This is a genomic window from Escherichia sp. WS33 (assembly GCF_046486385.1).
In the GTDB taxonomy this organism is placed as follows: Bacteria; Pseudomonadota; Gammaproteobacteria; order Enterobacterales; family Enterobacteriaceae; genus ECMA0423.
Map to the genome: position 1 here is coordinate 173,015 of NZ_JBJQLJ010000002.1, position 57,671 is coordinate 230,685.

The following is a 57,671-nucleotide window of genomic DNA, read 5'->3' on the forward strand; positions in this document are numbered from 1 at the left end:
AAAAATCAAACAAAATCAGACAAATAACGCGATAAATTATTTTAACTGTAGCAATTGAGCGATGATATATTTATACACCGGATGAACTTTCACTTATCCTCACACTGACAACTTCGGCACCAGACGTTGCGCAAACAGTGAAGTTTTTGCGTAACCTTTTCCCTGGAACGTTAAATCTTTGATAACAATTTATTGTCTAACAAGTTGTATATTTTTTGAAACGCTGTTTTTGTTTTCCTTTTGGATTAATTTCAGCGTATAATGCGCGCCAATTGACTCTTGAATGGTTTCAGCACTTTGGACTGTAGAACTCAACGACTCAAAAACAGGCACTCACGTTGGGCTGAGACACAAGCACACATTCCTCTGCACGCTTTTTCGATGTCACCTATCCTTAGAGCGAGGCACCACCACTTTCGTAATACCGGATTCGCTTTCCGGCAGTGCGCCCAGAAAGCAAGTTTCTCCCATCCTTCTCAACTTAAAGACTAAGACTGTCATGAAAAAGACCAAAATTGTTTGCACCATCGGACCGAAAACCGAATCTGAAGAGATGTTAGCTAAAATGCTGGACGCTGGCATGAACGTTATGCGTCTGAACTTCTCTCATGGTGACTATGCAGAACACGGTCAGCGCATTCAGAATCTGCGCAACGTGATGAGCAAAACTGGTAAAACCGCCGCTATCCTGCTTGATACCAAAGGTCCGGAAATCCGCACCATGAAACTGGAAGGCGGTAACGACGTTTCTCTGAAAGCTGGTCAGACCTTTACTTTCACCACTGATAAATCTGTTATCGGCAACAGCGAAATGGTTGCGGTAACGTATGAAGGTTTCACTACTGACCTGTCAGTTGGCAACACCGTACTGGTTGACGATGGTCTGATCGGTATGGAAGTTACCGCCATTGAAGGTAACAAAGTTATCTGTAAAGTGCTGAACAACGGTGACCTGGGCGAAAACAAAGGTGTGAACCTGCCTGGCGTTTCCATTGCTCTGCCAGCACTGGCTGAAAAAGACAAACAGGACCTGATCTTTGGTTGCGAACAAGGCGTAGACTTTGTTGCTGCTTCCTTTATCCGTAAGCGTTCTGACGTTATCGAAATCCGTGAGCACCTGAAAGCGCACGGCGGCGAAAACATCCACATCATCTCCAAAATCGAAAACCAGGAAGGCCTCAACAACTTCGACGAAATCCTCGAAGCCTCTGACGGCATCATGGTTGCGCGTGGCGACCTGGGTGTAGAAATCCCGGTAGAAGAAGTTATCTTCGCCCAGAAGATGATGATCGAAAAATGTATCCGTGCACGTAAAGTCGTTATCACTGCGACCCAGATGCTGGATTCCATGATCAAAAACCCACGCCCGACTCGCGCAGAAGCCGGTGACGTTGCAAACGCCATCCTCGACGGTACTGATGCAGTGATGCTGTCTGGTGAATCCGCAAAAGGTAAATACCCGCTGGAAGCGGTTTCTATCATGGCGACCATTTGCGAACGTACCGACCGCGTGATGAACAGCCGTCTCGAGTTCAACAATGACAACCGTAAACTGCGCATTACCGAAGCGGTATGCCGTGGTGCCGTTGAAACTGCTGAAAAACTGGATGCTCCGCTGATCGTGGTTGCTACTCAGGGCGGTAAATCTGCTCGCGCAGTACGTAAATACTTCCCGGATGCCACCATCCTGGCACTGACCACCAACGAAAAAACGGCTCATCAGTTGGTACTGAGCAAAGGCGTTGTGCCGCAGCTGGTTAAAGAGATCACTTCTACTGATGATTTCTACCGTCTGGGTAAAGAACTGGCTCTGCAGAGCGGTCTGGCACACAAAGGTGACGTTGTAGTTATGGTTTCTGGTGCACTGGTACCGAGCGGCACTACTAACACCGCATCTGTTCACGTCCTGTAATATTGCTTTTGTGAATTAATTTGTATATCGAAGCGCCCTGATGGGCGCTTTTTTTATTTAATCGATAACCAGAAGCAATAAAAAATCAAATCGGATTTCACTATATAATCTCACTTTATCTAAGATGAATCCGATGGAAGCATCCTGTTTTCTCTCAATTTTTTTATCTAAAACCCAGCGTTCGATGCTTCTTTGAGCGAACGATCAAAAATAAGTGCCTTCCCATCAAAAAAATATTCTCAACATAAAAAACTTTGTGTAATACTTGTAACGCTACATGGAGATTAACTCAATCTAGAGGGTATTAATAATGAAAGCTACTAAACTGGTACTGGGCGCGGTAATCCTGGGTTCTACTCTGCTGGCAGGTTGCTCCAGCAACGCTAAAATCGATCAGCTGTCTTCTGACGTTCAGACTCTGAACGCTAAAGTTGACCAGCTGAGCAACGACGTGAACGCAATGCGTTCCGACGTTCAGGCTGCTAAAGATGACGCAGCTCGTGCTAACCAGCGTCTGGACAACATGGCTACTAAATACCGCAAGTAATAGTACCTGTGAAGTGAAAAATGGCGCACATTGTGCGCCATTTTTTTTGTCTGCCGTTTACCGCTACTGCGTCGCGCGTAACATATTCCCTTGCTCTGGTTCACCATTCTGCGCTGACTCTACTGAAGGCGCATTGCTGGCTGCGGGAGTTGCTCCACTGCTCACCGAAACCGGATACCCTGCCCGACGATACAACGCTTTATCGACTAACTTCTGATCTACAGCCTTATTGTCTTTAAATTGCGTAAAGCCTGCTGGCAGTGTGTATGGCATTGTCTGAACGTTTTGCTGTTCTTCTGCTGATAGTGGTCGATGTACTTCAACATAACGCATCCCGTTAGGTTCCACGGAATATTTCACCGGTTCGTTGATCACTTTCACCGGCGTTCCCGTCCGCACGCTGGAGAACAAGGCTTTAATATCCGGTGCATTCATGCGAATACACCCTGAACTGACGCGCAAACCGACGCTGTCCGGCGCACTGGTACCATGAATGAGGTATTCGCCATTACCATGCGCGAGGCGCAGTGCGTAACGTCCTAGCGGGTTATTTGGTCCGGCAGGAACGACTGGCGGTAATTTAATGCCACGCTCCAGCGAACGTTGACGAATGCCTGCCGTAGGCGTCCAGGTTGGGTTAGGGATTTTCTGCCCAACACGCGTTTCCATCACCGGCGTTTCCAGCCCCTGCAATCCAATACCTATTGGATAAACCTGCACAATATTTTCTCCCGGCGGATAATAATAAAGGCGCAGCTCTGCAAGGTTAACGATAATCCCCTGACGCGGTGCATCAGGTAATAACAGTTGTGAAGGAATAGTTATCGTCGTACCAGGTTTTGGCACCGGGGCGATAGTGTTATTGGCTTCAAGGATCAACATTGCCGCAGTATCAAAACGTCGGGCAATAGCCTGAAGGTTTTTATCCCCTTCTTGCACCGTATACGTTTGATTTTGCCCAACCAGTCGGCTTCCGGTTGGTGGTAGCGGATAATCAACCGCCCAGGCAGCCTGGATGGCGCTAAAAGCGCCGATAAGCGTGAGTGTAAGCAAAGACGCGCGTTTCATTGTAAACCTCCTGTATTTGCCGGAGACTCACGCTGAAACGTCGGATGGCGCTTATGTTCACCTGAAACCAAAACACTCCTGTGCAGGTCAGTGTAAACATTGACCATCCGGCAATGTGAGCCAACCGGATGAAAGCTGTCCCTTTAGTTTAGCTAAGTGCAGCGGCTTTGGCGCGAATTGCGCGAATCATCGCTTCCAGACCTTGTGAACGAGATGGGGTGAGATGTTGGGTGAGCGCCATTTTTTCAAACCACGGACGCACATCGAAATTGACAATATCCTGCGGCGTCATCTGATCGTAGAGAATAAATACGACCGCAATAAGCCCTTTCACAATCGCCGCATCGCTGTCGCCCTGCAATTCAATAATTCCCTGCGCATTCTGGCGCATGACAATCCACACCTGACTCTGGCAGCCCTGAATGCTATTTTGTGGGCTTCGGTCTTCGTCGCGTAATTCTGGCAGACGCTGGCCCAGCTCAATAATGTAGAGATATTTCTCTTCCCAATTGGCGCAGCGTAAAAAATTACGCAGCAATTTTTCTTTATCCGGCAATAAAGCCATAGTGCCTCCCTGTTATCCCAGCAGACGGTGAATACGTTGCAGTCCGGTCACCAGACGATCCACTTCTTCATGGGTGTTATACATGGCCAGCGACGCCCGACACATCGCAGGGACGTTGTAATAGGCCATTAATGGCATAGCGCAGTGATGTCCGGTACGCACAGCAATGCCGTAATTATCGAGAAAACTGCCAACATCATAGGCGTGGTGTTTACCGAGATTAAAAGCAATAACGCCAAGCCTGTTTTGTGGGCCATAGAGAGTGAGATCCGGTACAGATTCCAGCTGTGATAGCGCATAATGCATCAGATTCTGTTCATACTCGGCTATGCTATTAAGCCCCAGCGCCGAAACATACTCCAGCGCCGCGCCAAGACCAATGATGCCCCCGGTATTGGGTGTACCGGCTTCAAACCGCCATGGTGCTTTGGTCCAGGTAGTGCCTTCACTCAGGCTGACGGTGGCGATCATAGAACCGCCCCCTTCCCACGGCGGCATCTCCTGCAACAAGGCTTCTTTCACATAAAGAATGCCAATTCCGGTGGGGCCATACAGTTTATGCCCGGAGAACACGTAAAAGTCGCAATCCAGCGCCTGAACATCCACCGGATGATGCATCACCGCCTGAGCGCCATCCACCAGCACTTTTGCGCCATGCTGGTGCGCAAGCGTGATTATTTCCGCCAGCGGATTTTCTGTTCCCAGCACGTTGGAGACATGAGTAATTGCCAGCAGGCGAGTTTTCTCATCAAACAGCGTAGGCAGCGTCTCCAGTTGCAGCGTACCGTCGGGGTTGAGAGGGATCACACGCAGCTCTGCGCCAACGCGTGCGCAAAGCATCTGCCAGGGGACAATGTTAGCGTGGTGCTCCATCTGACTGATGATGATGTTATCGCCCGCCCGCACATTGCTGTTGCCCCAGCTATTGGCGACCAGATTGATCCCTTCCGTCGTGCCGCGGACGAACACCAGCTCTTCCGCCGAACGGGCATTAATAAACAGCGATGCCCGCTTGCGCACGTTCTCCATTTTCTCGGTCGCCTGAGCGCTTAAGGTATGAATACCGCGATGCACCGCCGCGTAGCCATGACGATAAAACTCGGCCTCGGCGTCAATCACCTGGCTCGGTTTCTGTGCACTGGCGGCGCTGTCGAGATAAGCCAGCGGCAAACCGTTTACCTCACGCGAAAGCACCGGAAAGTCGGCCCGCACTTTGTCGACGGAAAAAGTCATCTTGCACCTCCTGGCAGCCGTTGACCGATTCGGGCCAGCACCTGCTGTTTAAGCCCCTCATCACGCAGTGCTTCCGTCAGTTCGGCAGCAAAGGCGTAAATGATCATCTGCTGGGCATCCTGCTGATTGATCCCGCGCGAGCGCAGATAGAACATCTGTTCATCATCAATACGCCCCACCGTCGCGCCGTGGCTGCATTTCACATCATCTGCATAGATTTCCAGCTGCGGTTTTGTATCCACTTCCGCCAGTTTGCCCATCAGCAGATTATTGTTGGTCATCTGACCATCCGTTTTGATGGCGTGCTGCGCGACGTTGATCAAACCGTTAAATACCGCGCGGCCTTTGTCGCTGACGATAGTTTTGTGCAACTGTCGGCTGTTACAAAAACCTTTATTGTGTTCCAGCCAGGTACGGGTATCACACACCTCGTTTTTCACCGGCATCGCCAGGCTATTGATCCGCAGCGTGCTGTTTTCGCCATTGAGTTGCGTACTGGTGTTGTGTCGTAACACTGCGCCACCCAGCAGGAAACTATGGCTAAATGCGGTGGCATCGTCAGCCAGCAACAAATCGTTATGGGCAAAGTGGTGACTGACCGGGTTTTCAAACGCCAGCTTGATATGCTGCAAGTGGGCGTTCGCTGCGACATTGATAGTGAACCGTGCGCCGGTGAAGTGACGAGCATCATTAAGGCTGACAAAATGTTCGATCACCGTTGCTTCGGCACCTTCCGCCAGATCCAGATGATGTCGGTAATGGGCAGTGTTGACCTCTTCACCTGCCACGCCCTGGGTAATATGCATTAACAGCAATGGCTTTGCCGGCCGTTGACCGCGCTTCACGGCGATATGCGTCACGCTTTGTGCCAGGCTTTCCGTCAAATGCAGAAACACTTCCGCCTGAATAGCGTCGGGTACCCCCTGACGGTCGTCGTTAATGCTCACTTCATACCCGCTGCCTTCAGTCGCATCGCTCAGTGCTGACACGTAACGTCCATCGACAAATACCAGCCGCACAGCGTCTAACGTTAACGCTAAGGCATCTCGCTGCTGTGGGGATATCTCTCCCGCAATGCTGACAAACTGGCTATTGGTCAGCCCTTCCAGCGGCGTATATTTCCAGTTTTCATGTTTACGTGTCGGCAGTCCGGTACGCAGCAATTGTTGTAAATGCTGCTGTGCTTGCGGTGAGCGTTTTGTCCCTTCAGCTTCAAACAAGTGATGCCACTGTTGCAGCGCATTACTGCTGTTCGGTAAGCCAGCCATAACCCTGCTCCTCCAGTTGTTTGACCAACGTGAAATCGCCGGATTTCACAATTCGTCCCTGATATAGCACATGAACGTAATCAGGCTTGATGTAGTCGAGAATGCGTTGGTAGTGCGTAACAATGATGAATGAGCGCTTGCCATCACGCAGCGAGTTCACGCCATCGGCGACCACTTTTAATGCGTCAATATCCAGCCCGGAGTCCGACTCATCAAGAATGCATAACTCCGGTTCCAGCACCGCCATTTGCAAAATATCGTTGCGCTTTTTCTCGCCGCCGGAAAAACCAACGTTTACCGAACGGGTTAATAAATCTTCCGGCATCTTCAGGAGAGCGATTTTCTCTTCCATCAAATCCTGAAAATCAAAGCGGTCGAGCGTTTCCTGGCCGCGATAGCTGCGCACCGCATTAAGTGCCGTTTGCAGGAAAAACTGGTTACTGACGCCGGGAATCTCCACCGGATACTGGAAGGCCATAAAGATGCCTTCGCCTGCACGATCTTCCGGCGACAGCGCAAGCAAATCTTTGCCTTTGAACTCAACCGTGCCGCCCGTCACTTCATAATCTTCTCGCCCGGCAAGCGTTGCCGATAAGGTACTTTTGCCCGAACCGTTTGGCCCCATAATGGCGTGAACTTCGCCGGGACGAACGTCGAGGCTTAATCCACGCAGGATAGCTTTATCTTCCACGCTGACGTGTAAATCTTTAATACTTAACATGTTTATTCCTTATCCGACGCTGTGTTCAAGACTGATGGCGAGGAGTTTTTGTGCTTCAACGGCAAATTCCAGCGGCAGTTCTGAGAACACGTCTTTGCAGAAACCGTTAACAATCATCGAGATGGCGTCTTCTTCGCTGATCCCGCGTTGCAGGCAGTAAAACAGTTGATCTTCACCAATACGTGATGTCGTTGCCTCGTGCTCCAGTTGTGCGCTGTTATTGCGACATTCGACATACGGGAAGGTATGCGCCCCACAATTAGCGCCAATCAGCATTGAGTCGCACTGAGTGAAATTGCGCGCATTGGTTGCCGTCGGCATGATTTTCACTAAGCCGCGATAACTGTTCTGACTATGTCCGGCAGAGATCCCTTTCGAGATAATGGTCGATTTGGTGTTTTTACCGATGTGGATCATCTTGGTGCCGGTATCCGCTTGCTGATGACCGCTGGTCAGCGCCACTGAGTAAAACTCACCAATGGAGTTATCGCCGCGCAAAATGCAGCTGGGATATTTCCACGTAATCGCTGACCCGGTTTCTGATTGCGTCCATGACATTTTGCTGTTTTCGCCTTCGCACAAAGCACGCTTGGTGACGAAGTTGAGAATACCGCCGGTGTTGTTATCGCCAGGGAACCAGTTTTGTACCGTGGAATATTTCACCTCGGCGTTTTTATGGATGATGACTTCCACCACTGCCGCGTGTAACTGATAGCTGTCACGCACCGGAGCGGAACAGCCTTCAATGTAGCTGACGTAGCTGTCTTCGTCGGCCACCAGAATGGTGCGCTCAAACTGCCCAGTTTTTTCCGCGTTAATGCGAAAATAGGTGGAAAGTTCCATCGGGCAGCGCACGCCTTTAGGCACATAAATAAACGTACCGTCAGAGGCTACCGCCGCATTAAGCGCGGCAAAGAAGTTGTCATTCCCCGGCACCACGGTGCCGAGATATTTACGCACCAGTTCCGGGTGATCGTGGATCGCCTCACCAAAGGAACAGAAAATAATTCCCTGCTCCGCCAGTTTTTCGCGATAAGTAGTGGCAACCGAAACAGAGTCGAAAATGGCATCCACCGCCACCTCTTTGCCTTCCCGCACGGGAACGCCCAACTGCTCAAACGCCGCCTCCACCTCTTTACTTAAAAAGGCGTTCGCGCCAGTTTGCTGCACCGCGCCAGGTTCAGACGCGCAAGTGTCGTCACAATTACCGCACGATGGTGCTGAGTAGTAGCTGTAATCCTGATAATTCAGCTTGTCGTAGTGCGCTTTCAACCAGTGCGGTTCTTCCATCTCCAGCCATGCGCGATAGGCGTTTAGACGAAACTCCAGCATCCACTCCGGCTCATTACGCTTCGCCGAAATTGCGCGCACCACCTCTTCGTTTATCCCCTTTGCCAGCTCATCGGTGGCTAACTGGGTGAAGAATCCTTCTTTATAATTCAGCGGGCCGCCGGTCCATGTTTTGACATCGTCAGTTGCTTCAGTATTACGAGACATAGTACCGCCTATACCCCAAAGCTTTCGCCACAGCCACATTCATTCTGGGCTTTAGGGTTGTGAAATTTGAATATCTGATTAAGTCCTTCACGAACGAAATCGACTTCCGTGCCATCAATAAACGGCATCGCTTGCAGCGGGACAAACAGCTTCGCGCCGTCGTGTTCAAACAGCAGATCGTCTTTGTCCGGCTCGCTAACACTGTCGAGCACATAGCCAAAGCCCGCGCAGCCCGTTTGCTTCACGCCTAAGCGCACGCCGACCATACCCGGCTGCTTTGCCACCAGCTCACGGATGTGTATCGCCGCTGCGGGTGTCAGCGTTAAGCCTTGCCAGGCGAAATCTTGTGGGTTAAAGGTTCCTGAATGCATGTCCATCGATTTACCTCACTTCATCGCTTTCAGCGTATAACAACATGTTAGTGATAATGATTATCAGTTCAACCCAGCAAACGCAGGGGCTTTACCGTAAAACATGCTTTTTGCCTGCTTTTAATAAGCATAGACCCTGATGTGTGGGTTAACAGGCACGCTAAGAATTAGGTATCTCATTGTTAGATAATGGTTATTATCTAAGGAGCATTAAGGCTGTGATGAAAAAGAAAAAGTTGTATTGAAAATGACTATTTAAGAGATAGGTAAAAAAGTGCAGCGTTCAGAAATAAGAAAACCCTTAAGTCTGTGCGACACAGGCTTAAGGGTTTCTACCCCATCCGGCGCTTATCTCCGGCACTCTCAGTGGCTTAGCTCTTGAAGGGGCGATAAGAATAATCTCATAAAGCTAACCCGCCGTTTTAACACAAACTGCGATTAGTATTATTTTTGAACAATATCAGGCGGGTAGATAAGCAGTATTAAGAAGGTCATCGAACCTGGACGGAGGTTAATCCAGGTCGATTTGGCGAACTTGCGGCATTAAGTCAGGATCAATGCACGCCCAGACGCCAGGCAAAGTAGATTTCTTCTTTTAATTCAGCAGAAGAGAGAGTAAGCAGGTCAGCAAATTCAAGTTCTAGTTGTTTCAGACGTTTGAGATATTGGGCAGGTGAAAGATTGCTCTGGTCACGGCGTAAAAATTCAATGGCCAGCTGGGTGGGATCAAGTTGAGTAGACATAGCATCCTCGCTTTTAGACAAGACCTGCACAGTATACCACCGTTTACTGTGCAGATAATGACCAAAAGCAATATGCGTCACACTTTTCTGGTGACAACGTCACAAAATGGCGGTCGTCAATCGTGACGAACAGCACAAACGCCCTTTCTCATCGAAGATTTCAATCTGCCAGACCTGGTGACGCGAACCGAGATGCAACGGTTTGCATACGCCGCGCACCCGCCCTTCTCGTGCCGAGCGGACGTGGTTAGCATTGATTTCCAGGCCAACCACTTTTTGCTCACCTTCAGTACATAAATAACCGGCAACGGAACCGATACTTTCGGCCAGCACCACGGATGCGCCTCCATGCAGCAACCCGAAAGGCTGCTTTGTCCGCGAGTCTACTGGCATTGTCGCTTCAAGGGTGTCATCACCAATATGTTCAAAGCGAATATCCAGCAACCCCACCATGTTTCCTTCACCCATAGCATTCAGTGCTTCCAGGGTGATTTTTCGTTTCCATATCATTTAATAATCTCCAGTAAAGCCTGCACAGGATGGCGTACCCCCGTGCCTTCAACCCGTTTGACCTGGCTACGGCAGGAATATCCGGTCGCCAGACAGCGGTTACGCGGCAGTCGCTGCATAGCCTGATGCCAGGATAACTCATAGATCCCGAGCGAATTTTTATGGTTTTTCTCTTCATGTCCGTAAGTCCCTGCCATGCCGCAGCAACCCACGCTGACATTTTCCAGTTTCGCGCCAAAACGGGCAAATATCGCGGCCCATTGTGCTGGCGCGCCCGGCAAGGCGGTAACCTCGGTACAGTGACCAAAGAAATACCATGATTCACCGCTGACTGTAGCCACTGGCTGTGACTCAAGTGCGCTTGCCAGCCATTCATTCGCCAGTAAGACGTTAAACTCGCCACGTTCCTCGCCCAGCGCCAGTTTATATTCATCGCGATAACAAAGTACCAGCGCCGGATCGACGCCCACCATTGGCATCCCCAGCTTCGCCATACGGTTGAGGAAATCCGCCGTCTTTTTCGCCGTCTTCGCAAAACGATTAAGAAAACCTTTAATATGCTGGGCTTTGCCATTTGGCGAAAATGGCAGTAACACCGGCTGGAAACCTAATTTTTCAACCAGACGGACAAAATCCGCCACCACTTGCGCATCGTAATAGCTGGTAAAGGGGTCCTGCACCACCAACACCGTGCGCGCTTTCTGCTCTGCATTGAGAGCTTCAAGCTGTTCCAGCGTCATGTTTGCCGAGCGATGCCCCACCATTTGTTGTTGTAGCGAGGGGACCGACAGCAGTGGCAAATCAACCATGCCGATATGTTTTTCCGAGAGTTTGCGCACCAGCGGCTGGTTAATGAAGAAGTTAAAGGTTTTCGGCGCGCGTGCCATCAGCGGCGCGTAGCTCTCGACCGTAGCGACGAGGTGGTCGCGCAGCGGACGTAAATAACGGGTATGATAGAGCTGCAGGAAACGAGAGCGAAACTCCGGCACATCAATTTTGATGGGGCACTGGGTCGAACAAGCTTTACAGGCCAGACAGCCCGACATCGCCTCTTTGACTTCGTGTGAGAAGTCATATTCGCCTTTATTCGCATGCCAGCTATTGCGCGTGCGGGCAATTAACGTCCGCAAACTGACGCCGGATTCAGGCAGTTCTTGTTCCAGTTTGAGTGGATCAACGCCGCGATCCGCCAACAAACGCAGCCATTCACGCACCAGCGTTGCGCGCCCTTTCGGTGAATGAATCCGGTTCTGGGTGATCTTCATCGACGGACACATCGGACTACGGGCATCAAAGTTGAAGCATAAACCGTTGCCGTTACACTCCATCGCACCGCGCCACTGCTGGCGTACCGCAATGGGGATCTGCCGATCGAATGTACCGCGCTTCACCGCGTCCACTTTCATCATCGGCGCATCGAGACCTTCTGGCGGGCAAATCTTCCCTGGGTTGAGTCGGTTATGCGGGTCAAATGCCGCTTTCACTTTGCGCAGTTCTGCATAAAGTTCCTCACCGAAAAACGCCGGGCTGTATTCAGCGCGAAAACCTTTGCCGTGCTCGCCCCACAACAAACCACCGTATTTCGCAGTCAGCGCCACCACGTCATCAGAAATTTGCTTCATCAAAATCTCTTGTTGAGGATCGCACATATCCAGTGCCGGACGGACGTGCAAGACACCTGCGTCGACGTGACCGAACATACCGTAGCTTAAGCCGTGGCTGTCGAGCAGCGCGCGAAATTCAGCAATATAATCGGCCAGATGTTCCGGCGGTACGCAGGTATCCTCAGCAAACGGAATTGGCTTAGCGGCACCTTTGGCATTGCCAAGCAGACCAACGGCTTTTTTGCGCATTGCATAGATACGTTCAACCCCCGCCAGCTCACGGCACACCTGCCAGCCGATGACACCTGCTTGATGACTGGCGATCAGCTCATCCAACCGCGCACAGAGTGCATTTACCCGCTCATCAATCAGCGCCTCATCATCACCAGCAAACTCCACAATGTTCAGCCCGAGCATCTCTTTGTCAGGCACATCGGTAATCAACTCGCTGACGGAATGCCAGACAATATCTTCCCGCGCCAGATTCAGCACTTTTGAGTCCACCGTCTCTACCGAAAGCGCCCGCGCCTCAACCATAAACGGCGCGTTACGCAGCGCGGAGTCAAAAGAGTCATATTTGACGTTCACCAGACGGCGCACTTTAGGCAAGGGCGTAATATCCAGCCGCGCTTCGGTAATAAAGGCCAGCGTCCCTTCTGAACCCGTCAGAATGCGCGTCAGGTCGAACTCGGTCATCTCATCGTTAAAGACATGACGCAGATCGTAACCGGTAAGAAAGCGGTTAAGTTTGGGGAAGTTGTCGATGATTAACTGGCGTTGCTGACGGCAACGTTGATAAACCGTGTTATAAATTCGCCCGATTGTGGTATTGGATTTACCCAGCGTTTCCGCCAATTCGACGGGTAAAGGTTGCGTATCGAGAATATCGCCCCCCAACAACACCGCGCGTACGCCAAGTACGTGATCTGACGTTTTGCCATAGACCAGCGATCCCTGACCGGATGCATCGGTATTGATCATCCCACCGAGCGTTGCCCGGTTGCTGGTCGAAAGTTCCGGCGCAAAAAAGTAGCCGAACGGTTTCAGGTACTGATTGAGTTGATCTTTTATCACCCCGGCCTCAACGCGCACCCAGCCCTCTTCAGGGTTAATTTCGATGATGCGGTTCATATGGCGGGACATATCAACAATAATCCCCTGGTTGAGCGCCTGACCGTTAGTGCCGGTGCCGCCGCCGCGGGGGGTAAAGATCAGCGATGAATAGCGTTCCTGCGCGGCAAGACGGGCGATCAGCGCCACATCTGCGGTTGAACGCGGAAATACCACCGCATCGGGGAGAAGTTGGTAAATACTGTTGTCGGTCGACATTGTCAGACGATCGGCATAACTTGTCGCCGTATCGCCGGTAAAACCTTGTTGCTCCAGCTCTTGCAAAAAATTAAGCACCAGTTGAACGACGCCGGGTGCCTGGGAAATCTGTGGAATCATTATATTGACCCTTTCCTGCGGTCTGTGATGTAGGTCGATACACTATTCTTTCAGGCGGCTGCAATAGCGTACTGAAAGGTGATGTTTATTTACTCTATGGATTTCGAGTTGCAGGAAGGCGGCAAGCGAGTGAACTCCAGGAGCTTACAATAGTAAGTGACTGGGGTGAACGAACGTAGCCGCAGCACATGCAACTTGAAATACGACGAGTAAATCGTTTGCGTGTTGCCTGAGTTGTTGTACCACATTTTTTTCTAACACGCCCATCAGAATTAAGGGCAGAATCGGCCTGTTAAAAACCGCTGAAATTGCTCATCATTATGCAGGTGAGTTTCGCGTGTTCACGTCGCGTCGACGATTTGACGCACAAAAAAGGTGAAAAGTAGTTATGGTAAATGTTCGTCAGCCCAGGGATGTCGCACAAATTCTGCTTTCGGTGCTGTTTTTAGCCATCATGATTGTGGCATGTCTGTGGATTGTTCAACCCTTTATTCTCGGCTTTGCATGGGCCGGTACGGTGGTTATCGCCACCTGGCCGGTATTGTTACGTTTGCAAAAGATCATGTTTGGCCGCCGCTCTCTCGCCGTTCTGGTGATGACGCTGTTATTAGTGATGGTGTTTATCATCCCTATTGCTTTGCTGGTTAACAGTATCGTCGACGGCAGCGGCCCGCTAATTAAAGCCATTTCCAGCGGCGACATGACGTTACCCGATCTGGCGTGGCTTAATACCATTCCGGTGATTGGCGCGAAGCTGTATGCAGGCTGGCACAACTTGCTGGATATGGGGGGGACGGCGATCATGGCGAAAGTCCGCCCTTATATTGGCACCACCACCACCTGGTTCGTTGGGCAGGCGGCGCATATCGGGCGCTTTATGGTGCATTGTGCGCTGATGCTTCTCTTCAGTGCCCTGCTGTACTGGCGCGGTGAACAGGTGGCACAAGGCATTCGCCATTTTGCAACCCGTCTGGCAGGCGTTCGCGGAGATGCCGCCGTACTGCTGGCGGCACAGGCTATCCGCGCGGTGGCGCTGGGTGTGGTGGTGACGGCGTTAGTACAGGCAGTGCTTGGCGGTATCGGCCTCGCCGTATCCGGCGTACCTTATGCAACGTTGCTAACGGTGTTAATGATCCTCTCCTGCCTTGTCCAGCTTGGCCCGTTGCCGGTACTGATTCCGGCGATTATCTGGCTCTACTGGACTGGCGATACCACCTGGGGAACGGTATTGTTAGTGTGGAGCGGTGTGGTTGGCACGCTGGATAACGTCATCCGCCCAATGTTAATTCGCATGGGTGCCGATTTACCGCTGATCCTGATCCTCTCTGGTGTTATTGGTGGTTTGATTGCTTTCGGGATGATCGGTCTGTTTATTGGTCCGGTTCTGTTAGCCGTTTCCTGGCGTCTGTTTGCCGCGTGGGTGGAAGAAGTCCCGCCGCCGACGGACCAACCGGAAGAAATTCTCGAAGAACTTGGCGAAATCGAGAAACCGAATAAGTAATTTCTCATCAGGCGGCTCTGCCGCCTGATTGTTAACCCCCGCTAATTGATATTTGATTGCTCTTCCCCATATTTTCCTGCTTACCGCCATTCAGCTGGTAGTACCTGTCGCAAATTCTTTACAGTTTTTAAACTAATGAGACGAATCTGATCGACGCAAAAAGTCCGTATGCCTACTATTAGCTTACGGTTATAAATCAACATATTGATTTATAAGCATGGAAATCCCCTGAGTGAAACAACGAATTGCTGTGTGTAGTCTTTGCCCATCTCCCACGATGGGCTTTTTTTTAACATTTTTCCGCTTCGCTACCTCGCCCCTCACTCTTTCCAATAATGTTGCACAAGATACTGTGACTCTCTTCAAGCCGTCAGCAGGCTGATAATGTTATTTATATTTTATTGTTTATTTCATGCAGCCATTACACGATGAACGCTTATGAACTCCAGGCACTTCGCCATATTTTTGCCATGACTATTGATGAATGCGCGACCTGGATTGCCCAGACCGGTGACAGTGAAAGCTGGCGTCAGTGGGAAAATGGCAAATGCGCCATTCCTGATCGTGTAGTCGAGCAACTGTTGGCTATGCGTCAGCAACGAAAAAAACATCTTCATGCCATCATAGAGAAAATAAATAACCGCATCGGCAACAACACCATGCGTTTTTTCCCCGACTTAACCGCGTTTCAACAAGTCTACCCTGATGGCAATTTTATTGACTGGAAGATCTATCAATCGGTAGCCGCTGAATTATATGCACACGATCTGGAGCGGCTTTGTTAATTTCTCCACAAAAAGGAATTGTCGTTGTTACAACAATAATGAACGGATACTGACACAACATCGCTACACTTTTTAAAGCACCTTTGCTAAGTAGAACCTATGAAAAATCCCTATTACCCTACCGCACTTGGGTTGTATTTTAATTACCTGGTGCATGGTATGGGCGTCATTTTGATGAGCCTGAATATGGCCTCGCTGGAGACACTTTGGCAGACTAATGCCGCGGGTGTCTCGATAGTTATCTCATCGCTGGGCATTGGTCGATTAAGTGTCTTGCTTTTTGCAGGATTATTATCCGATCGCTTTGGTCGCCGCCCTTTTATCATGCTCGGGATGTGCTGCTATATGGCCTTCTTTTTTGGCATCCTGCACACCAATAACATCATTATCGCTTATGTTTTTGGCTTTCTGGCAGGAATGGCAAACAGTTTTCTCGATGCAGGCACTTATCCCAGTTTGATGGAAGCTTTTCCACGCTCACCTGGGACAGCCAATATTTTAATTAAAGCATTTGTTTCCAGCGGACAATTTTTATTACCGCTAATCATTAGCCTGTTAGTGTGGGCTGAACTGTGGTTCGGTTGGTCCTTTATGATTGCTGCAGGCATTATGTTTATTAACGCTCTGTTTTTATACCGTTGTACGTTCCCACCCCATCCGGGTCATCGCTTACCTGTCATAAAGAAAACCACCAGCTCTACGGAACATCGCTGTTCAATTATCGATTTAGCCAGTTATACCTTATATGGCTATATCTCAATGGCAACGTTTTATCTGGTTAGCCAGTGGCTGGCACAGTACGGACAATTTGTTGCAGGCATGTCATACACTATGTCGATTAAACTACTCAGTATCTACACCGTGGGTTCGCTGCTTTGTGTATTTATTACCGCTCCACTCATTCGTAATACCGTTCGCCCAACAACATTACTGATGCTGTACACCTTTATCTCATTTATTGCTCTGTTTACCGTCTGCCTGCATCCCACATTTTATGTGGTGATAATATTTGCTTTTGTCATTGGTTTTACCTCTGCTGGAGGTGTTGTGCAAATTGGCCTGACGTTAATGGCTGAACGTTTCCCTTACGCTAAAGGTAAAGCTACAGGGATCTATTACAGTGCGGGCAGTATTGCGACCTTTACTATTCCGTTGATTACGGCTCATCTGTCCCAAAGAAGTATTGCCGATATTATGTGGTTCGATACCACCATCGCTGCCATCGGTTTTTTACTGGCACTGTTTATCGGCTTACGCAGCCGCAAAAAAACGCGGCATCAGTCGCTAAAGGAAAATGTCGCTCCGGGTGGGTAATGCAATATTCTTTTCAGGTCATGCAAGATCTTACGGATAAATAACTCTTTCTGCGCTAACTAAGGAAAATCGCGATCAAAAACAAACTATGACATGCAATATTCCTGGAAACATAAACTTTATGCCATGTACCCAGGGAAAATCATCTTCAGTATAGTAATTATGTAAACCGTCGGAGAACAATACGTACGGTAACGAAATTATCTTTCAGCAAGGAGCTGTGAAAATGTCTCAAAATAAGGCTTTCAGCACGCCATTTATCCTGGCTGTTCTTTGTATTTACTTCAGCTACTTCCTGCACGGCATTAGTGTTATTACGCTTGCCCAAAACATGTCATCTCTGGCGGAAAAGTTTTCCACTGACAACGCGGGCATTGCCTATTTAATTTCCGGTATCGGTTTGGGGCGATTGATCAGTATTTTATTCTTCGGTGTGATCTCCGATAAGTTTGGTCGTCGGGCGGTGATATTAATGGCAGTAATAATGTATCTGCTATTCTTCTTTGGTATTCCCGCTTGCCCGAATTTAACTCTCGCCTACGGTCTGGCAGTGTGCGTAGGTATCGCTAACTCAGCGCTGGATACGGGTGGCTACCCCGCGCTCATGGAATGCTTTCCGAAAGCCTCTGGTTCGGCGGTCATACTGGTTAAAGCGATGGTGTCATTCGGACAAATGTTCTACCCAATGCTGGTGAGCTATATGTTGCTCAATAACATCTGGTACGGCTATGGGCTGATTATTCCAGGCATCCTATTTGTACTGATCACGCTGATGCTGTTGAAAAGCAAATTCCCCAGCCAGTTGGTGGACGCCAGCGTAGCTAATGAATTACCGCAAATGAACAGCAAACCGTTAGTCTGGCTGGAAGGTGTTTCATCGGTACTGTTCGGTGTAGCCGCATTCTCGACCTTTTATGTGATTGTGGTGTGGATGCCCAAATATGCGATGGCTTTTGCTGGTATGTCAGAAGCTGAGGCATTAAAAACCATCTCTTATTACAGTATGGGCTCGTTGGTCTGTGTCTTTATTTTTGCCGCACTACTGAAAAAAATGGTCCGGCCCATCTGGGCTAATGTATTTAACTCTACACTGGCAACAATAACAGCAGCCATTATCTACCTGTACCCTTCTCCACTGGTGTGTAATGCCGGCGCCTTTGTTATCGGTTTCTCAGCAGCTGGCGGCATTTTACAGCTCGGTGTTTCGGTCATGTCAGAGTTTTTTCCAAAAAGCAAAGCCAAAGTCACCAGTATTTATATGATGATGGGTGGACTGGCTAACTTTGTTATTCCGCTGATTACCGGTTATCTGTCGAACATCGGCCTGCAATATATCATTGTTCTCGATTTTACTTTCGCGCTGCTGGCCCTGATTACCGCAATTATTGTTTTTATCCGCTATTACCGCGTTTTTATTATTCCTGAGAATGATGTGCGGTTTGGCGAGCGCAAATTTAGCACCCGATTAAACACAATTAAGCATAGAGGTTAAAGGAGTTAATTATGGATGTTACCGCAAAATACGAATTGATTGGGCTGATGGCCTATCCTATCCGCCACAGTTTATCGCCTGAAATGCAGAATAAAGCCTTAGAAAAAGCGGGATTGCCATTTACCTATATGGCCTTTGAAGTGGATAACGATAGTTTTCCCGGAGCAATTGAAGGATTAAAAGCCCTCAAAATGCGCGGAACTGGTATATCAATGCCGAACAAACAACTGGCGTGTGAATATGTTGATGAATTAACGCCAGCAGCCAAACTGGTGGGTGCCATCAACACCATCGTTAATGATGATGGTTACCTGCGCGGCTATAACACCGACGGCACGGGCCATATTCGAGCCATTAAAGAGAGCGGTTTTGATATCAAAGGCAAAACAATGGTGCTGTTAGGGGCCGGAGGTGCCTCAACGGCGATTGGCGCGCAGGGGGCAATTGAAGGTTTAAAAGAAATTAAACTCTTTAACCGTCGGGATGAGTTCTTCGATAAAGCCCTCGCCTTCGCGCAGCGGGTTAACGAAAACACCGATTGTGTCGTCACGGTTACCGATCTCGCCGATCAGCAAGCCTTTGCTGAAGCCCTGGCTTCCGCCGACATTTTAACCAATGGCACAAAAGTGGGTATGAAACCCCTTGAGAATGAATCATTAGTTAATGATATCAGTCTGTTACATCCGGGACTGCTGGTCACTGAATGCGTGTATAACCCGCATATGACGAAGTTATTGCAGCAGGCGCAACAAGCTGGTTGCAAAACGATTGATGGATACGGCATGTTGTTGTGGCAAGGGGCTGAACAGTTCACGTTATGGACTGGCAAAGATTTCCCTCTGGAATATGTTAAACAGGTCATGGGGTTCGGTGCCTGACAGGCTGACCGCGTGCAGAAAGGGTAAAAAATGAAAACCGTAACTGTAAAAGATCTCGTCATTGGTACGGGCGCACCTAAAATCATCGTCTCGCTGATGGCGAAAGATATCGCCCGCGTGAAATCCGAAGCTCTCGCCTATCGTGAAGCGGACTTTGATATTCTGGAATGGCGTGTGGACCACTTTGCCGACCTCTCCAATGTGGAGTCTGTCATGGCGGCGGCAAAAATTCTCCGTGAAACCATGCCAGAAAAACCGCTGCTGTTTACCTTCCGCAGTGCCAAAGAAGGCGGCGAGCAGGCGATTTCCACCGAGGCTTATATTGCTCTCAATCGTGCAGCCATCGACAGCGGCCTGGTTGATATGATCGATCTGGAGTTATTTACCGGCGATGATCAGGTTAAAGAAACCGTCGCCTACGCCCACGCGCATGATGTGAAAGTTGTCATGTCCAACCATGACTTCCATAAAACGCCGGAAGCCGAAGAAATCATTGCCCGTCTGCGCAAAATGCAGTCCTTCGACGCCGATATTCCTAAGATTGCGCTGATGCCGCAAAGTACCAGCGATGTGCTGACGTTGCTTACCGCGACCCTGGAGATGCAGGAGCAGTATGCCGATCGTCCAATCATCACGATGTCGATGGCAAAAACTGGCGTAATTTCTCGTCTGGCTGGTGAAGTATTTGGCTCGGCGGCAACTTTTGGTGCGGTAAAAAAAGCCTCTGCACCAGGGCAAATCTCGGTAAATGATTTACGCACGGTATTAACTATTTTACACCAGGCATAAGCAATAATATTTCGGCGGGAACACCCTCCCCGCCGAACTTAAAAAATATATTTAACCGTATTTAATAAAAATATTTCGTGAGTCTCTGTGCGCTAATTCTCCATCTGGCGTAGGGAAAATCACATCTGAATCAGGAATTAACAATGAAACCTGTAAAACCACCTCGTATTAATGGACGAGTGCCGGTCCTGTCGGCACAGGAAGCGGTGAATTATATTCCCGACGAAGCAACACTTTGTGTGTTAGGCGCTGGCGGCGGTATTCTGGAAGCCACCACGTTAATTACTGCTCTTGCTGATAAATATAAACAGACTCAAACGCCACGTAATTTATCGATTATTAGTCCAACAGGGCTTGGCGATCGCGCCGACCGCGGTATTAGTCCTCTGGCGCAAGAAGGTCTGGTGAAATGGGCATTATGTGGTCACTGGGGACAATCGCCGCGTATTTCTGAACTCGCAGAACAAAATAAAATTATTGCTTATAACTATCCACAAGGTGTACTTACACAAACCTTACGCGCCGCCGCAGCCCACCAGCCTGGTATTATTAGTGATATTGGCATCGGGACATTTGTCGATCCACGCCAGCAAGGCGGCAAACTGAATGAAGTCACGAAAGAAGACCTGATTAAACTGGTCGAGTTTGATAACAAAGAATATCTCTATTACAAAGCGATTGCGCCAGATATCGCCTTCATTCGCGCTACCACCTGCGACAGTGAAGGCTACGCCACTTTTGAAGATGAGGTGATGTATCTCGACGCATTGGTTATTGCCCAGGCGGTGCACAATAACGGCGGTATTGTGATGATGCAGGTGCAGAAAATGGTTAAGAAAGCCACGCTGCATCCTAAATCTGTCCGTATTCCGGGTTATCTGGTGGATATTGTGGTGGTCGATCCGGATCAAAGCCAACTGTATGGCGGTGCGCCGGTTAACCGTTTTATTTCTGGTGACTTCACCCTTGATGACAGCACCAAACTTAGCCTGCCCCTAAACCAACGTAAATTAGTTGCGCGGCGTGCATTATTCGAAATGCGTAAAGGCGCGGTGGGGAATGTCGGCGTCGGTATTGCTGACGGTATTGGCCTGGTCGCCCGGGAAGAAGGTTGTGCTGATGACTTTATTCTGACGGTAGAAACAGGTCCGATTGGCGGAATTACTTCACAGGGTATCGCCTTTGGCGCGAACGTGAATACCCGCGCCATTCTGGATATGACGTCCCAGTTTGATTTTTATCACGGTGGTGGTCTGGATGTTTGTTATTTGAGTTTTGCTGAAGTCGACCAGCACGGTAACGTCGGCGTGCATAAATTCAATGGCAAAATCATGGGTACCGGTGGATTTATTGATATCAGTGCCACCTCGAAGAAAATTATTTTCTGCGGCACGTTAACTGCGGGCAGTTTAAAAACAGAAATTGCCGATGGCAAATTGCATATCGTCCAGGAAGGACGGGTAAATAAATTTATTCGGGAACTACCGGAAATTACTTTTAGCGGAAAAATCGCGCTCGAACGGGGACTGGATGTTCGTTACATCACCGAACGTGCTGTATTCACGCTGAAAGAAGACGGCCTGCATTTAATCGAAATCGCCCCTGGCGTCGATTTACAAAAAGATATTCTCGACAAAATGGACTTCACCCCAGTGATTTCGCCAGAACTCAAACTGATGGACGAAAGATTATTTATCGATGCGGCGATGGGTTTTGTCCTGCCTGAAGCGGCTCATTAACAGGAGTATAATGATGGATTTTTCTTTAACTGAAGAACAAGAACTGCTGCTGGCCAGTATTCGCGAACTGATTACGACTAACTTTCCGGAAGAGTATTTCCGCACCTGCGATCAAAACGGGACATATCCGCGTGAGTTTATGCGGGCGCTGGCGGATAACGGTATTTCCATGCTTGGCGTGCCGGAAGAATTTGGTGGTATCCCTGCGGATTACGTCACCCAAATGCTGGCGCTGATGGAAGTGTCAAAATGCGGTGCTCCGGCATTTTTGATCACCAACGGTCAATGTATTCACAGTATGCGCCGTTTCGGTTCTGCAGAGCAGCTACGTAAAACGGCAGAAAGCACCCTGGAAACGGGTGATCCCGCCTATGCCCTGGCGTTGACGGAACCAGGTGCTGGCTCAGATAACAACAGTGCCACTACCACTTACACGCGTAAAAACGGCAAGGTCTACATCAACGGACAAAAAACCTTTATTACCGGTGCGAAAGAGTACCCGTATATGCTGGTGTTGGCGCGCGATCCGCAACCGAAAGATCCCAAAAAAGCCTTCACCCTGTGGTGGGTCGACTCCAGTAAGCCCGGCATTAAGATTAACCCGCTGCATAAAATCGGCTGGCATATGCTCAGCACCTGCGAAGTCTATCTCGACAACGTGGAGGTTGAAGAGAGCGACATGGTGGGCGAAGAAGGAATGGGTTTCCTCAATGTGATGTACAACTTTGAGATGGAGCGCCTGATCAACGCCGCGCGCAGCACCGGCTTTGCCGAATGCGCCTTTGAAGATGCCGCCCGCTATGCCAACCAACGTATCGCTTTTGGTAAGCCCATTGGTCATAACCAGATGATCCAGGAAAAACTGGCGCTGATGGCGATTAAGATCGACAACATGCGCAACATGGTGCTGAAAGTGGCATGGCAAGCCGATCAGCATCAGTCACTGCGCACCAGCGCGGCGCTGGCAAAACTGTATTGCGCACGTACCGCAATGGAAGTCATTGATGATGCGATTCAAATCATGGGCGGTCTGGGCTATACCGATGAAGCGCGCGTCTCCCGCTTCTGGCGTGATGTCCGTTGTGAACGTATCGGCGGCGGTACAGACGAAATTATGATTTACGTAGCAGGTCGGCAGATCCTGAAAGACTATCAGAACAAATAATCTGCAGGCGGCGCAGCTTCTTAACAAACTGCGCCGCCAGATTTATCCAACAAGACTTACCGGTTGAGGAAATTCAGATAGGATTTCTTGTTCCGCAAAACAGTTTTTAAATTGTCTACGGTAATCGCTGGGCGAACAACCGACATGGCGCAAAAACAGTTTGGCAAAGTGATCGACATTTTCATAACCCACACGCCAGGAGATCTCTGCCTGTGATAATTCAGTATTAGTGAGTGACCATTTTGCTTCCGTCATACGCCGTTGAATAACATAGTTAATAGGGGAAATACGATACTCTTTGGTAAATTCATGGCAAATATAACTGACGCTGGCACGAAATTTTTTCGATAACTGTTCTAAAGTGATTTTTTCGCGATAATTATTATTCAGATAGAAAAGAATATCTTTTATCAGAACATCTTTTTTAATATACCCCTGCTCCGAACGATAAGCATTTTTAAAATTTTCGTAGTAAAGAATGGCTAACGTATAGGCAAATGCATCCCATAACGAAGATGTTTGGCTATTTTTACTTTGCGGCAAAATCACACTTAGCTCATTAAATAAGGTTTTTATGACTTCTTTTCCCTGCCCCGCGGCAATTACCGGACAAGAATGCGGTTGCAGTAGCTGATTTTCCTCAGCCCCCTGAAACTGAAAGCCGTACAGCGCACAGGTACACGTCGTTGCCGGATCGTTAACGTCAGAGGCCACCGCATGCAGCCTGCCGCGTTCTATCACCACTATATCATCGGCATGTGCGACATATAACGATGAATCGATGGTAAACCTTGCTACCCCTTTCTTGACGTAAATCAGCTCGGTTTCATTGTCATGAACGTGATGTCCAGACTCCCATTTTGGATCATCGCTAATTGCAAAACGTGAAAGCCGTGGCGTTTTACCGGCGACAAACAGCGTTTCACTGGCATTATCAAAACAGCGTTGATACATGACAACCTCCCTATTCCATGAGCAAGCAAAAACAATATATGCCGGATAAAATACGGCGTGTATTGCGGTTATACAACCGCGTTTAGCGAGAGCTAAACAAGATTATTTACACTGAATGCAAGATTGTACGGTCATGGAATAACTATATTGCCGCAAATTGCACTTTTGTTTTAGCGATCGCATTTTTTTTGCAAGATTGTTGGCAAGGAAAACAGCTTGCTCCGTCGAAAACCCCGCACCGCTATCGCACACTATTTTCAGGCCATTTTTACCTTCCATCGGAGATGGTTCCGTATGCGACTCACAGGAGAAATCATGAAAATAATAACCTGCTTTAAGCTGGTGCCTGAAGAACAGGACATTGTTGTCACTCCAGAATACACCCTGAATTTCGACAATGCCGACGCCAAAATCAGCCAGTTCGATCTCAATGCCATTGAAGCTGCAAGCCAGCTCGCAACAGATGACGATGAGATAGCCGCGCTGACCGTTGGCGGCTCATTGTTGCAGAACTCGAAAGTGCGCAAAGACGTGCTATCCCGCGGGCCGCACAGCCTGTATTTGGTGCAGGATGCGCAACTTGAACATGCACTGCCTCTCGATACCGCAAAAGCGCTGGCGGCAGCAGTTGAAAAGATCGGCTTCGATTTACTGATCTTTGGTGAAGGTTCCGGCGACCTTTATGCCCAGCAGGCTGGCTTGCTGGTCGGAGAAATTCTGCAACTTCCGGTGATTAATGCAGTGAGTGCTATTCAGCGTCAGGGCAATACACTGGTGATTGAACGCACGCTTGAAGATGATGTTGAAGTTATTGAACTCTCTGTTCCAGCCGTGCTCTGCGTCACCTCCGATATTAACGTGCCACGCATTCCTTCGATGAAAGCCATTCTCGGCGCGGGTAAAAAACCGGTAAATCAGTGGCAGGCAAGTGATATTGACTGGAGCCAGAGCGCGCCACTTGCTGAACTGGTCGGCATTCGCGTACCGCCGCAAACAGAACGTAAGCACATCATTATCGATAACGATTCGCCGGAGGCCATTGCCGAGCTGGCGGAACATCTGAAGAAAGCCCTGAACTGAAGCCTACGGAGAAGAAACGATGAGTCAATTAAACAGCGTCTGGGTCTTTAGCGATAATCCTGAACGTTATGCTGAACTGTTTGGCGGCGCTCAGCAATGGGGCCAACAGGTGTATGCCATTGTACAAAATACCGACCAGGCGCAGGCAGTTATGCCTTATGGTCCAAAATGTATTTATGTTCTTGAGCAAAACGACGCGCTGCAACGCACTGAAAATTACGCCGAAAGCATTGCTGCCCTGCTGAAAGATAAACACCCCGCTATGTTGCTGTTGGCCGCGACGAAACGTGGTAAAGCTCTGGCAGCACGGTTAAGTGTGCAACTGAATGCGGCGCTGGTGAACGATGCCACGGCGGTGGATATTATCGATGGTCACATTTGCGCCGAACACCGGATGTATGGCGGGTTAGCGTTCGCTCAGGAAAAGATCAACAGCCCGCTGGCGATCATTACCCTTGCACCCGGTGTTCAGGAACCGTGCACCAGTGATACCTCTCATCAGTGCCCGACAGAAACGGTACCTTATGTTGCTCCGCGTCATGAAATTCTCTGTCGCGAACGCCGTGCGAAAGCCGCAAGCAGCGTGGACCTGAGCAAAGCAAAACGTGTGGTTGGCGTCGGTCGTGGTCTGGCGGCGCAGGATGACCTGAAAATGGTCCACGAACTGGCGGCGGTGCTGAATGCTGAAGTCGGCTGTTCACGTCCAATTGCCGAAGGCGAGAACTGGATGGAGCGTGAACGTTATATCGGTGTCTCCGGCGTGTTGCTGAAATCCGATCTCTACCTGACGCTGGGGATCTCCGGGCAGATCCAGCATATGGTTGGCGGCAACGGCGCAAAAGTGATTGTCGCCATCAATAAAGATAAAAATGCGCCAATCTTCAATTATGCCGACTACGGTCTGGTGGGCGATATCTACAAAGTCGTCCCTGCCCTGATTAGCCAGTTGAGCCGCTAATTCCCCTTTCAACCACATCTCCCGCTGTAAACGCAGCGGGAAGGGAGCATAACGCATGTCGGAAGACAAATTTGATGCCATTGTGGTCGGTGCGGGCGTTGCTGGTAGCGTTGCCGCACTGGTCATGGCGCGAGCCGGGCTGGATGTCCTGGTGATAGAACGCGGCGACAGTGCCGGATGTAAAAACATGACCGGCGGGCGTCTTTATGCCCACACACTTGAAGCAATCATTCCAGGCTTTGCAGTATCAGCGCCGGTAGAACGCAAGGTCACACGCGAGAAAATCTCCTTCTTAACCGAAGAAAGCGCCGTTACCCTCGATTTTCACCGCGAGCAACCAGATGTTCCGCAACACGCATCTTATACCGTATTGCGTAATCGTCTGGACCCGTGGTTGATGGAACAAGCCGAGCAGGCGGGCGCGCAGTTTATCCCAGGCGTTCGCGTCGATGCGCTGGTTCGTGAAGGAAACAAGGTCACTGGCGTGCAGGCTGGGGATGATATTCTCGAAGCGAATGTGGTGATTCTGGCTGATGGCGTTAACTCGATGCTTGGCCGCTCGCTGGGAATGGTTCCCGCTTCCGATCCGCATCATTACGCTGTTGGTGTTAAAGAGGTTATTGGCCTCACACCAGAACAGATCAACGATCGCTTTAATATTACGGGCGAGGAAGGTGCCGCCTGGCTGTTTGCCGGTTCCCCTTCTGACGGCCTGATGGGCGGGGGATTTCTCTATACCAACAAGGATTCCATATCCTTGGGGCTGGTTTGTGGATTGGGTGATATCGCCCATACGCAAAAAAGCGTGCCGCAAATGCTGGAAGATTTTAAACAACACCCCGCCATTCGCCCACTAATTAGCGGCGGCAAACTGCTTGAATATTCCGCGCATATGGTGCCAGAAGGCGGTCTGGCAATGGTGCCGCAGATGGTTAACGATGGCGTGATGATCGTTGGTGACGCCGCAGGCTTCTGCCTGAATTTGGGTTTTACAGTTCGTGGCATGGATTTAGCCATTGCATCGGCTCAGGCTGCCGCCACAACGGTGATCGCCGCCAAAGAACGCGAGGATTTCTCCGCCAGCAGTCTGGCGCAATACAAACGTGAGCTGGAACAAAGCTGCGTCATGCGCGATATGCAGCATTTCCGCAAGATCCCGGCGCTGATGGAAAACCCGCGCCTGTTTAGCCAATACCCACGAATGGTCGCCGACATCATGAACGAGATGTTCACCATTGACGGCAAACCAAACCAGCCGGTACGCAAAATGATCATGGGACATGCGAAGAAAATTGGGCTGATCAACTTGCTGAAAGATGGCATTAAGGGAGCAACCGCGCTATGAGCCAGAACGCTACGGTTAACGTCGACATCAAATTAGGCGTCAATAAATTCCATGTTGATGAGGGCCACCCGCATATCATTCTGGCGGCAAATCCCGATATCAATGAATTCCGTAAATTAATGAAAGCCTGCCCTGCCGGACTTTATAAGCAGGATGACGCCGGCAACATTCATTTTGATTCTGCCGGTTGTCTGGAGTGCGGCACCTGTCGGGTGCTGTGCGGTAACACTATTCTCGAACAGTGGCAATATCCCGCAGGCACCTTCGGTATTGATTTTCGCTACGGCTAATCATGCATCCCACAGGCCCGCATCTCGGGCCTGATGTTCTGTTTCGAGAGTCCAACATGAAAGTGACATTAACGTTCAACGAACAACGTCGTGCGGCGTATCGTCAGCAAGGGCTATGGGGCGATGCTTCGCTGGCCGATTACTGGCAGCAGACCGCTCGTGCGATGCCAGACAAAATTGCCGTGGTCGATAATCATGGTGCATCGTACACCTATAGCGCGCTCGATCACGCCGCGAGCTGTCTGGCAAACTGGATGTTAGCGAAGGGTATTGAATCAGGCGATCGCATCGCATTTCAACTGCCTGGCTGGTGTGAATTTACCGTTATCTATCTTGCCTGCCTGAAAATCGGTGCGGTTTCCGTGCCGCTGTTGCCTTCCTGGCGGGAAGCAGAACTGGTGTGGGTGCTCAATAAGTGTCAGGCAAAAATGTTCTTTGCACCGACGTTGTTTAAACAAACGCGCCCGGTAGATTTAATCCTGCCGCTGCAAAATCAGCTTCCACAACTACAACAAATTGTCGGCGTGGACAAACTGGCTCCCGCCACCTCTTCCCTCTCATTAAGTCAGATTATCGCCGACAATACCCCACTGACCACGGCGATAACGACCCACGGCGATGAATTAGCTGCGGTGCTGTTTACCTCCGGAACCGAGGGTCTGCCAAAGGGCGTGATGCTAACGCATAACAATATTCTCGCCAGTGAGCGGGCTTATTGCGCGCGGCTGAATCTGACCTGGCAGGATGTCTTTATGATGCCTGCGCCACTCGGCCACGCAACGGGCTTTCTGCATGGCGTAACGGCACCATTCTTAATTGGCGCTCGCAGCGTGTTGTTAGATATTTTCACTCCTGATGCGTGTCTCGCGCTGCTTGAGCAGCAGCGTTGCACCTGTATGCTAGGCGCAACGCCGTTTGTCTATGATCTTTTGAATGTACTAGAGAAACAACCCGCGGACCTGTCAGCGCTGCGTTTCTTTCTTTGCGGCGGAACCACAATCCCCAAAAAAGTGGCGCGTGAATGCCAGCAGCTCGGCATTAAATTATTAAGTGTTTATGGTTCCACAGAAAGTTCGCCGCATGCGGTGGTGAATCTCGATGATCCTTTGTCGCGCTTTATGCACACCGATGGTTACGCTGCCGCAGGTGTAGAGATTAAAGTGGTCGATGACGCACGCAAGACCTTACCGCCAGGTTGCGAAGGTGAAGAAGCCTCGCGTGGCCCCAATGTGTTTATGGGATATTTTGATGAACCTGAATTAACCGCCCGTGCGCTGGATGAAGAAGGCTGGTATTACAGCGGCGATCTCTGCCGTATGGATGAGGCTGGCTATATAAAAATTACCGGACGCAAAAAAGATATTATTGTCCGCGGCGGCGAAAATATTAGCAGCCGTGAAGTGGAAGATATTTTATTGCAGCATCCTAAAATTCACGATGCCTGTGTGGTTGCAATGCCCGATGAACGTTTAGGTGAACGATCATGCGCTTATGTCGTGCTGAAAGCGCCGCATCATTCATTATCGCTGGAAGAGGTGGTGGCTTTTTTTAGCCGTAAACGGGTTGCAAAATATAAATATCCTGAACATATCGTGGTAATCGAAAAACTACCGCGCACTGCCTCAGGTAAAATACAAAAGTTTTTGTTAAGAAAAGATATTATGCGGCGATTAACGCAGGATGTCTGTGAAGAGATTGAATAAGTTTTATCTTCGGGGATCACATAAACCCGGCGACTGAACGCCGCCGGGATTTATTTTATTTCTTCAGTTCAGCCAGGCTTAACCAGGTTTGCACCACGGTGTCCGGGTTCAGAGACAGGCTATCGATCCCCTCTTCCATCAACCATGCGGCAAAGTCTTCATGGTCGGACGGACCCTGACCGCAAATCCCGACATATTTGCCCTGTTTCTTCGCGGCACGGATAGCCATCGACAGCAATGCTTTCACCGCATCGTTGCGCTCATCGAACAATTCAGACACCACGCCGGAGTCACGATCCAGACCGAGCGCCAGCTGTGTCATATCGTTTGAGCCAATTGAGAAGCCGTCGAAATATTCGAGGAACTGCTCTGCCAGCAAGGCGTTGGACGGAATTTCACACATCATGATGATTTTCAGCCCGTTCTCGCCACGTTTCAGCCCCTGACGCGCCAGTTCTTCAACCACCGCTTTCGCCTGATCTACGGTACGCACGAACGGGATCATGATCTCAACGTTGGTCAGCCCCATGTCGTTGCGCACTCGTTTCACTGCTTCACACTCCAGCGCGAAGCAGTCGCGGAAGCTGTCGGAAACATAGCGGCCCGCGCCACGGAAGCCGAGCATCGGGTTCTCTTCATCTGGCTCGTAACGCTCACCACCGACCAGGTTGGCATATTCGTTCGATTTAAAATCAGAGAGACGGACAATGACGCGCTTCGGATAAAACGCGGCACCCAGCGTCGCGATCCCTTCAGTCAGACGACCAACGTAAAATTCACGCGGAGAATCAAAACCTTTCATCATCTCGCGGATTTCGTTTTGCAACTGCGGTTCCTGATCGTCAAACTCAAGCAGTGCGCGTGGGTGGACGCCAATCATACGGTTGATGATAAATTCCAGACGCGCAAGGCCCACGCCTTCGTTCGGCAGGCAGGCGAAGTCGAAAGCACGGTCCGGGTTACCGACGTTCATCATCACTTTCAACGGCAGATCCGGCATCGTTTCTACGCTGGAGCTTTTCACGCTAAATTCCAGCAACTCCGCATAGACGTAACCGGTATCACCTTCGGCACAAGAAACAGTGACGTTCTCACCGTCTTTCATCCGTTCTGTTGCATCACCACAGCCCACTACCGCCGGAATGCCCAGTTCACGAGCGATGATCGCCGCGTGACAGGTACGACCGCCACGGTTGGTGACGATGGCAGATGCTTTCTTCATGATCGGTTCCCAGTCCGGGTCGGTCATGTCAGTGACCAGCACGTCGCCAGGTTCGATGCGGTTCATTTCGCTGATGTCATGGATGACTTTCACCGGACCCGCGCCGATGCGATGACCGATAGCACGGCCTTCGGCGATAATCTTACCCTGTGAATGCAGCGTATAACGCTCCATGACCTGACCGCGTGAGCGCACGGTTTCCGGACGCGCCTGCACAATGAACAGTTTGCCGGTGTGGCCATCTTTCGCCCACTCAATATCCATCGGGCGACCGTAGTGTTTCTCAATTTGTACGGCCTGTTTTGCCAGTTCCTGCACTTCTTCGTTGGTCAGCGAGAAGATGTCACGCTGTTCCTGCGGTACGTCTTCGATTTTAACCTGCTTGCCGTGCTCCTGGGTCGGCGCGTAAACCATGCGGATTTTTTTCGACCCCATGGTGCGACGCACGATAGCCGGGCGATTCGCTGCAAGTGTCGGTTTATGGACGTAAAACTCATCCGGGTTAACCGCGCCCTGCACGACCATTTCACCAAGGCCCCATGCGGAAGTGATAAACACCACCTGGTCAAAGCCGGATTCGGTATCAATGGAGAACATCACGCCAGAAGATGCGAGGTCAGAGCGCACCATCCGTTGAACACCGGCGGAGAGCGCCACGCCACGGTGATCGTAACCCTGGTGCACACGATAAGAGATGGCGCGATCGTTAAACAGAGAAGCAAATACATGTTTCACTGCCACGAGAACGGCGTCAAAACCCTGAACGTTGAGGAAGGTTTCCTGCTGACCGGCAAAGGAAGCGTCCGGCATATCTTCTGCAGTAGCGGAGGAGCGCACCGCAAAAGAGGCGTTTTCGTCATCGGCGGAAAGCTGTGCATAAGCTTCGCGGATGGCATTTTCCAGCTCAGGCTGGAAGGGAGTGTCGATAATCCACTGGCGGATTTGCGCGCCCGCTTTCGCAAGCTGGGTAACATCGTCAATATCCGTTTTATCCAGCAGTTCATAAATGCGCTGGTTTACGCCGCTTTGGTCCAGAAACTGGTTAAACGCGTCGGCGGTTGTGGCGAAACCATTCGGAACGGAAACACCCATTCCGGAAAGGTTAGTAATCATTTCACCCAGGGAGGCATTTTTGCCCCCAACCCTGTCTACATCATTCATGCCGAGTTGGTTATACCAAAGCACCAGCGGTGACGAGCCATTGTTGGACATCGAACAATCCTTTTGTGATAAATGAACGGTTTGAGAAACACATTTCTGCGCATTTATCTTTGCATATTTAACCGGATGAAAAAAACGGTGAATCGTTCAAGCAAATATATTTTTTTACTTTTTAAGACTGATCCCAGCGTTGCGCAAACCTGCTCTATTCGACAATTTCCACATAAACCATCGGTATAAACGAAACCATAAAAATGAAATGCTGTTTTCATAAAAAATAAAATTGAAGGTTCATTTTATAAACCAGACATTACGTCCTACGCTTCTGTGCGTTTTTAATTTATGCTTTCATAGAATTATGTCTGCATCACGGGAAGAACAAAATGGATAATGCTGTTGATCGCCACGTTTTTTATATTTCTGATGGTACGGCAATAACTGCGGAGGTATTAGGACACGCAGTAATGTCACAATTTCCCGTCACTATCAGCAGCATTACGCTGCCGTTTGTCGAAAATGAGAGCCGTGCACGGGCAGTGAAGGATCAGATTGACGCAATTTATCACCAGACAGGTGTGCGCCCGCTGGTCTTCTACTCCATCGTGTTGCCGGAGATTCGCGCCATCATCTTGCAAAGTGAAGGCTTTTGCCAGGATATCGTTCAGGCGTTGGTTGCCCCGCTACAACAAGAGATGAAACTGGATCCAACGCCGATTGCTCATCGTACCCATGGCCTTAACCCTAATAATCTCAATAAATATGATGCGCGCATTGCGGCGATTGATTACACCCTTGCCCACGATGACGGTATTTCGTTGCGCAATCTGGACCAGGCTCAGGTGATCCTGCTCGGCGTTTCTCGCTGTGGTAAAACCCCCACCAGTCTGTATCTGGCAATGCAATTTGGTATCCGCGCGGCAAACTACCCCTTTATTGCCGACGATATGGATAATCTGGTGCTACCCGCGTCGCTCAAACCGCTTCAGCACAAATTGTTCGGCCTGACTATCGACCCGGAACGTCTGGCGGCGATTCGCGAGGAACGTCGGGAGAACAGTCGCTATGCCTCGCTTCGTCAGTGCAGGATGGAAGTCGCGGAAGTGGAAGCGTTGTACCGTAAAAATCAGATCCCGTGGATTAACAGTACCAATTATTCGGTAGAAGAGATTGCCACCAAGATCCTCGATATCATGGGCCTTAGTCGCCGAATGTACTAGAGAACTAGTGCATTAGCTTATTTTTTTGTTATCATGCTAACCACCCGGCGAGGTGTGACACACCTCGCACTTGAAATCAGCAGCGATTGGTTTATCGTGATGCGCATCACTTCCCGGCAGTCCTGCCGTAGAAGCAACAAATTTCTGAGACTTGTAATGAACAGAACTGACGAACTCCGTACTGCGCGTATTGAGAGCCTGGTAACGCCCGCCGAACTCGCGCTACGGTATCCCGTAACGCCTGGCGTCGCCGCCCATGTCACCGACTCCCGCCGCAGAATTGAAAAAATACTGAATGGTGAAGATAAGCGACTGTTGGTTATTATTGGCCCCTGCTCGATCCACGATCTCACCGCTGCAATGGAGTACGCCACCCGTCTGCAGTCGCTGCGCAACCAGTACCAGTCACGGCTGGAAATCGTAATGCGCACCTATTTTGAAAAACCACGAACTGTTGTCGGCTGGAAAGGGCTAATCTCCGATCCGGATTTAAACGGCAGCTATCGGGTAAATCACGGTCTGGAGCTGGCGCGCAAATTACTTTTACAGGTAAATGAGCTGGGTGTCCCTACCGCGACTGAGTTCCTCGATATGGTGACCGGTCAGTTTATTGCTGATTTAATCAGTTGGGGCGCGATTGGCGCACGTACTACCGAAAGTCAGATCCACCGTGAAATGGCTTCGGCACTCTCCTGTCCGGTAGGTTTTAAAAATGGTACCGATGGCAACACGCGGATTGCCGTGGATGCTATCCGCGCAGCCCGCGCCAGCCATATGTTCCTCTCGCCAGACAAAAATGGTCAGATGACCATCTATCAGACCAGCGGCAACCCGTATGGCCACATTATTATGCGTGGCGGCAAAAAACCGAATTATCATGCCGATGATATCGCCGCAGCCTGCGATACGCTGCACGAGTTTGATTTACCTGAACATCTGGTGGTGGATTTCAGCCACGGTAACTGCCAGAAGCAGCACCGTCGCCAGTTAGAAGTTTGTGAGGATATTTGTCAGCAAATCCGCAATGGCTCTACGGCGATTGCTGGAATTATGGCGGAAAGTTTCCTGCGCGAAGGAACGCAAAAAATCGTCGGCAGTCAGCCGCTCACTTACGGTCAATCCATTACCGACCCGTGTCTGGGCTGGGAAGATACCGAACGCCTGGTCGAAAAACTCGCCTCTGCGGTAGATACCCGCTTCTGAATGCGTGCCCATTCCTGATGGGATGGGCATTTCTGCGCAACTTGTTGTCTTCTCAGCACATTACTGCTTGCTCTGGTTAGCCATAATATTGATAATAAGAATCATTGTTATATCAATTATTATTAATTTTTATGCGTTATACGGATAGCAGAAAACTCACGCCTGAAACGGATGCCAATCACAAGACCGCTTCCCCGCAGCCTATTCGGCGAATTTCCAGCCAGACACTGTTAGGTCCGGATGGCAAACTGATTATCGATCATGACGGGCAAGAATATCTGCTCCGTAAAACTCAGGCTGGCAAGCTGCTGTTAACTAAGTAGCCTTTAACTCGAGCAGCTGACTTCCAGCCGTTTACCCCAGTCAGGTGGACGACTGACATAGTCATCATCTCTGTCGCTGAAAGGATTTCGCAACGCCTCATGCAGGCGGTGCAATTCCGTCATATCACCCTTTTCTGCCGCTTCAATCGCCCGTTGCGCCAACCAGTTGCGCAACACCAGAGCTGGGTTAACGCTTTGCATCAGTTGCTGACGCTCAATATCGCTAACCTCGTCTTGTTGCAAACGCCTCCGATAACGGGCAAACCAGTCATCAAATGCCGCACGATCAATAAACTCATCACGTAGCGGTGACGCCGCGCTGTGCTGCTCGGTCAGACTCAGCATGCGGAATGTGCGGGTATAATCGCTGCGCTCTCGCGCCATCAGACTGAATAATTCATTCAGTAGCGCGTTATCCTCTTTTTGCTCCGTCATGAAGCCCAGTTTCTGCCGCATCCGTTGTCCATAATGCGTCAACAAAACCTGCTGATAGCTGTCCAGGGCCTCATTCAGGGCATCTACGGCAACAAATGGTGACAATGTCTGCGCCAGACGCTGTAAATTCCACAACGCGACAGCAGGTTGATTATCAAAGCTATAACGCCCTTGATGATCCGAGTGATTACAAATAAAACCGGGTTCGTAATCATCAAGAAAACCAAACGGCCCGTAATCAAGCGTCAGCCCCAGCAGCGACATGTTGTCGGTATTCATCACCCCATGAGCAAAGCCGACCGTCTGCCATTGGGCAATTAACGATGCGGTACGTGCGACAACATCGGTAAACCAGAGACGGTATTTGTCCTCATCATCTGCAAGATGTGACCAGTAATGACGAATGGCAAAGTCAGCTAACTGACGAACCTTTTCCGGCTCGCGGCGATAGTAAAAATGTTCGAAATGACCAAAGCGCAGATGACTTGGTGCCACACGTATCAGCATCGCGCCTGGCTCCACCGTTTCCCGATACACTGGCGAATCGCTGGTGACGATACTTAACGCGCGGGTCGTCGGAATGCCCAGATAATGCATCGCCTCACTGGCGAGACTTTCTCGTATCGTCGAACGTAAAACCGCCCGTCCATCACCCATTCGCGAATAAGGCGTCAGGCCAGCACCTTTCAGATGCCAGTCCATTGTAGTGCCATCAGCAAGCAGTTGTTCGCCAAGTAAAATGCCGCGCCCATCACCCAGTTGGCCCGCCCAGACGCCGAACTGATGACCACTGTAAACCTGCGCCAGTGGTGACATACCAGGCAGTAGGGTTTCGCCGCCCCAGACACCTGCAGCATTTTTAAACAGCGACGATGGAATACTCAGCGTGTTAGCGAGTTCGGTATTATGCCAAATCAGCCGGGCATTATTTAAAGGCGTAGGGGAAAGTGCTGTATAGGTTTCTGGCAATTCATCGCGCCAGCGGGTAATAAAAGACAGGGTCATAGATCCTCCTGTTTGATAGTGTAGACGGTTACTCTCGTCTTAAACACCAGCAAACAGGAGGGTTATCGCTGAACCAACGTCGTTATCTGATTTATAGGAACGGCAGGCCACAGGCATCCCTGGAGAGCATGGAAATCGAAGGGGGTAATCTGTGCCAATATTTCTGTCGTATCAATGCCCCCCGCGATGATGCAATTGCAACAAGGGGAAATTTGCGCCTGGATCGCACGAATAAACGGTTCGAAGGAGCGATGCGTGATTTGTTGCTGAATAAAACTTTTATCCAGCATGACGCGGGTGAAAAGACCATCAAAAACCGCTTTCATTGTGCTATTACCTGCTCCCAAATTGCCTAACACAAGGGGATACATTTGCGATAAGGATAAAAGATCGCGATTATCTTTTCCTTCATTGAGATGCGGGTAATTCTCATTAATCAACAGTTCAATAAACGGATATTTTAATAGTTCGCCTGCGTAATTATCCCTCTCTAATAATAATGTAGCCACTTGTGGCGTTAAATTAAGCCAGGCAAAGAGTTTATGTTGAATAAAAAAATGTTGGCATGATTTTAGTAATTCCAACTGCTCTGAAAATAATTGCCAATGTTGCTCCTCGGTAAGTTGCGCTATAACCCGACTCGTCGGGATACGCACCGTGCCATCTTCACTGGAGAAATGGGTAATTAACTCAACGCCGACAAGGAGTTGCTGGTTATCTCTTATCGGCAGGAAATAGCAATCAGAATGATAAAGATTCTCCAAAAAAATCTTCATGGTAACCGTCCCTCTCGAAGGATGTTTTTCAGTATCCGGCTAAAAGGGATGAGGCCATAAGACATAACAATTACAGAAGGAGTAACTTTCATTTGTTCCATGTTAACCACTTTTTCAGGGGTCCTTTTTTTAGATTATCCTGATTATAAACGAATAATCCATTTACGGAATTTTTGTCTGCAAAATACTACTGTATTCAGGAGTAAATGGACGGCGATGTATCATCGCCGTCCATTTTTCGACATACTAGATTCGTCTCGCCTGCCAGAAATTTTTCTGCCAATAGACATTATCAAGTGAGGAACGCATCACTCCCTTGCTGGTAGAGGCGTGGATAAATTGGTTGTTGGTATCGTAAATACCTACATGCAAACCATTTTGTCCGGACCCCGTTTTGAAAAAGACCAGGTCACCAGGCAGCAACTCGTCTTTATCAATTTGCGTGCCGATAGAGGCTTGTTCTTTGGTTTCTCGGGGCAGCTGCAAATCGAAACGATCGCGCATCGTTACAACCACAAATCCCGAACAGTCCACACCGCGCCGCGTCATGCCACCATAACGATACGGCGTGCCATGCCAGCTTTGTAGCTGGTCGTTCAAACCGGCAATAACGGTAATCGAATCAGAAAGTCTGGCATTTGGCGGCGGTGCTTTATGGTGGCTACACCCGGCCAGAAACAGTGCTGTGATCAAAATAAGGCAGAAACGCATTCCGTACGGTTCCTCTGTTTTTTATTCTTGCATTAATTTAGCGTCGTAATTACCCGATTTTCAAGATACTAATGAAATCAGATGGTCGAAATCAGCATTCTGTGACCTTCGATATCCAGACGGCGAAAATTCATCCCATAGGCCTGCGCCAGATTTGGCGGCGTGAGCACCTCTTCTCTGCGTCCACTGGCCAGCATTTTTCCACCTTTTAGCAACCACGCCCGATGCGCATGACGCAATGTGTGGTTGAGATCGTGACTGCTCATCACAATCGCCAGTCCTTGCTGACACAGAGCGCTCAGAATTTTGTCTAACGCACTTTGTTGCGCAACATCAAGACTGTTCATCGGCTCATCAAGAAGCAGCAATTGACCTGCGGGATTGGCTTGTGGTGTGATTTGCAGCACCACCGCAGCAAGACGTACGCGTTGCCATTCACCGCCGGAAAGTTGATTGGTGCTACGTCCGAGTTTGTCATCAAGAGCCAGCGCCCCTGCGACATCATTCAGTAGTTCGGTACGCGTTTTATCGTGCTGATGCAGTGTCAGGTAGTGCCAGACCGGCATTGCAAACGGCGGCGTCTGCTGTTGTGAAAGATAGGCGCGATGCAGCGCGAGTTTTGTTGCGGACCATGCTTCCAGGGGTTGCCCCGCGAACTGAATGCTTCCCTTACCGCTGGTCATTCCGGCCATTCGTGCAAGCAAGGTACTCTTACCCGCGCCATTCGGCCCCACCAGATGCAGGATCTCCCCAGCCCGAACCTCGCCAGAAAGTGGCCCCAGGCGGGTAGATTCCGCAACATCCTGTAACTGCATCACAATAGACATTATTTTGCCAACGCCAGTTTAATGCTTTCCATCACAATGGGGTCTTCCGGCGTCATATCCGGGGAAAAACGCTGGATGACCAATCCGTCCCTGCCAACTAAAAATTTCTCAAAATTCCATAAAATATCATCAGGGTACAGCGGTGCACGACCTTTGCTGACCATACGGGCATAGAATCCGCTCTCTTCCGGCGCGACTGCGGTCGGCGCTGCGGCAATCAATTTTTGATACAGCGGATGGCGTCCTTCGCCATTAACTTCAATCTTACTGAACATCGGGAACGTCACCCCCCATGTGGTGGTACAGTAAGTTTTAATCTCTTCATCGCTGCCCGGTTCTTGTTCCAGAAACTGGTTGCACGGGAATCCCAGCACCACAAAACCTCGATCGGCCCAGGCTTTCTGAATATTCTCCAACTGCTCATATTGCGGCGTTAAGCCACACTTTGAGGCGACATTGACAATCAACAGCACATTACCGGCGTACTTCTCCAGCGTGGTCACTTCACCGTCGATATCTTTCACTACGGTCGTCAGAATGGAATCTTGCATCGTTTCTCCTGGGTGTGGTCAGTAAAAATCTTAGCTTTTAATCATAGACCGTCTTTTTGCGGCTAACGTCCTGCTTTTAACAATAACCAGATAAACACCGGCGCACCCAACGTTGCGGTGACCACGCCAATAGGCAGCTCTGCGGCAGCTAATGCCAAGCGCGCTACAACATCGGCCAGCAGCAATGCGCTCGCCCCTGCCAGCGCGCAGCCGGGAAGTAATACGCGATGATCGGTTAAACCACACAACCGAAGAATATGTGGGATCACCAGACCAATAAAGCCGATAGCACCCGCCAGCGCCACACTGACGCCAACCATCCAGCCGGTCGCTGCCACCAGCACATTGCGCCAGAACCACAGGGGTAAACCCAGTTGCCGCGCCGAGATCTCGCCAAGTGCTAACATATTCATCGGCCTGGACTGACAACAGATCCACAACAACACGGGGATCAATGCCAGCATCAGCCAGCTTTGCCGCCAGTCTACGCCGCCAAAACCGCCCATCATCCAGTACATCAGCTGACGTAAATCAACAGAGGTGGAAAAGTAGATAGCCCACGTCATTAGTGCGCTACAGATAATCCCTAATGCAACGCCAGCCAGCAATAACCGACTGGTCGAAAGATGACGACGGGCGAAACGTAAGAGTATTAAAGTGATGATAAGCGCGCCAGCAATCGCACACAGCCCTAGTGCCCAGTTTGGGAGTTGCCCTTGCCCAAGCAATACCGCGGCGATAAGCCCTACGCCTGCGCCGTTAGAGACGCCAAGTAGTCCAGGTTCTGCCAGAGGATTTTCAAACAACGCCTGCATTACTGCGCCGGATATAGCCAGCGCCGCACCAACCAGCAATACAGCCAGCGTACGTGGCAGGCGAATCTGCCAGACGAACAGTTCGCCACGAGGAGAAAACCAGTCACCTGGCGAGATCCATTGTTCACCGGCGCAAAGGCTTAAGAGAAGCGCCAGCAGCATCAAAACTGACAGGCATAATAACCAGCGAATATTTTGTCGCTGTTGTTGGCGGGCAAGTGTCAGCATGGTATCCGTTCTGCTGAAGTGTCATGGCGTTGATTTTACGGTGACTCTTCGACAGTGAAAAGAAAAAAGGCCGCAGAGCGGCCTTTTTAGTTAGATCAGATTACTCGTCTTTGGGCGAAGCGTTTTCGACCCGGCTTTTTAACTTCTGCCCGGGTCTGAAGGTCACCACGCGCCGTGCTGTAATGGGAATATCCTCGCCCGTTTTCGGGTTACGTCCCGGGCGTTGATTCTTATCACGCAGATCGAAGTTACCAAAACCAGAGAGTTTCACCTGTTCGCCGTTTTCCAGAGCGCGACGGATCTCTTCGAAAAACAGTTCAACCAGTTCTTTGGCATCCCGCTTGCTAAGCCCAAGCTTATCAAACAGATATTCTGACATTTCAGCTTTTGTAAGCGCCATAGGTTCAATCCCTCAATGATGCCTGGAATCGCTCTTTTAATGCCTCTACACATTTGGCGACGGTAGCGGCAATCTCCTCTTCTTCGAGTGTACGGCTGGTATCTTGCAGGATCAGGCTTATGGCGAGGCTCTTATACCCCTCCGCAACACCCTTACCGCGGTACACGTCAAATAAGTTTACGCCAACTACCTGATTTACGCCAACTTTCTTACATTCGGATAAAATATCCGCTGCGGGAACGTTTTCTGCGACCACCACCGCGATGTCACGACGGTTCGCCGGGAAGCGAGAAATCTCGCGCGCCTGAGGCACCACGCGGTCTGCGAGCTTGTTCCACTCCAGTTCGAACACCAGAGTGCGACCGTTAAGATCCAGTTTACGTTCCAGTTCAGGATGAACAACCCCAACAAAACCAATACGTTCACCTTTCAGATAAATCGCTGCGGATTGCCCCGGATGCAGTGCCGGATTCGCTTCTGCACGGAACTCAACCTCATTCAGTTTACCGGTCAGGTCGAGAACGGATTCAAGATCGCCTTTCAAATCATAGAAATCAACGGTCTCTTTTGCCAGGTTCCAGTGCTCTTCGTAACGGTTACCGCAAATCACACCGGCTAACATCAGATCCTGACGAATGCCCAACGGTGCCTGAGTATCTGGTACGAAACGCAGACCGCTTTCGAAAATGCGCACACGGTTCTGCTGACGGTTCTGGTTGTACACCACGGTTGCCAGCAGGCCGGTCCACAGAGAAAGACGCATTGCTGACATTTCAACAGAGATCGGGCTTGGCAGCAGTAAGGCTTCAACGCCTGGATGGATCATCTGCTGCACTTTCGGATCAACGAAGCTGTAGGTGATCACTTCCTGATAGCCTTTGTCGTTGAGCAGCGTTTTCACGCGCTTGAGCGACAGGTCAGCTTCACGGTGAGTACCCATAATCAGGCTTGCCTGTACCGGCTCATCCGGGATGTTGTTGTAGCCGTAAACACGCGCGACTTCTTCGACCAGATCTTCTTCAATCTCCATATCGAAACGCCAGCTCGGCGCAACTGCCTGCCACTCGTCTTTGCCTTCGGTCACTTCGCAGCCGAGACGACGCAGAATGTCAGTTACCTGCTCATCCGCAATATGATGGCCGATCAGGCGATCCAGTTTGCTACGACGTAAAGTGATGGTTGCACGCTTCGGCAGCGTTGCTTCGTTGGTGATATCAATTACCGGACCAGCCTCACCACCGCAGATGTCGATCAGCAGACGGGTCGCACGTTCCATCGCTTTGTGCTGCAGTGCCGGATCAACGCCACGCTCATAACGGTGAGACGCATCAGTATGCAGGCCATGACGACGAGCACGACCGGTGATAGACAGCGGGCTGAAGAAAGCGCATTCCAGCAAGACGTTTTGCGTTTCGTCATTCACGCCAGAGTGTTCGCCACCAAAGATGCCGCCCATCGCCAGCGCCTTGTTGTGGTCGGCGATGACCAGAGTGTCAGCATTCAGCTTCGCTTCAGTGCCATCAAGCAGTACCAACGTTTCGCCCTCTTTCGCCATCCGCACCACAATGCCGCCTTCAATGCGATCTTTATCGAAAGCGTGCATCGGCTGGCCCAGTTCGAGCAGTACATAGTTGGTGACGTCAACAACTGCATCGATAGAACGGATCCCGCAACGACGCAGTTTTTCTTTCATCCACAGCGGAGTTGGCGCTTTAACGTTAATGCCTTTTACCACACGGCCAAGATAACGCGGGCAGGCTTCCGGCGCTTCGACTGTAATCGGCAGCGTGTCGTCGATGGTCGCACCAACCGGAACGATTTCCGGTTCAACCAGCGGCAGCTGATTCAGCACGGCAACGTCACGCGCAACACCAATGATACCTAAACAGTCGGCACGGTTTGGCGTCACGCTGATTTCGATGGTGTTGTCATCAAGTTTCAGGTATTCACGGATGTCGGTGCCAATCGGCGCATCCGCAGGCAGCTCGATAATGCCGCTATGATCGTCAGAAATTCCCAGCTCAGAAAAGGAGCACAGCATCCCTTCAGACGGTTCACCACGCAGTTTCGCCGCTTTAATTTTGAAATCACCCGGCAGAACAGCACCAATGGTAGCTACCGCCACACGCAGGCCCTGACGGCAGTTTGGCGCACCGCAGACGATGTCCAGCAGGCGATCGCCGCCAACATTCACTTTTGTCACACGCAGTTTGTCAGCGTTCGGATGCTGCGCACACTCAACCACTTCACCAACGACCACGCCGTGGAAGCTACCGGCAACCGGTTCTACACCGTCAACTTCCAGGCCCGCCATAGTGATTTGATTCGCCAGCGCATCGCTATCAATCGCCGGGTTCACCCATTCGCGTAACCACAGTTCACTGAATTTCATAATCTATTCCTGCCTTATTTAAACTGTTTGAGGAAACGCAGATCATTTTCGAAGAATGAACGCAGGTCGGTGACGCCGTAACGCAACATAGTCAGACGCTCCATCCCCATCCCGAAGGCGAAACCAGAGTAAACTTCCGGGTCGATGCCAACGTTACGCAGCACGTTCGGATGCACCATCCCGCAACCCAGCACTTCCAGCCATTTACCGTTTTTACCCATGACGTCAACTTCTGCAGAAGGCTCGGTGAACGGGAAGTAGGAAGGACGGAAGCGAATCTGCAAATCTTCCTCAAAGAAGTTACGCAGGAAATCGTGCAGAGTGCCTTTCAGGTTGGTAAAGCTGATGTTGGTATCAACAATCAGACCTTCCATCTGATGGAACATCGGCGTGTGAGTCTGGTCGTAGTCGTTACGATAAACGCGGCCAGGCGCGATGATACGAATCGGTGGCTGCTGGGCTTTCATGGTGCGGATCTGTACGCCAGAGGTCTGGGTACGCAGCAGGCGGGTAGTGTCAAACCAGAAAGTGTCGTGGTCAGCGCGCGCCGGGTGGTGACCAGGAATGTTCAGAGCATCGAAGTTATGATAATCGTCTTCGATTTCCGGCCCGGTTGCCACGGTAAAGCCAAGCTCACCGAAGAAACTTTCGATACGGTCGATGGTACGGGTAACCGGATGCAGACCGCCGTTTTCAATGCGACGACCTGGCAGGGAGACATCAATCGTTTCCGCCGCCAGACGCGCATTCAGCGCTGCGCTTTCCAGTTCCGCTTTACGCGCATTCAGCGCCTGCTGAACCTGCTCTTTCGCTTCGTTGATAACCGCACCAGCTGCCGGACGCTCTTCTGGCGGCAGCTCACGCAGGGTCGTCATCTGAAGGGTTAAGTGCCCTTTTTTACCCAAATATTCGACGCGCACATTATCTAACGCGGCAACATCTGACGCCTGGCTAATGGCCGCCTTCGCACTGGCAACCAGTTCTGCGAGATGTGACATGGTTTTCCTCATTGTGTCAGTGGTGACACTGGTTCGTTGGACTTAGAGCCTATCCCATCAGGCTATTTTACTTGCCATTTTGGTCCCGGGCAGTGCTCGAAATTCTCACGTACTTAAATACGCTCCGGTTTCTCCGCGCTGGCCGTGTCCAGACTGGCTGCGACAATTACACCTGATGAGACAGGCTTTTTATTTTTCAAAACGCGCATACAAAAAAAGCCTCCACTGGGAGGCTTTCAGGCGCTGTTTTCCGTTTCTCTTCTCACGCGCTAGCCTCCTGGATTCAGGTGCTAAAGTAAAAAAAGAAGCGGAAAATAGCAGCATTCATTGCTTGCGTTACCTTTTGGTACTCTTCAAAAGACCTTTATTGAAAAGGCTACGGCGATAAAAGTCAATGTTTTGATGGCGTTGAAACGAAAAGAGGGAGACTAGCTCCCTCTTTCAACTGGCTTATGCCAGAGCTGCTTTCGCTTTTTCAACCAGAGCGGTGAACGCTACTTTGTCGAATACTGCGATATCAGCCAGGATCTTACGGTCGATTTCAACAGAGGCTTTTTTCAGGCCATTGATGAATTTGCTGTAAGAAATACCGTTCTGACGTGCTGCTGCGTTGATACGCGCAATCCACAGTTGACGGAACTGACGCTTACGTTGACGACGGTCACGGTAAGCATACTGACCAGCTTTGATAACAGCCTGGAAGGCAACGCGGTATACGCGAGAACGCGCACCGTAGTAGCCTTTAGCTTGTTTCAAAATTTTCTTGTGACGTGCGCGTGCAATAACACCACGTTTTACGCGAGCCATATGTGCTCTCCTGTATCTATATTCTAATTAAAAAGTTAAAAACGTTAACGGCTTATGCGTACGGCAGGCACGCGATTACCAGGCCCAGATCGCCTTTGGAAACCATGGCTTTCGGACGCAGGTGACGTTTACGTTTGGTCGCTTTTTTGGTCAGAATGTGACGCAGGTTAGCGTGCTTGTGCTTAAAACCACCTTTACCGGTTTTTTTGAAGCGCTTAGCAGCACCGCGTACGGTCTTAATTTTTGGCATTTTAATAACTTCCACTTCGCATTGTTAATAAACGAAACAAAGGCGAACAAAGCCTGTGAAGCCCGAAGGCTCCACAGACAGTGCTACTTGAAGGCCTTACTGTTTCTTCTTAGGAGCGAGCACCATGATCATCTGGCGGCCTTCGATCTTCGTTGGGAAGGATTCGACCACTGCCAGTTCTTGCAAATCGTCTTTCACGCGATTAAGCACTTCCATACCGATTTGCTGGTGCGCCATCTCACGACCGCGGAAACGCAGCGTGATTTTGGCTTTATCACCCTCTTCGAGAAAGCGAATCAGGCTGCGGAGTTTTACCTGATAGTCGCCTTCATCTGTACCAGGACGGAATTTAATTTCCTTAACCTGGATAACTTTTTGCTTTTTCTTCTGTTCCTTAGAAGACTTGCTCTTTTCATAGAGGAATTTGCCGTAATCCATTATACGACAAACCGGCGGCTCGGCGTTAGGGCTGATCTCGACTAAGTCTACTCCGGCTTCTTCTGCTTTCTCCAGAGCTTCTCTCAGACTCACAATACCAAGCTGCTCGCCTTCCAGACCTGTTAAGCGAACTTCCTGGGCGCGAATTTCGCCATTGATACGGTTAGGGCGCGCCGTTTGAACTCGTTTTCCGCCTTTAATACCTTATTCCTCCAATTGTTTAAGACTGCGGCTGCGAATCTCTTGTTGCAGCTTCTCGATCACTTCATTTACGTCCATGCTTCCCAGGTCTTTACCACGGCGGGTGCGAACGGCAACTTTGCCTGATTCCACCTCTTTATCACCACAGACCAGCATATATGGGACGCGACGCAAAGTGTGCTCGCGGATTTTAAAGCCAATCTTCTCATTTCTCAAGTCTGCTTTAACACGAATGCCCGCATTTGATAGTTTTTGCGTCAATTCGTTAACGTATTCAGACTGTGAATCGGTAATATTCATGATAACAACCTGAACTGGCGCAAGCCAGGTCGGGAAGAAACCAGCGAATTCTTCGGTCAGGATACCGATGAAACGTTCCATCGACCCCAAAATTGCGCGGTGAATCATTACCGGTACTTTACGTTCATTGTCTTCGCCTACATAAGAAGCGCTCAGACGAGAAGGCAAAGAGAAGTCCAGCTGTACTGTACCGCACTGCCATGCACGATCGAGGCAGTCATACAGGGTAAATTCAATTTTCGGACCGTAGAAAGCGCCTTCACCCAGTTGATATTCAAACGGGATGTTGTTTTCTTCCAGCGCAACCGCCAGGTCCGCCTCAGCACGATCCCACATTTCGTCGCTGCCAATACGTTTTTCAGGACGAGTGGAGAGTTTGACGACGATCTTCTCGAAGCCAAAAGTGCTGTACATATCATAGACTAAACGGATACATCCGTTAACTTCATCGCGAATTTGTTCTTCAGTACAGAAGATATGCGCGTCATCCTGGGTAAATCCACGCACGCGCATCAGGCCATGCAGCGAACCTGACGGCTCATTACGGTGGCAGCTACCAAACTCGGCCATACGCAGCGGCAGATCGCGATAAGACTTCAGCCCCTGGTTGAAAATTTGTACGTGACCCGGGCAGTTCATCGGCTTAATGCAGTATTCACGGTTCTCAGAAGACGTGGTGAACATTGCATCTTTGTAGTTGTCCCAGTGACCGGTTTTTTCCCACAGGACACGGTCCATCATGAACGGACCTTTAACTTCCTGATACTGGTACTCTTTCAGTTTAGAACGAACAAACACTTCCAGTTCACGGAAGATGGTCCAGCCGTCGTTGTGCCAGAATACCATACCCGGCGCTTCTTCCTGCATATGGTACAGGTCGAGCTGTTTACCGATTTTACGGTGGTCGCGTTTCGCGGCTTCTTCCAGGCGCTGCAGGTAAGCGTTAAGCGCTTTTTTGTCTGCCCACGCCGTACCGTAAATACGTTGCAACATTTTGTTGTTGCTGTCGCCACGCCAGTAAGCCCCTGCCGTTTTCATTAGTTTGAAATGATGGCAGAAACGCATGTTCGGTACGTGCGGACCGCGGCACATATCGACATATTCTTCATGGAAGTACAGACCTGGCTTGTCATCATGGGCGATGTTTTCGTCAAGAATGGAGACTTTGTAGCTCTCCCCACGGTTGGCGAATGTTTCACGCGCTTCGTGCCAGCTGACTTTCTTCTTAATGACGTCGTAGTTTTTCTCAGCAAGCTCATGCATCCGCTTCTCGAGTGCTTCGACATCTTCCTGGGTTAACGTGCGGTCAAGATCAACGTCGTAATAAAAACCGTTGTCAATAACCGGGCCGATTGCCATTTTGGTATGCGGCCAAAGTTGTTTAATCGCGTGCCCTAACAGGTGCGCACAGGAGTGACGAATGATCTCCAGACCGTCTTCGTCTTTGGCGGTAATGATGGACAGTTGTGCGTCGTTTTCAATCAGATCGCAAGCATCAACCAGTTCGCCATTAACGCGCCCTGCGATACAGGCTTTCGCCAGACCTGGACCAATGTCCAGCGCAACATCCATGGGGCTTACAGCGTGGTCGTAATGGCGTTGGCTGCCATCAGGAAGAGTTATAACAGGCATTTTATATCCTTATTTGCAGTGGTGACCCACACGAAAGATCACATACAAAGAAAAATTTGTTTATTAACAGTTCATTGCGAAACCATCTAGCCAACAAATGCTAAATTGGTTCGCAATCAGGTACACAAATGAAAGACATTAACCTCTCACCTTCCACCCGGTTGAGCGATGTTAACACTAAAAAAAGGGAGATTGTACCTTTCCGTTTCACATTGATTCGATTCGCAATTCGTTTGTAGTGAGTACACCAGCAAAACGCTTAAAGAACCACTGATAACATCACGGTGCGTCTGAAAGGTTTACTGCGAGCGGATTTACAGCAGCATAAACTGAATCCAGCAAAGTTCGTTGCGTGATTTGGCGGTAGTATTTTAAACGCTCATGAGATTAATGACGAAGTGGTCATATCACAATGATAAAAGTGACACAATTCTTATAACAATTTTTCGTGCACATTTCGTTCTGGCGATAATAATTAATCATCATCCTCAAAACCTCCAGATATATATAAGGCGAATAGATTATGAGTCAAAACGATATCATTATCAGAACTCATTATAAGTCTCCTCATAGATTGCACATCGATAGCGACATACCAACACCTTCATCAGAGCCTATTAATAAATTTGCGCGCCAGCTCATCACCCTACTTGATACCTCTGACTTAAGTTCGATGCTGTCATACTGTGTTATTCAGGAATTTATCGCAAACTGTCGAAAAATATCACAAAATTGTTATTCCACTGCCCTTTTTACCATTAACTTTGCCACTTCACCCATCCATGCAGAAAATATACTCATTACATTACACTATAAAAAAGATTTCATTTCCTTATTACTGGAAACCACGCCTATTAAAGCTAACCATTTTCGAAGCATACTGGATTATATTGAACAGGAACAGTTAACTGCTGAAGATCGTAACCATTGTATGAAACTGTCTAAAAAAATCCATAGAGAAAAAACTATACACCCAACAGTAAATCTCAATGGTAGTGCATGTTTTTTGCAATCTCCTTCTGACGCTATTTTTTGTCGCCATCTGTCATTGCAATACGCCCTTGATTCATTGAGAAATGGAAAAGGCAAAGTCAACCTGATTAAACATTACTCCTCCGTTGAATCCATACAGCAGCATATCCCCTTAGTCCGGGATGCGGAGTTCAGAGCATTACTTCGCCATCCTCCTGCAGGGAGTCGCGTTATCGCGAGTAAGGATTTTGGCTTCGCTTTAGATATTTTCTTTTGTCGAATGATGGCAAACAATGTCAGTCATATGTCCGCGATTTTATATATAGACAATCATACTTTGTCAGTAAGGCTACGAATAAAGCAGTCAGTGTATGGACAATTAAATTATGTTGTGTCTTTTTACGACCCGAACGATACCAACGTTGCCGTCAGAGGCACCCACAGGACAGCACGGCGCTTTCTCTCGCTTGATAAGTTCATCAGTTCAGCTCCCGATGCTCAGACCTGGGCTGATAGGTATGTTCGCAACTGTGCAATTGCTATTCTTCCTCTATTACCTGAGGGAGTTCCAGTTGCTATTTTAGCGGGTATCACGACACGAATGCCATTTGCCCCTATACATCCATCGGCAATGTTGTTAATAATGGCCACAGGCCAGACTCAATAGCTTATTACACTATTCAAACAGTTGCCCATACTCCCTGAAAAAGAAATCATTGAAATAATAACTGCGCAGAATAGCGTTGGTACACCTGCTTTATTTCTGGCTATGATGAACGGACAAACTGACAACGTAAAAATATTTATGCAAGAAATCCAGTCACTGGTATACAATCATATCATTCATGAAGATAATCTGGTTAAATTACTTCAAACTAAAAGTGCTAACGAAACACCTGGACTCTATATCTCCATGTTGTATGGATTCGATGAAATAATCGATATCTTTCTGAATGCATTAACCACTCCAATAGCACAAGAACTTTTAAACAAAAAAAATGGTGATGGATATTTTAGCCATGAAAACACGTGATGGTGAACCAGGGTTATTTGCTGCAATGGAAAATAATCACCCTTTGTGTTTCACACGGTTCCTCTCTAAAGTTTATGGGATCGCCGTTAAATATAAACTCAGCAAAATCAACATCATGGACTTATTAAAAGGCGCGACAGCACATGGAACCCCTGCTTTATACATCGCCATGAGCAAGGGTAATAAAGACGTCGTGTTATCTTATATATCAACACTGAGTACTTTTGCAAAAAAATATTCTTTTAGTCAACGTCAATTATTCACACTGTTGGCCGCTAAAAATCATGAAAACATGTCAGCTGTTCATATAGCCATTCATCATAATCATTATAAAACTGTAGAAACATATTATGCTGCTATTAATGCAATCAGCCAAAGCCTGAGTTTTAGTGCTGATGAACTAAAAACGTATTTATAACCAGCTATTTATGATATTTGTATATCGATACATAATTTTATTTTTTTCATAAAACGCAGAAACAGTGATCAGGTGTACAACGCCACCCGACGGCTGTAATAACAAAAAATCCCTTGATGCCTGTCCCTTTTGTTACACTCCGTTATCACGCACAAGAGATATGCAGGACACTGGTATGCCGACTAAACGCTTTGATAAAAAACACTGGAAGATGGTGGTGGTGCTACTGGCAATCTGTGGCGCTATGTTGTTGCTACGTTGGGCAGCAATGATTTGGGGCTGAGCAGTGACAAACGAAGACAGCCAGACCGCATAACACGGTCCGGCAGATAATTTTACATGCTGTAGCCCAGCGATAAGGTTGTCCGACGATCGGTATGTTCCGGTGCAGACTCTGGAGGTTCAGAGTTCCATGTGACGTTGTAAGCCACTTTCAGTCCAAAATGTTCATTAATAGCAACATTTAATGCGCTTTCGGAGTTCAGCGTTGTGTCTTCCGCGCCAAAGACGGAAACACCCTGCGTAAATTTAGCGTTGTCAGTCAACTGCCATGCATAAGCACCGGAGGCATAGCCCAGCGGCTGAGTTTCACTGGCATTGTCGGTATATTTGTCGTAACGCACACCTGGACCGAATTCAAAGCGGAAACTGTGTACCGGGCCATTCAAAAACTGACGACCATAACCCGCGGTCAACACATCGCGCTCTCGATAGCCGTTATAACGGTCTGTCAGCCAGCTTGCCTGACCAAATAAATAGTCATAATCAGTTAAATTAAAACGGCTACGCCCGCCCGCCGCATATTTTTCTGAAGAACGCTCATCATTAGAAGAAGTATTACTGGCGTTCCCCCACAGCGACCAGGCAGTGGTTTGTCCATACCAGGTCATGGTGGTGTCAGCCGTAAGTGAGGAGCTTTTCGTATTGCCTGATTGTGCAAGATATCCTGCGTTCAGATTACCTTCGAAAGGTTTTTTAGCGCTGGCAGGATCGTCCATGACAGTAAAAACGGAATCATCGGCAGCTGCATTCAGTGACGCAAACATGCCCCCCGCCAACATAACGATGGCAGGAACTGTCTTCAAAAGCTTCATTTATCAAGAGTCCGTACAACAAAAAAAGAGACCATCGCGGTCCCGGAAACTTTCTTAAGGATCAAAGATTAGCGTCCCTGGAAAGGTAACGAATTATAAAAAGGCGCGAATAACTTAGCAATGTATTCTTATTTCATTTTTTGAATAAGCATGTGGCGAAAACAGATTTTTATTTATATATATTTATCTGCAAAATTTTAAATAAAGCTCTAATAAATCATATTGTTAATTTCTTCACTTTCGGCTGATTCGGTGCCAGACTGAAATCAGCCTATAGGAGGAAATGATGGTACGTATCTATACGTTGACACTTGCGCCCTCTCTCGATAGCGCAACAATTACCCCGCAAATTTATCCCGAAGGAAAACTGCGCTGTACCGCACCGGTGTTCGAACCCGGGGGCGGCGGCATCAACGTCGCCCGCGCCATTGCCCATCTTGGAGGCAGTGCCACAGCGATCTTCCCGGCGGGTGGCGCGACCGGCGAACACCTGGTTTCTCTGTTGGCGGATGAAAATGTCCCCGTCGCTACTGTAGAAGCCAAAGACTGGACCCGGCAGAATTTACACGTACATGTGGAAGCAAGCGGTGAGCAGTATCGTTTTGTTATGCCAGGCGCGGCATTAAATGAAGATGAGTTTCGCCAGCTTGAAGAGCAAGTTCTGGAAATTGAATCCGGGGCCATCCTGGTCATAAGCGGAAGCCTGCCGCCAGGTGTGAAGCTGGAAAAATTAACCCAACTGATTTCCGCTGCGCAAAACCAAGGGATCCGCTGCATCATCGACAGTTCTGGCGAAGCGTTAAGTGCAGCACTGGCGATTGGTAACATCGAGTTGGTTAAGCCTAACCAAAAAGAACTCAGTGCGCTGGTGAATCGCGAACTCACCCAGCCAGACGATGTCCGCAAAGCCGCGCAGGAAATCGTTAATAGCGGCAAGGCCAAACGGGTTGTCGTTTCCCTTGGTCCACAAGGAGCGCTGGGTGTTGATAGTGAAAACTGCATTCAGGTGGTGCCACCACCGGTGAAAAGCCAGAGTACCGTTGGCGCTGGTGACAGCATGGTCGGCGCGATGACACTGAAACTGGCAGAAAATGCCTCTCTTGAAGAGATGGTCCGTTTTGGCGTAGCTGCGGGGAGTGCAGCCACACTCAATCAGGGAACACGTCTGTGCTCCCATGACGATACGCAAAAAATTTACGCTTACCTTTCCCGCTAACAAAAACATTCCCCCAGCATTGGGGGAATCACCACCAACCTGTCGGCAACGCGTTTCTCCGACTATGCTCAAAAGTCATGTGATAACAAAGGGGTGAACTATGGCCAGTGGCGATCTTGTCCGTTATGTCATAACCGTCATGTTGCATGAGGATACATTGACTGAAATTAACGAGTTGAATAATTACCTGACTCGCGACGGTTTTTTGCTCACCATGACGGATGATGAGGGAAATATCCATGAGCTGGGGACTAACACTTTTGGACTTATCAGTACCCAAAGTGAAGAAGAAATTAGAGAACTGGTTTCGGGGCTTACCCAAAGTGCAACCGGCAAAGATCCTGAAATCACCATCCCGACCTGGGAGGAATGGAATAGCAACAGAAAATAAATGGTTTTTGGGCAATAATCAGTCTGTGGTGTGCGTTAGCTCGTGTTTTTACACCGCATTCTTGCGCTAACCTTATGATCTGGCAGACAACATGGGAGAGACATCATGTGGCAGGCAATCAGTCGTCTTTTGAGCGAGCAGTTAGGTGAAGGCGAAATCGAACTGCGTAATGAACTGCCTGGCGGAGAAGTCCATGCCGCATGGCATTTGCGCTATGCAGGACATGACTTTTTCGTCAAATGTGATGAAAGGGAACTGCTTCCCGGTTTTACCGCCGAAGCCGACCAACTGGAGTTACTGTCGCGTAGTAAAACCGTCACCGTGCCTAAGGTTTGGGCAGTAGGCGCTGACCGTGACTACAGTTTTCTGGTGATGGATTATCTCCCACCTCGTCCGCTGGATGCGCATAGCGCATTTATTCTTGGTCAGCAAATTGCGCGTTTACATCAATGGAGTGACCAACCACAATTTGGCCTCGATTTTGATAACTCGCTCTCCACAACTCCACAGCCCAACACCTGGCAACGTCGCTGGTCAACGTTTTTTGCTGAACAACGGATTGGCTGGCAGTTGGAACTGGCAGCAGAGAAAGGGATCGCTTTCGGCAATATCGACGCCATCGTCGAGCATATTCAGCAGCGTCTGGCCTCGCATCAACCGCAGCCTTCTCTGTTGCACGGCGATTTATGGTCCGGCAACTGTGCGCTGGGTCCGGATGGCCCGTACATTTTCGACCCTGCCTGCTACTGGGGTGACCGAGAGTGCGACCTGGCGATGTTACCGCTGCATACTGAACAGCCGCCACAAATCTATGACGGCTATCAGTCAGTATCCCCGCTACCTGCCGATTTCCTTGAACGTCAACCGGTTTACCAACTCTACACGCTGTTAAATCGTGCAAGATTATTTGGCGGTCAGCATTTGGTTATTGCTCAGCAGTCATTGGATAGATTATTAGCAGCATGATATGGGTTGAGGATAATGGCCGCTCCGTGCGGCCTTTTGATTAAATAAACCCAAGTAGAGAAAAGAACACATAACCTGCAGCAATACAAATAACCGGCAGGATATATAGTGAGAAAAACTGCAGGAAAATAGTATGGTGCGGAACAACAATACGGGACTCAATTTGTTCACGCGTTAGCCCCTCTTCCCCTTTGGCTTTTTCCAGAATGAGTTGATCTTCAACACCTTCCCGCAAGAAGCGCGCCTGGCGACTCATCCGGGCACCGGAATCCTGCAACGCCAGTCCGACAAAAATCAGGATGAAAATCACCCAGAACATAACGTTCACGCCACCATTAAAATTAGGGGTCGGGGAGTTATACCAGAACAGATTCAAAAAAGGCGTATTCGCCTGCATCATATCGATCATGACATGAGTAAAGTCGAGCATGACCGCATTAATGCCTTCCTGGTTTTCCTGCCGGGTATTCATAAATTTCAGCAAAGAAATCAATGTAGAGATCAATGCAGGTATAAAAATCACCCAACCCAAAATCCTTTTCAAAACAGCAATGCGTCCAGCTTGTTGATACGTCATGAGTTCTCCTTGATTAAGACGCGTCGTTTCACTTAGTTTACCTGTAGATATCTGTTTTCGCCCATTCTTTAAAGGCGATATGATAGGCGCTTAATCATAAGCACGGCTTAATACCTTACACATAATGCTCTAAAGGAGAGGTTGTAATGTCAACCCCGCGTCAGATTCTTGCTGCAATTTTTGATATGGATGGATTACTTATCGACTCAGAACCTTTATGGGATCGAGCCGAACTGGATGTGATGGCAAGCCTGGGGGTGGATATCTCCCGTCGTAACGAGCTGCCGGACACCTTAGGTTTACGCATCGATATGGTGGTCGATCTTTGGTACGCCCGGCAACCGTGGAATGGGCCAAGCCGTCAGGAAGTAGTAGAACGGGTTATTGCCCGTGCCATTTCACTGGTTGAAGAGACACGTCCATTATTACCAGGCGTGCGCGAAGCTGTTGCGTTATGCAAAGAACAAGGTTTATTGGTGGGACTGGCCTCCGCGTCACCACTACATATGCTGGAAAAAGTGTTGACCATGTTTGACTTACGCGACAGTTTCGATGCCCTCGCCTCGGCTGAAAAACTGCCTTACAGCAAGCCGCATCCGCAAGTATATCTCGACTGCGCAGCAAAACTGGGCGTTGACCCACTGACCTGCGTGGCGCTGGAAGACTCGGTAAATGGCATGATCGCTTCTAAAGCAGCCCGCATGCGTTCCATCGTCGTTCCTGCGCCAGAAGCGCAAAATGATCCACGTTTTGTATTAGCAAACGTCAAACTCTCATCGCTGACAGAACTCACCGCAAAAGACCTTCTCGGTTAATGACCAGGGGCAGTGATCACGCTGCCCCTGGTTCTTTATCTGAATTTGCATTCAACTGACGGATTAATCGTCAATTTAAGAGAAAGAGTTACACCGTCACCACTTCCGTGCACTGTATAAAAATCCTATACTGTACGTATCGACAGTTTAGTGAGTTTTATCATGACGGCGGAAGGTCACCTTCTCTTTTCTATTGCTTGTGCGGTATTTGCCAAAAATGCCGAGCTGACGCCCGTGCTGGCACAGGGTGACTGGTGGCATATTGTCCCTTCCGCAATCCTGACGTGTTTGTTACCGGACATCGATCACCCAAAGTCGTTTCTTGGGCAGCGATTAAAATGGATATCAAAACCGATCGCCCGCGCTTTTGGGCATCGTGGTTTTACCCACAGTCTGCTGGCGGTATTTGCGCTGCTGGCAACCTTTTACCTTAAGGTTCCGGAAGGCTGGTTCATTCCGGCTGATGCGCTACAAGGAATGGTGCTGGGTTATTTGAGCCACATACTTGCCGATATGCTGACACCCGCCGGTGTTCCCCTGCTCTGGCCATGCCGCTGGCGTTTCCGCTTGCCTATCCTGGTTCCCCAAAAGGGCAACCAACTGGAACGTTTTATCTGCATGGCATTATTTGTCTGGTCGGTATGGATGCCCCATTCATTACCCGAGAACAGCGCTGTTCGTTGGTCATCGCAAATGATCAATACCTTGCAGATCCAGTTTCATCGGCTTATTAAGCATCAGGTTGAATACTAAAAAGGCAAAAATCACCTTTCTGGAATAAGCAATTCCATTTGAATATAAGAGCCAGCTCACAGTTCTGTTAATCTTGCGCCAACACTATGACTGCTACGCAGTGATAGAAATAATAAGATCAGGAGAACGGGGATGAACTTTCCATTAATTGCGAACATCGTGGTGTTCGTTGTACTGCTGTTTGCGCTGGCTCAGACCCGCCATAAACAGTGGAGTCTGGCGAAAAAAGTGCTGGTGGGTCTGGTGATGGGTGTGGTTTTTGGCCTTGCCCTGCATACCATTTATGGTTCTGACAGCCAGGTACTTAAAGATTCTGTACAGTGGTTTAACATCGTTGGTAACGGCTATGTTCAACTGCTGCAAATGATCGTTATGCCGTTAGTCTTCGCCTCTATTCTGAGCGCGGTTGCCCGTCTGCATAACGCATCTCAGTTAGGCAAAATCAGTTTTCTGACCATCGGTACGCTTTTGTTTACCACGCTGATTGCGGCGCTGGTCGGTGTGCTGGTCACCAACCTGTTTGGTTTGACGGCTGAAGGTCTGGTTCAGGGTGGTGCAGAAACTGCACGTCTGAACGCCATTGAAAGTAACTATGTTGGTAAAGTCTCTGATCTGAGCGTTCCGCAGCTGGTCTTGTCCTTTATCCCGAAAAACCCGTTTGCCGATCTTACCGGAGCCAATCCGACGTCAATTATCAGCGTGGTAATTTTTGCCACATTCCTCGGCGTAGCTGCATTGAAACTGCTGAAGGATGATGCGCCGAAAGGTGAACGCGTCTTAGCCGCTATCGATACCCTACAAAGCTGGGTGATGAAACTGGTTCGCCTTGTCATGCAGTTGACCCCTTACGGCGTTCTGGCTCTAATGACCAAAGTGGTTGCAGGTTCTAACTTGCAAGACATCATCAAACTGGGAAGTTTCGTTGTCGCGTCCTACCTCGGTCTGCTGATTATGTTTGCAGTGCATGGCATTCTGCTGGGCATTAATGGCGTGAGTCCGCTGAAGTACTTCCGTAAGGTATGGCCTGTGCTGACGTTTGCCTTTACCAGCCGTTCCAGTGCTGCGTCTATCCCACTGAATGTGGAAGCACAAACGCGTCGTCTGGGCGTTCCTGAATCCATCGCCAGTTTCGCCGCCTCTTTCGGTGCAACCATTGGTCAGAACGGCTGCGCCGGTTTGTATCCGGCAATGCTGGCGGTGATGGTTGCGCCTACGGTTGGCATTAACCCGCTGGACCCGATGTGGATTGCGACGCTGGTCGGTATTGTTACCGTTAGTTCCGCAGGCGTTGCCGGTGTCGGTGGTGGTGCAACTTTCGCCGCACTGATTGTGCTGCCTGCGATGGGCCTGCCAGTAACCCTGGTGGCGCTGTTAATCTCCGTTGAACCGCTTATCGACATGGGCCGTACGGCGCTAAACGTTAGTGGCTCGATGACAGCTGGCACGCTGACCAGCCAGTGGCTGAAGCAAACCGATAAAGCCATTCTGGATAGCGAAGACGACGCCGAACTGGCACACCGTTAATTCTTATGCTGGCAACGGTCCGTTTTGTATAGGGGCCGTTGCTTTACTTTTTAAATGTTCCATCGCGGCGATGCATACTGACTCATATTTAAACAGATCGTCAGCGAAAAAAATGTCCAACTTATCAATACATTCCTGGCTCAATGAATGTGCCTGTAGTGAGAAGCTTAAAACCTCATACCCGAGACGTTTTCTAAGTGAACTATCTGGAATACTCATAATATCTTCAAGCACACCACTTCCCATTCCCGGAAGATTTAGTGGATTAAAAAGAAGATTGATATTAAGCATTGATATTATCGAAGGAAACTTTAGGAGACTCTCATTTTTTTTTGAATCGCAGCAAAAATGCTCCCGGCAGGATGTATATAATTTTTTTCATAGTATATAGTCCTTAAATAATGAATAACCAAACTATTTTTTATATTGATCAAATTCGTCATTTTTTCGGGTCAGAATTCACAGGTAAAATCCATCCCAACAAAATTCTCATTAATATCTCTTATCCGAAACTCACTGCCATAAAGATTATTAATTAT

54 protein-coding genes, 1 other RNA gene, 2 pseudogenes and 1 other annotated feature (1 of these 58 cut by a window edge) are annotated in these 57,671 nt (G+C 49.3%); of the genes and pseudogenes, 28 read left to right on the top strand and 29 right to left on the bottom strand.

Annotated elements, in window-relative coordinates; translation table 11 throughout:
• Window positions 1-297 precede the first annotated feature (297 nt).
• The 3 genes from ACJHXA_RS02905 (at window position 298) to lpp (ending at window position 2,459) form a co-directional block, all read left to right on the top strand.
• Window positions 298-492 carry a protein YnhH gene (locus tag ACJHXA_RS02905; RefSeq protein WP_240806354.1) on the top strand — a complete coding sequence of 65 codons (195 nt, stop codon included), beginning with the start codon at window positions 298-300 and terminating at the stop codon, window positions 490-492.
• 7 nt (window positions 493-499) lie between these two features.
• The gene (gene pykF / locus ACJHXA_RS02910; protein ID WP_001295403.1) at window positions 500-1,912 is read left to right on the top strand and encodes a pyruvate kinase PykF; all 1,413 of its coding nucleotides are present in this window, start codon (window positions 500-502) and stop codon (window positions 1,910-1,912) included.
• Between the two features lie 310 nt (window positions 1,913-2,222).
• The gene (gene lpp, locus ACJHXA_RS02915) at window positions 2,223-2,459 is read left to right on the top strand and encodes a murein lipoprotein Lpp (RefSeq protein ID WP_000648420.1); all 237 of its coding nucleotides are present in this window, start codon (window positions 2,223-2,225) and stop codon (window positions 2,457-2,459) included.
• A 63-nt stretch (window positions 2,460-2,522) separates the two neighbouring features.
• On the opposite strand, the gene ldtE is transcribed toward lpp, so the two are convergent.
• The 10 genes from ldtE to ACJHXA_RS02965 all read right to left on the bottom strand — a co-directional run bounded on the left by ldtE (window position 2,523) and on the right by ACJHXA_RS02965 (window position 13,488).
• Window positions 2,523-3,527 (bottom strand): L,D-transpeptidase LdtE, encoded by a 1,005-nt coding sequence (gene ldtE / locus ACJHXA_RS02920; RefSeq protein ID WP_000817104.1) that lies wholly within the window; start codon window positions 3,525-3,527, stop codon window positions 2,523-2,525.
• Window positions 3,528-3,675: 148 nt separating this feature from the next.
• Window positions 3,676-4,092 carry a cysteine desulfuration protein SufE gene (gene sufE / locus ACJHXA_RS02925; protein WP_001196530.1) on the bottom strand — a complete coding sequence of 139 codons (417 nt, stop codon included), beginning with the start codon at window positions 4,090-4,092 and terminating at the stop codon, window positions 3,676-3,678.
• A 12-nt stretch (window positions 4,093-4,104) separates the two neighbouring features.
• Entirely contained in the window at window positions 4,105-5,325 is a 1,221-nt protein-coding gene (gene sufS, locus ACJHXA_RS02930; protein ID WP_000144565.1) for a cysteine desulfurase SufS, read from the bottom strand.
• The gene (gene sufD / locus ACJHXA_RS02935; protein ID WP_000908012.1) at window positions 5,322-6,593 is read right to left on the bottom strand and encodes a Fe-S cluster assembly protein SufD; all 1,272 of its coding nucleotides are present in this window, start codon (window positions 6,591-6,593) and stop codon (window positions 5,322-5,324) included. The genes sufS and sufD overlap by 4 nt, the downstream gene beginning before the upstream one ends.
• Entirely contained in the window at window positions 6,568-7,314 is a 747-nt protein-coding gene (gene sufC, locus ACJHXA_RS02940; protein WP_000948872.1) for a Fe-S cluster assembly ATPase SufC, read from the bottom strand. The genes sufD and sufC overlap by 26 nt, the downstream gene beginning before the upstream one ends.
• Window positions 7,315-7,323: 9 nt before the next feature.
• Window positions 7,324-8,811 carry a Fe-S cluster assembly protein SufB gene (gene sufB, locus ACJHXA_RS02945; RefSeq protein ID WP_000089364.1) on the bottom strand — a complete coding sequence of 496 codons (1,488 nt, stop codon included), beginning with the start codon at window positions 8,809-8,811 and terminating at the stop codon, window positions 7,324-7,326.
• Window positions 8,812-8,819: 8 nt separating this feature from the next.
• The gene (gene sufA / locus ACJHXA_RS02950; RefSeq protein ID WP_000367160.1) at window positions 8,820-9,188 is read right to left on the bottom strand and encodes a Fe-S cluster assembly scaffold SufA; all 369 of its coding nucleotides are present in this window, start codon (window positions 9,186-9,188) and stop codon (window positions 8,820-8,822) included.
• Between the two features lie 548 nt (window positions 9,189-9,736).
• The gene (locus ACJHXA_RS02955; protein ID WP_001296104.1) at window positions 9,737-9,925 is read right to left on the bottom strand and encodes a YdiH family protein; all 189 of its coding nucleotides are present in this window, start codon (window positions 9,923-9,925) and stop codon (window positions 9,737-9,739) included.
• A gap of 99 nt (window positions 9,926-10,024) precedes the next feature.
• Window positions 10,025-10,435 (bottom strand): 1,4-dihydroxy-2-naphthoyl-CoA hydrolase, encoded by a 411-nt coding sequence (gene menI / locus ACJHXA_RS02960; RefSeq protein WP_000637986.1) that lies wholly within the window; start codon window positions 10,433-10,435, stop codon window positions 10,025-10,027.
• Window positions 10,432-13,488 (bottom strand): FAD-binding and (Fe-S)-binding domain-containing protein, encoded by a 3,057-nt coding sequence (locus ACJHXA_RS02965; RefSeq protein WP_000612952.1) that lies wholly within the window; start codon window positions 13,486-13,488, stop codon window positions 10,432-10,434. Before ACJHXA_RS02965 ends, menI begins: the two co-directional genes overlap by 4 nt.
• Window positions 13,489-13,876: 388 nt before the next feature.
• Between ACJHXA_RS02965 and ydiK the strand changes: the two genes are divergently transcribed.
• The 9 genes from ydiK to ACJHXA_RS03010 all read left to right on the top strand — a co-directional run bounded on the left by ydiK (window position 13,877) and on the right by ACJHXA_RS03010 (window position 23,151).
• The gene (gene ydiK / locus ACJHXA_RS02970; protein WP_000248636.1) at window positions 13,877-14,989 is read left to right on the top strand and encodes an AI-2E family transporter YdiK; all 1,113 of its coding nucleotides are present in this window, start codon (window positions 13,877-13,879) and stop codon (window positions 14,987-14,989) included.
• A 185-nt stretch (window positions 14,990-15,174) separates the two neighbouring features.
• Window positions 15,175-15,282: antisense sRNA RprA (gene rprA, locus ACJHXA_RS02975), an RNA gene on the top strand.
• Window positions 15,283-15,417: 135 nt separating this feature from the next.
• Complete coding sequence (locus ACJHXA_RS02980) at window positions 15,418-15,774, top strand: YdiL family protein (RefSeq protein WP_001299124.1); 357 nt, start codon at window positions 15,418-15,420, stop codon at window positions 15,772-15,774.
• Between the two features lie 99 nt (window positions 15,775-15,873).
• Window positions 15,874-17,088, top strand: a complete 1,215-nt coding sequence (locus ACJHXA_RS02985) for an MFS transporter (protein ID WP_000795571.1) — start codon at window positions 15,874-15,876, stop codon at window positions 17,086-17,088.
• Between the two features lie 226 nt (window positions 17,089-17,314).
• Window positions 17,315-18,580, top strand: coding sequence for an MFS transporter (locus ACJHXA_RS02990; RefSeq protein WP_001307232.1), 1,266 nt, complete (start codon window positions 17,315-17,317; stop codon window positions 18,578-18,580).
• Window positions 18,581-18,591: 11 nt separating this feature from the next.
• Window positions 18,592-19,458 (top strand): quinate/shikimate dehydrogenase, encoded by an 867-nt coding sequence (gene ydiB / locus ACJHXA_RS02995; RefSeq protein WP_000383460.1) that lies wholly within the window; start codon window positions 18,592-18,594, stop codon window positions 19,456-19,458.
• Between the two features lie 30 nt (window positions 19,459-19,488).
• A complete protein-coding gene (gene aroD / locus ACJHXA_RS03000) occupies window positions 19,489-20,247 on the top strand; it encodes a type I 3-dehydroquinate dehydratase (RefSeq protein ID WP_000860182.1) in 759 nt (252 codons plus the stop codon).
• 143 nt (window positions 20,248-20,390) lie between these two features.
• Window positions 20,391-21,986: an acyl CoA:acetate/3-ketoacid CoA transferase gene (locus ACJHXA_RS03005; RefSeq protein WP_000805691.1), complete on the top strand. Its 1,596-nt coding sequence runs from the start codon at window positions 20,391-20,393 to the stop codon at window positions 21,984-21,986.
• A gap of 13 nt (window positions 21,987-21,999) precedes the next feature.
• Window positions 22,000-23,151, top strand: a complete 1,152-nt coding sequence (locus ACJHXA_RS03010) for an acyl-CoA dehydrogenase (RefSeq protein WP_000347850.1) — start codon at window positions 22,000-22,002, stop codon at window positions 23,149-23,151.
• 42 nt (window positions 23,152-23,193) lie between these two features.
• On the opposite strand, the gene ACJHXA_RS03015 is transcribed toward ACJHXA_RS03010, so the two are convergent.
• Window positions 23,194-24,105, bottom strand: coding sequence for an AraC family transcriptional regulator (locus ACJHXA_RS03015; protein ID WP_000284819.1), 912 nt, complete (start codon window positions 24,103-24,105; stop codon window positions 23,194-23,196).
• 315 nt (window positions 24,106-24,420) lie between these two features.
• Here ACJHXA_RS03015 and ACJHXA_RS03020 point away from each other — a divergent pair, with 315 nt between their 5' ends.
• The 5 genes from ACJHXA_RS03020 to fadK are packed head-to-tail and all read left to right on the top strand — an operon-like array spanning window position 24,421 to window position 29,481.
• The gene (locus tag ACJHXA_RS03020) at window positions 24,421-25,185 is read left to right on the top strand and encodes an electron transfer flavoprotein (protein WP_000692145.1); all 765 of its coding nucleotides are present in this window, start codon (window positions 24,421-24,423) and stop codon (window positions 25,183-25,185) included.
• 19 nt (window positions 25,186-25,204) lie between these two features.
• On the top strand, window positions 25,205-26,143 hold the full coding sequence (locus tag ACJHXA_RS03025) for an electron transfer flavoprotein subunit alpha (protein WP_000080691.1): 939 nt from the start codon (window positions 25,205-25,207) through the stop codon (window positions 26,141-26,143).
• A 55-nt stretch (window positions 26,144-26,198) separates the two neighbouring features.
• A complete protein-coding gene (locus tag ACJHXA_RS03030; protein ID WP_001287819.1) occupies window positions 26,199-27,488 on the top strand; it encodes an FAD-dependent oxidoreductase in 1,290 nt (429 codons plus the stop codon).
• Entirely contained in the window at window positions 27,485-27,778 is a 294-nt protein-coding gene (locus tag ACJHXA_RS03035) for a ferredoxin family protein (protein ID WP_000081071.1), read from the top strand. The genes ACJHXA_RS03030 and ACJHXA_RS03035 overlap by 4 nt, the downstream gene beginning before the upstream one ends.
• Before the next feature lie 56 nt (window positions 27,779-27,834).
• The gene (gene fadK, locus ACJHXA_RS03040) at window positions 27,835-29,481 is read left to right on the top strand and encodes a medium-chain fatty-acid--CoA ligase (RefSeq protein ID WP_001297385.1); all 1,647 of its coding nucleotides are present in this window, start codon (window positions 27,835-27,837) and stop codon (window positions 29,479-29,481) included.
• A gap of 55 nt (window positions 29,482-29,536) precedes the next feature.
• Here the strand turns inward: fadK and ppsA are convergent, their stop codons facing one another.
• On the bottom strand, window positions 29,537-31,915 hold the full coding sequence (gene ppsA, locus ACJHXA_RS03045) for a phosphoenolpyruvate synthase (RefSeq protein ID WP_000069375.1): 2,379 nt from the start codon (window positions 31,913-31,915) through the stop codon (window positions 29,537-29,539).
• A 332-nt stretch (window positions 31,916-32,247) separates the two neighbouring features.
• Between ppsA and ppsR the strand changes: the two genes are divergently transcribed.
• The 3 genes from ppsR to hemP all read left to right on the top strand — a co-directional run bounded on the left by ppsR (window position 32,248) and on the right by hemP (window position 34,607).
• Window positions 32,248-33,081, top strand: a complete 834-nt coding sequence (gene ppsR / locus ACJHXA_RS03050; RefSeq protein WP_000368046.1) for a posphoenolpyruvate synthetase regulatory kinase/phosphorylase PpsR — start codon at window positions 32,248-32,250, stop codon at window positions 33,079-33,081.
• Between the two features lie 156 nt (window positions 33,082-33,237).
• Complete coding sequence (gene aroH, locus ACJHXA_RS03055; RefSeq protein ID WP_001082204.1) at window positions 33,238-34,284, top strand: 3-deoxy-7-phosphoheptulonate synthase AroH; 1,047 nt, start codon at window positions 33,238-33,240, stop codon at window positions 34,282-34,284.
• A 131-nt stretch (window positions 34,285-34,415) separates the two neighbouring features.
• Complete coding sequence (gene hemP, locus ACJHXA_RS03060; protein ID WP_001270809.1) at window positions 34,416-34,607, top strand: hemin uptake protein HemP; 192 nt, start codon at window positions 34,416-34,418, stop codon at window positions 34,605-34,607.
• Window positions 34,608-34,610: 3 nt separating this feature from the next.
• Here hemP and selO read toward each other — a convergent pair whose 3' ends face one another.
• The 14 genes from selO to thrS form a co-directional block, all read right to left on the bottom strand.
• Window positions 34,611-36,047 (bottom strand): protein adenylyltransferase SelO, encoded by a 1,437-nt coding sequence (selO, locus tag ACJHXA_RS03065; RefSeq protein WP_000175615.1) that lies wholly within the window; start codon window positions 36,045-36,047, stop codon window positions 34,611-34,613.
• Between the two features lie 62 nt (window positions 36,048-36,109).
• Entirely contained in the window at window positions 36,110-36,823 is a 714-nt protein-coding gene (ydiV, locus tag ACJHXA_RS03070) for an anti-FlhDC factor (RefSeq protein ID WP_001315654.1), read from the bottom strand.
• Between the two features lie 246 nt (window positions 36,824-37,069).
• Window positions 37,070-37,534 carry an NlpC/P60 family protein gene (locus tag ACJHXA_RS03075; protein ID WP_001209780.1) on the bottom strand — a complete coding sequence of 155 codons (465 nt, stop codon included), beginning with the start codon at window positions 37,532-37,534 and terminating at the stop codon, window positions 37,070-37,072.
• 77 nt (window positions 37,535-37,611) lie between these two features.
• Entirely contained in the window at window positions 37,612-38,361 is a 750-nt protein-coding gene (gene btuD, locus ACJHXA_RS03080) for a vitamin B12 ABC transporter ATP-binding protein BtuD (RefSeq protein WP_000029466.1), read from the bottom strand.
• Window positions 38,361-38,912 (bottom strand): bifunctional thioredoxin/glutathione peroxidase, encoded by a 552-nt coding sequence (btuE, locus tag ACJHXA_RS03085; RefSeq protein ID WP_001154187.1) that lies wholly within the window; start codon window positions 38,910-38,912, stop codon window positions 38,361-38,363. Before btuE ends, btuD begins: the two co-directional genes overlap by 1 nt.
• Window positions 38,913-38,974: 62 nt before the next feature.
• Window positions 38,975-39,955, bottom strand: a complete 981-nt coding sequence (gene btuC / locus ACJHXA_RS03090) for a vitamin B12 ABC transporter permease BtuC (RefSeq protein ID WP_000956519.1) — start codon at window positions 39,953-39,955, stop codon at window positions 38,975-38,977.
• A 100-nt stretch (window positions 39,956-40,055) separates the two neighbouring features.
• Window positions 40,056-40,355, bottom strand: a complete 300-nt coding sequence (gene ihfA / locus ACJHXA_RS03095; protein WP_001229265.1) for an integration host factor subunit alpha — start codon at window positions 40,353-40,355, stop codon at window positions 40,056-40,058.
• 4 nt (window positions 40,356-40,359) lie between these two features.
• On the bottom strand, window positions 40,360-42,747 hold the full coding sequence (gene pheT, locus ACJHXA_RS03100; protein WP_000672359.1) for a phenylalanine--tRNA ligase subunit beta: 2,388 nt from the start codon (window positions 42,745-42,747) through the stop codon (window positions 40,360-40,362).
• Between the two features lie 14 nt (window positions 42,748-42,761).
• A complete protein-coding gene (gene pheS / locus ACJHXA_RS03105; protein WP_000018596.1) occupies window positions 42,762-43,745 on the bottom strand; it encodes a phenylalanine--tRNA ligase subunit alpha in 984 nt (327 codons plus the stop codon).
• A gap of 209 nt (window positions 43,746-43,954) precedes the next feature.
• Window positions 43,955-44,079: a sequence feature (Phe leader region), on the bottom strand.
• Window positions 44,029-44,073, bottom strand: a complete 45-nt coding sequence (gene pheM, locus ACJHXA_RS03110) for a pheST operon leader peptide PheM (protein WP_001386830.1) — start codon at window positions 44,071-44,073, stop codon at window positions 44,029-44,031. It overlaps the preceding feature by 45 nt.
• Before the next feature lie 116 nt (window positions 44,080-44,195).
• A complete protein-coding gene (gene rplT / locus ACJHXA_RS03115) occupies window positions 44,196-44,552 on the bottom strand; it encodes a 50S ribosomal protein L20 (protein ID WP_000124850.1) in 357 nt (118 codons plus the stop codon).
• Window positions 44,553-44,604: 52 nt separating this feature from the next.
• A complete protein-coding gene (gene rpmI / locus ACJHXA_RS03120) occupies window positions 44,605-44,802 on the bottom strand; it encodes a 50S ribosomal protein L35 (protein WP_001124225.1) in 198 nt (65 codons plus the stop codon).
• Window positions 44,803-44,898: 96 nt separating this feature from the next.
• The gene (gene infC / locus ACJHXA_RS03125) at window positions 44,899-45,441 is read right to left on the bottom strand and encodes a translation initiation factor IF-3 (RefSeq protein WP_001700733.1); all 543 of its coding nucleotides are present in this window, start codon (window positions 45,439-45,441) and stop codon (window positions 44,899-44,901) included.
• Window positions 45,442-45,444: 3 nt separating this feature from the next.
• Complete coding sequence (thrS, locus tag ACJHXA_RS03130; RefSeq protein WP_001144192.1) at window positions 45,445-47,373, bottom strand: threonine--tRNA ligase; 1,929 nt, start codon at window positions 47,371-47,373, stop codon at window positions 45,445-45,447.
• Window positions 47,374-47,896: 523 nt separating this feature from the next.
• Between thrS and espL1 the strand changes: the two are divergent.
• Both espL1 and yniD read left to right on the top strand, forming a co-directional pair.
• Window positions 47,897-49,796 (top strand): annotated as a pseudogene (gene espL1 / locus ACJHXA_RS03135) (type III secretion system effector EspL1).
• Window positions 49,797-49,971: 175 nt separating this feature from the next.
• Window positions 49,972-50,079, top strand: a complete 108-nt coding sequence (yniD, locus tag ACJHXA_RS03140; protein WP_001142445.1) for a small membrane protein YniD — start codon at window positions 49,972-49,974, stop codon at window positions 50,077-50,079.
• A gap of 52 nt (window positions 50,080-50,131) precedes the next feature.
• On the opposite strand, the gene ACJHXA_RS03145 is transcribed toward yniD, so the two are convergent.
• The gene (locus ACJHXA_RS03145) at window positions 50,132-50,890 is read right to left on the bottom strand and encodes a YdiY family protein (RefSeq protein WP_000771396.1); all 759 of its coding nucleotides are present in this window, start codon (window positions 50,888-50,890) and stop codon (window positions 50,132-50,134) included.
• A gap of 286 nt (window positions 50,891-51,176) precedes the next feature.
• Here ACJHXA_RS03145 and pfkB point away from each other — a divergent pair, with 286 nt between their 5' ends.
• The 3 genes from pfkB to ACJHXA_RS03160 all read left to right on the top strand — a co-directional run bounded on the left by pfkB (window position 51,177) and on the right by ACJHXA_RS03160 (window position 53,463).
• Window positions 51,177-52,106, top strand: coding sequence for a 6-phosphofructokinase II (gene pfkB / locus ACJHXA_RS03150; protein WP_000251735.1), 930 nt, complete (start codon window positions 51,177-51,179; stop codon window positions 52,104-52,106).
• A 100-nt stretch (window positions 52,107-52,206) separates the two neighbouring features.
• Entirely contained in the window at window positions 52,207-52,497 is a 291-nt protein-coding gene (ghoS, locus tag ACJHXA_RS03155) for a type V toxin-antitoxin system endoribonuclease antitoxin GhoS (RefSeq protein ID WP_000146155.1), read from the top strand.
• 105 nt (window positions 52,498-52,602) lie between these two features.
• Window positions 52,603-53,463, top strand: a complete 861-nt coding sequence (locus ACJHXA_RS03160) for a fructosamine kinase family protein (RefSeq protein WP_000267654.1) — start codon at window positions 52,603-52,605, stop codon at window positions 53,461-53,463.
• A gap of 40 nt (window positions 53,464-53,503) precedes the next feature.
• On the opposite strand, the gene ACJHXA_RS03165 is transcribed toward ACJHXA_RS03160, so the two are convergent.
• Window positions 53,504-54,040, bottom strand: a complete 537-nt coding sequence (locus ACJHXA_RS03165; protein ID WP_000222172.1) for a YniB family protein — start codon at window positions 54,038-54,040, stop codon at window positions 53,504-53,506.
• A 146-nt stretch (window positions 54,041-54,186) separates the two neighbouring features.
• Between ACJHXA_RS03165 and hxpB the strand changes: the two genes are divergently transcribed.
• The 3 genes from hxpB to tcyP all read left to right on the top strand — a co-directional run bounded on the left by hxpB (window position 54,187) and on the right by tcyP (window position 57,132).
• Complete coding sequence (gene hxpB, locus ACJHXA_RS03170; RefSeq protein ID WP_000106834.1) at window positions 54,187-54,855, top strand: hexitol phosphatase HxpB; 669 nt, start codon at window positions 54,187-54,189, stop codon at window positions 54,853-54,855.
• 162 nt (window positions 54,856-55,017) lie between these two features.
• Complete coding sequence (locus ACJHXA_RS03175) at window positions 55,018-55,608, top strand: metal-dependent hydrolase (protein WP_001297653.1); 591 nt, start codon at window positions 55,018-55,020, stop codon at window positions 55,606-55,608.
• 132 nt (window positions 55,609-55,740) lie between these two features.
• On the top strand, window positions 55,741-57,132 hold the full coding sequence (tcyP, locus tag ACJHXA_RS03180) for a cystine/sulfocysteine:cation symporter (protein ID WP_001010722.1): 1,392 nt from the start codon (window positions 55,741-55,743) through the stop codon (window positions 57,130-57,132).
• A 3-nt stretch (window positions 57,133-57,135) separates the two neighbouring features.
• Here the strand turns inward: tcyP and ACJHXA_RS03185 are convergent.
• Window positions 57,136-57,671 (bottom strand): annotated as a pseudogene (locus tag ACJHXA_RS03185) (hypothetical protein) (it continues 270 nt past the right edge of the window).

Coding starts and splice junctions, on each gene's coding strand:
- pykF (WP_001295403.1), top strand. CDS start 500: ATGAAAAAGACCAAAATTGTTTGCACCATCGGACCGAAAACCGAATCT.
- lpp (WP_000648420.1), top strand. CDS start 2,223: ATGAAAGCTACTAAACTGGTACTGGGCGCGGTAATCCTGGGTTCTACT.
- ldtE (WP_000817104.1), bottom strand. CDS start 3,527: ATGAAACGCGCGTCTTTGCTTACACTCACGCTTATCGGCGCTTTTAGC.
- sufE (WP_001196530.1), bottom strand. CDS start 4,092: ATGGCTTTATTGCCGGATAAAGAAAAATTGCTGCGTAATTTTTTACGC.
- sufS (WP_000144565.1), bottom strand. CDS start 5,325: ATGACTTTTTCCGTCGACAAAGTGCGGGCCGACTTTCCGGTGCTTTCG.
- sufD (WP_000908012.1), bottom strand. CDS start 6,593: ATGGCTGGCTTACCGAACAGCAGTAATGCGCTGCAACAGTGGCATCAC.
- sufC (WP_000948872.1), bottom strand. CDS start 7,314: ATGTTAAGTATTAAAGATTTACACGTCAGCGTGGAAGATAAAGCTATC.
- sufB (WP_000089364.1), bottom strand. CDS start 8,811: ATGTCTCGTAATACTGAAGCAACTGACGATGTCAAAACATGGACCGGC.
- sufA (WP_000367160.1), bottom strand. CDS start 9,188: ATGGACATGCATTCAGGAACCTTTAACCCACAAGATTTCGCCTGGCAA.
- ACJHXA_RS02955 (WP_001296104.1), bottom strand. CDS start 9,925: ATGTCTACTCAACTTGATCCCACCCAGCTGGCCATTGAATTTTTACGC.
- menI (WP_000637986.1), bottom strand. CDS start 10,435: ATGATATGGAAACGAAAAATCACCCTGGAAGCACTGAATGCTATGGGT.
- ACJHXA_RS02965 (WP_000612952.1), bottom strand. CDS start 13,488: ATGATTCCACAGATTTCCCAGGCACCCGGCGTCGTTCAACTGGTGCTT.
- ydiK (WP_000248636.1), top strand. CDS start 13,877: ATGGTAAATGTTCGTCAGCCCAGGGATGTCGCACAAATTCTGCTTTCG.
- ACJHXA_RS02980 (WP_001299124.1), top strand. CDS start 15,418: ATGAACGCTTATGAACTCCAGGCACTTCGCCATATTTTTGCCATGACT.
- ACJHXA_RS02985 (WP_000795571.1), top strand. CDS start 15,874: ATGAAAAATCCCTATTACCCTACCGCACTTGGGTTGTATTTTAATTAC.
- ACJHXA_RS02990 (WP_001307232.1), top strand. CDS start 17,315: ATGTCTCAAAATAAGGCTTTCAGCACGCCATTTATCCTGGCTGTTCTT.
- ydiB (WP_000383460.1), top strand. CDS start 18,592: ATGGATGTTACCGCAAAATACGAATTGATTGGGCTGATGGCCTATCCT.
- aroD (WP_000860182.1), top strand. CDS start 19,489: ATGAAAACCGTAACTGTAAAAGATCTCGTCATTGGTACGGGCGCACCT.
- ACJHXA_RS03005 (WP_000805691.1), top strand. CDS start 20,391: ATGAAACCTGTAAAACCACCTCGTATTAATGGACGAGTGCCGGTCCTG.
- ACJHXA_RS03010 (WP_000347850.1), top strand. CDS start 22,000: ATGGATTTTTCTTTAACTGAAGAACAAGAACTGCTGCTGGCCAGTATT.
- ACJHXA_RS03015 (WP_000284819.1), bottom strand. CDS start 24,105: ATGTATCAACGCTGTTTTGATAATGCCAGTGAAACGCTGTTTGTCGCC.
- ACJHXA_RS03020 (WP_000692145.1), top strand. CDS start 24,421: ATGAAAATAATAACCTGCTTTAAGCTGGTGCCTGAAGAACAGGACATT.
- ACJHXA_RS03025 (WP_000080691.1), top strand. CDS start 25,205: ATGAGTCAATTAAACAGCGTCTGGGTCTTTAGCGATAATCCTGAACGT.
- ACJHXA_RS03030 (WP_001287819.1), top strand. CDS start 26,199: ATGTCGGAAGACAAATTTGATGCCATTGTGGTCGGTGCGGGCGTTGCT.
- ACJHXA_RS03035 (WP_000081071.1), top strand. CDS start 27,485: ATGAGCCAGAACGCTACGGTTAACGTCGACATCAAATTAGGCGTCAAT.
- fadK (WP_001297385.1), top strand. CDS start 27,835: ATGAAAGTGACATTAACGTTCAACGAACAACGTCGTGCGGCGTATCGT.
- ppsA (WP_000069375.1), bottom strand. CDS start 31,915: ATGTCCAACAATGGCTCGTCACCGCTGGTGCTTTGGTATAACCAACTC.
- ppsR (WP_000368046.1), top strand. CDS start 32,248: ATGGATAATGCTGTTGATCGCCACGTTTTTTATATTTCTGATGGTACG.
- aroH (WP_001082204.1), top strand. CDS start 33,238: ATGAACAGAACTGACGAACTCCGTACTGCGCGTATTGAGAGCCTGGTA.
- hemP (WP_001270809.1), top strand. CDS start 34,416: ATGCGTTATACGGATAGCAGAAAACTCACGCCTGAAACGGATGCCAAT.
- selO (WP_000175615.1), bottom strand. CDS start 36,047: ATGACCCTGTCTTTTATTACCCGCTGGCGCGATGAATTGCCAGAAACC.
- ydiV (WP_001315654.1), bottom strand. CDS start 36,823: ATGAAGATTTTTTTGGAGAATCTTTATCATTCTGATTGCTATTTCCTG.
- ACJHXA_RS03075 (WP_001209780.1), bottom strand. CDS start 37,534: ATGCGTTTCTGCCTTATTTTGATCACAGCACTGTTTCTGGCCGGGTGT.
- btuD (WP_000029466.1), bottom strand. CDS start 38,361: ATGTCTATTGTGATGCAGTTACAGGATGTTGCGGAATCTACCCGCCTG.
- btuE (WP_001154187.1), bottom strand. CDS start 38,912: ATGCAAGATTCCATTCTGACGACCGTAGTGAAAGATATCGACGGTGAA.
- btuC (WP_000956519.1), bottom strand. CDS start 39,955: ATGCTGACACTTGCCCGCCAACAACAGCGACAAAATATTCGCTGGTTA.
- ihfA (WP_001229265.1), bottom strand. CDS start 40,355: ATGGCGCTTACAAAAGCTGAAATGTCAGAATATCTGTTTGATAAGCTT.
- pheT (WP_000672359.1), bottom strand. CDS start 42,747: ATGAAATTCAGTGAACTGTGGTTACGCGAATGGGTGAACCCGGCGATT.
- pheS (WP_000018596.1), bottom strand. CDS start 43,745: ATGTCACATCTCGCAGAACTGGTTGCCAGTGCGAAGGCGGCCATTAGC.
- rplT (WP_000124850.1), bottom strand. CDS start 44,552: ATGGCTCGCGTAAAACGTGGTGTTATTGCACGCGCACGTCACAAGAAA.
- rpmI (WP_001124225.1), bottom strand. CDS start 44,802: ATGCCAAAAATTAAGACCGTACGCGGTGCTGCTAAGCGCTTCAAAAAA.
- thrS (WP_001144192.1), bottom strand. CDS start 47,373: ATGCCTGTTATAACTCTTCCTGATGGCAGCCAACGCCATTACGACCAC.
- yniD (WP_001142445.1), top strand. CDS start 49,972: ATGCCGACTAAACGCTTTGATAAAAAACACTGGAAGATGGTGGTGGTG.
- ACJHXA_RS03145 (WP_000771396.1), bottom strand. CDS start 50,890: ATGAAGCTTTTGAAGACAGTTCCTGCCATCGTTATGTTGGCGGGGGGC.
- pfkB (WP_000251735.1), top strand. CDS start 51,177: ATGGTACGTATCTATACGTTGACACTTGCGCCCTCTCTCGATAGCGCA.
- ghoS (WP_000146155.1), top strand. CDS start 52,207: ATGGCCAGTGGCGATCTTGTCCGTTATGTCATAACCGTCATGTTGCAT.
- ACJHXA_RS03160 (WP_000267654.1), top strand. CDS start 52,603: ATGTGGCAGGCAATCAGTCGTCTTTTGAGCGAGCAGTTAGGTGAAGGC.
- ACJHXA_RS03165 (WP_000222172.1), bottom strand. CDS start 54,040: ATGACGTATCAACAAGCTGGACGCATTGCTGTTTTGAAAAGGATTTTG.
- hxpB (WP_000106834.1), top strand. CDS start 54,187: ATGTCAACCCCGCGTCAGATTCTTGCTGCAATTTTTGATATGGATGGA.
- ACJHXA_RS03175 (WP_001297653.1), top strand. CDS start 55,018: ATGACGGCGGAAGGTCACCTTCTCTTTTCTATTGCTTGTGCGGTATTT.
- tcyP (WP_001010722.1), top strand. CDS start 55,741: ATGAACTTTCCATTAATTGCGAACATCGTGGTGTTCGTTGTACTGCTG.